39 protein-coding genes (1 of these 39 cut by a window edge) are annotated in these 41,502 nt (G+C 42.6%); 24 read left to right on the top strand and 15 right to left on the bottom strand.

The window, feature by feature from the left end; genetic code table 11:
• Nucleotides 1–668, bottom strand: the 5' portion of a protein-coding gene (locus C9414_RS15910) for a 6-phospho-beta-glucosidase (protein ID WP_041116119.1). The gene continues 661 nt to the left of window position 1, outside the view; only the first 668 of its 1,329 coding nucleotides appear in the window; its start codon is at nucleotides 666–668; its stop codon lies beyond the left edge, outside the window.
• Between the two features lie 197 nt (nucleotides 669–865).
• On the opposite strand from C9414_RS15910, the gene C9414_RS15915 reads away from it, so the two are divergent.
• Nucleotides 866–1,597 (top strand): MurR/RpiR family transcriptional regulator, encoded by a 732-nt coding sequence (locus tag C9414_RS15915; RefSeq protein WP_039177027.1) that lies wholly within the window; start codon nucleotides 866–868, stop codon nucleotides 1,595–1,597.
• A 17-nt stretch (nucleotides 1,598–1,614) separates the two neighbouring features.
• Here the strand turns inward: C9414_RS15915 and C9414_RS15920 are convergent, their stop codons facing one another.
• Complete coding sequence (locus C9414_RS15920) at nucleotides 1,615–2,814, bottom strand: MFS transporter (RefSeq protein ID WP_107164027.1); 1,200 nt, start codon at nucleotides 2,812–2,814, stop codon at nucleotides 1,615–1,617.
• 145 nt (nucleotides 2,815–2,959) lie between these two features.
• On the opposite strand from C9414_RS15920, the gene C9414_RS15925 reads away from it, so the two are divergent.
• Nucleotides 2,960–3,439: an aminoacyl-tRNA deacylase gene (locus C9414_RS15925; protein ID WP_039177033.1), complete on the top strand. Its 480-nt coding sequence runs from the start codon at nucleotides 2,960–2,962 to the stop codon at nucleotides 3,437–3,439.
• Nucleotides 3,440–3,473: 34 nt separating this feature from the next.
• Here C9414_RS15925 and C9414_RS15930 read toward each other — a convergent pair whose 3' ends face one another.
• Nucleotides 3,474–4,382 (bottom strand): LysR family transcriptional regulator, encoded by a 909-nt coding sequence (locus tag C9414_RS15930; protein ID WP_107164028.1) that lies wholly within the window; start codon nucleotides 4,380–4,382, stop codon nucleotides 3,474–3,476.
• Between the two features lie 103 nt (nucleotides 4,383–4,485).
• Between C9414_RS15930 and C9414_RS15935 the strand changes: the two genes are divergently transcribed.
• A complete protein-coding gene (locus C9414_RS15935) occupies nucleotides 4,486–5,688 on the top strand; it encodes an MFS transporter (RefSeq protein WP_107164029.1) in 1,203 nt (400 codons plus the stop codon).
• Nucleotides 5,689–5,752: 64 nt separating this feature from the next.
• On the opposite strand, the gene C9414_RS15940 is transcribed toward C9414_RS15935, so the two are convergent.
• Together C9414_RS15940 and C9414_RS15945 are read right to left on the bottom strand one after the other, a co-directional pair.
• A complete protein-coding gene (locus tag C9414_RS15940) occupies nucleotides 5,753–6,832 on the bottom strand; it encodes a DUF3900 domain-containing protein (RefSeq protein ID WP_107164030.1) in 1,080 nt (359 codons plus the stop codon).
• 200 nt (nucleotides 6,833–7,032) lie between these two features.
• Nucleotides 7,033–7,182 carry a DUF1540 domain-containing protein gene (locus C9414_RS15945; RefSeq protein ID WP_072367870.1) on the bottom strand — a complete coding sequence of 50 codons (150 nt, stop codon included), beginning with the start codon at nucleotides 7,180–7,182 and terminating at the stop codon, nucleotides 7,033–7,035.
• Nucleotides 7,183–7,537: 355 nt separating this feature from the next.
• On the opposite strand from C9414_RS15945, the gene rfbF reads away from it, so the two are divergent.
• From rfbF to C9414_RS15970, 5 genes are read left to right on the top strand one after another with little or no spacing between them, the layout of a single operon-like run.
• Nucleotides 7,538–8,302, top strand: a complete 765-nt coding sequence (gene rfbF / locus C9414_RS15950) for a glucose-1-phosphate cytidylyltransferase (RefSeq protein ID WP_047204214.1) — start codon at nucleotides 7,538–7,540, stop codon at nucleotides 8,300–8,302.
• A 4-nt stretch (nucleotides 8,303–8,306) separates the two neighbouring features.
• A complete protein-coding gene (locus C9414_RS15955; RefSeq protein ID WP_039177044.1) occupies nucleotides 8,307–9,278 on the top strand; it encodes a GDP-mannose 4,6-dehydratase in 972 nt (323 codons plus the stop codon).
• 12 nt (nucleotides 9,279–9,290) lie between these two features.
• Nucleotides 9,291–10,202, top strand: coding sequence for a putative nucleotide-diphospho-sugar transferase (locus C9414_RS15960; protein WP_041087151.1), 912 nt, complete (start codon nucleotides 9,291–9,293; stop codon nucleotides 10,200–10,202).
• Nucleotides 10,199–11,389, top strand: coding sequence for a glycosyltransferase family 2 protein (locus tag C9414_RS15965; RefSeq protein ID WP_107164031.1), 1,191 nt, complete (start codon nucleotides 10,199–10,201; stop codon nucleotides 11,387–11,389). Before C9414_RS15960 ends, C9414_RS15965 begins: the two co-directional genes overlap by 4 nt.
• On the top strand, nucleotides 11,390–12,319 hold the full coding sequence (locus C9414_RS15970; protein WP_107164032.1) for a putative nucleotide-diphospho-sugar transferase: 930 nt from the start codon (nucleotides 11,390–11,392) through the stop codon (nucleotides 12,317–12,319).
• Nucleotides 12,320–12,355: 36 nt separating this feature from the next.
• Here the strand turns inward: C9414_RS15970 and C9414_RS15975 are convergent, their stop codons facing one another.
• Together C9414_RS15975 and pbp4 are read right to left on the bottom strand one after the other, a co-directional pair.
• The gene (locus tag C9414_RS15975) at nucleotides 12,356–13,594 is read right to left on the bottom strand and encodes an MFS transporter (RefSeq protein WP_047204210.1); all 1,239 of its coding nucleotides are present in this window, start codon (nucleotides 13,592–13,594) and stop codon (nucleotides 12,356–12,358) included.
• 148 nt (nucleotides 13,595–13,742) lie between these two features.
• Nucleotides 13,743–15,782: a penicillin-binding protein PBP4(5) gene (gene pbp4 / locus C9414_RS15980; RefSeq protein WP_107164033.1), complete on the bottom strand. Its 2,040-nt coding sequence runs from the start codon at nucleotides 15,780–15,782 to the stop codon at nucleotides 13,743–13,745.
• A gap of 537 nt (nucleotides 15,783–16,319) precedes the next feature.
• On the opposite strand from pbp4, the gene C9414_RS15985 reads away from it, so the two are divergent.
• Nucleotides 16,320–17,282: a helix-turn-helix transcriptional regulator gene (locus C9414_RS15985; RefSeq protein ID WP_107164034.1), complete on the top strand. Its 963-nt coding sequence runs from the start codon at nucleotides 16,320–16,322 to the stop codon at nucleotides 17,280–17,282.
• A 74-nt stretch (nucleotides 17,283–17,356) separates the two neighbouring features.
• Entirely contained in the window at nucleotides 17,357–17,989 is a 633-nt protein-coding gene (locus C9414_RS15990) for a type 1 glutamine amidotransferase family protein (RefSeq protein ID WP_107164035.1), read from the top strand.
• A gap of 131 nt (nucleotides 17,990–18,120) precedes the next feature.
• Here the strand turns inward: C9414_RS15990 and C9414_RS15995 are convergent, their stop codons facing one another.
• On the bottom strand, nucleotides 18,121–18,465 hold the full coding sequence (locus C9414_RS15995) for a hypothetical protein (RefSeq protein ID WP_107164042.1): 345 nt from the start codon (nucleotides 18,463–18,465) through the stop codon (nucleotides 18,121–18,123).
• Nucleotides 18,466–18,557: 92 nt separating this feature from the next.
• Between C9414_RS15995 and C9414_RS16000 the strand changes: the two genes are divergently transcribed.
• Entirely contained in the window at nucleotides 18,558–18,785 is a 228-nt protein-coding gene (locus tag C9414_RS16000) for a hypothetical protein (protein WP_039177063.1), read from the top strand.
• Here C9414_RS16000 and C9414_RS16005 read toward each other — a convergent pair.
• Nucleotides 18,766–19,245, bottom strand: a complete 480-nt coding sequence (locus C9414_RS16005) for an Hsp20/alpha crystallin family protein (RefSeq protein ID WP_039177065.1) — start codon at nucleotides 19,243–19,245, stop codon at nucleotides 18,766–18,768. The genes C9414_RS16000 and C9414_RS16005 overlap by 20 nt on opposite strands.
• A 65-nt stretch (nucleotides 19,246–19,310) precedes the next feature.
• On the opposite strand from C9414_RS16005, the gene C9414_RS16010 reads away from it, so the two are divergent.
• Together C9414_RS16010 and C9414_RS16015 are read left to right on the top strand one after the other, a co-directional pair.
• Nucleotides 19,311–19,568, top strand: a complete 258-nt coding sequence (locus tag C9414_RS16010; RefSeq protein ID WP_003213975.1) for a hypothetical protein — start codon at nucleotides 19,311–19,313, stop codon at nucleotides 19,566–19,568.
• 6 nt (nucleotides 19,569–19,574) lie between these two features.
• Nucleotides 19,575–19,808, top strand: a complete 234-nt coding sequence (locus tag C9414_RS16015; RefSeq protein WP_024424583.1) for a hypothetical protein — start codon at nucleotides 19,575–19,577, stop codon at nucleotides 19,806–19,808.
• Nucleotides 19,809–19,844: 36 nt separating this feature from the next.
• On the opposite strand, the gene bcaP is transcribed toward C9414_RS16015, so the two are convergent.
• Both bcaP and C9414_RS16025 read right to left on the bottom strand, forming a co-directional pair.
• Nucleotides 19,845–21,236 carry a branched-chain amino acid transporter BcaP gene (gene bcaP / locus C9414_RS16020; RefSeq protein ID WP_107164036.1) on the bottom strand — a complete coding sequence of 464 codons (1,392 nt, stop codon included), beginning with the start codon at nucleotides 21,234–21,236 and terminating at the stop codon, nucleotides 19,845–19,847.
• Nucleotides 21,237–21,416: 180 nt separating this feature from the next.
• On the bottom strand, nucleotides 21,417–22,490 hold the full coding sequence (locus tag C9414_RS16025; protein WP_039177071.1) for a tetratricopeptide repeat-containing glycosyltransferase family 2 protein: 1,074 nt from the start codon (nucleotides 22,488–22,490) through the stop codon (nucleotides 21,417–21,419).
• A gap of 132 nt (nucleotides 22,491–22,622) precedes the next feature.
• On the opposite strand from C9414_RS16025, the gene C9414_RS16030 reads away from it, so the two are divergent.
• Nucleotides 22,623–24,506 carry an ABC-F family ATP-binding cassette domain-containing protein gene (locus C9414_RS16030; protein ID WP_107164037.1) on the top strand — a complete coding sequence of 628 codons (1,884 nt, stop codon included), beginning with the start codon at nucleotides 22,623–22,625 and terminating at the stop codon, nucleotides 24,504–24,506.
• A 30-nt stretch (nucleotides 24,507–24,536) separates the two neighbouring features.
• On the opposite strand, the gene folE2 is transcribed toward C9414_RS16030, so the two are convergent.
• On the bottom strand, nucleotides 24,537–25,433 hold the full coding sequence (gene folE2 / locus C9414_RS16035; RefSeq protein ID WP_107164038.1) for a GTP cyclohydrolase FolE2: 897 nt from the start codon (nucleotides 25,431–25,433) through the stop codon (nucleotides 24,537–24,539).
• A gap of 143 nt (nucleotides 25,434–25,576) precedes the next feature.
• On the opposite strand from folE2, the gene C9414_RS16040 reads away from it, so the two are divergent.
• Both C9414_RS16040 and C9414_RS16045 read left to right on the top strand, forming a co-directional pair.
• Nucleotides 25,577–26,002, top strand: a complete 426-nt coding sequence (locus C9414_RS16040; RefSeq protein WP_039177074.1) for a MerR family transcriptional regulator — start codon at nucleotides 25,577–25,579, stop codon at nucleotides 26,000–26,002.
• Between the two features lie 56 nt (nucleotides 26,003–26,058).
• The gene (locus tag C9414_RS16045; protein ID WP_039177075.1) at nucleotides 26,059–27,249 is read left to right on the top strand and encodes an MFS transporter; all 1,191 of its coding nucleotides are present in this window, start codon (nucleotides 26,059–26,061) and stop codon (nucleotides 27,247–27,249) included.
• Nucleotides 27,250–27,295: 46 nt separating this feature from the next.
• Here C9414_RS16045 and C9414_RS16050 read toward each other — a convergent pair whose 3' ends face one another.
• Nucleotides 27,296–28,849 (bottom strand): ABC-F family ATP-binding cassette domain-containing protein, encoded by a 1,554-nt coding sequence (locus C9414_RS16050; RefSeq protein WP_024426645.1) that lies wholly within the window; start codon nucleotides 28,847–28,849, stop codon nucleotides 27,296–27,298.
• Nucleotides 28,850–29,001: 152 nt separating this feature from the next.
• On the opposite strand from C9414_RS16050, the gene C9414_RS16055 reads away from it, so the two are divergent.
• On the top strand, nucleotides 29,002–30,144 hold the full coding sequence (locus tag C9414_RS16055) for a DEAD/DEAH box helicase (RefSeq protein ID WP_059376779.1): 1,143 nt from the start codon (nucleotides 29,002–29,004) through the stop codon (nucleotides 30,142–30,144).
• Nucleotides 30,145–30,179: 35 nt separating this feature from the next.
• On the opposite strand, the gene C9414_RS16060 is transcribed toward C9414_RS16055, so the two are convergent.
• The gene (locus C9414_RS16060; RefSeq protein ID WP_107164039.1) at nucleotides 30,180–31,184 is read right to left on the bottom strand and encodes an NADP-dependent oxidoreductase; all 1,005 of its coding nucleotides are present in this window, start codon (nucleotides 31,182–31,184) and stop codon (nucleotides 30,180–30,182) included.
• 121 nt (nucleotides 31,185–31,305) lie between these two features.
• Nucleotides 31,306–31,683: a YfmB family protein gene (locus C9414_RS16065; RefSeq protein WP_039177083.1), complete on the bottom strand. Its 378-nt coding sequence runs from the start codon at nucleotides 31,681–31,683 to the stop codon at nucleotides 31,306–31,308.
• 221 nt (nucleotides 31,684–31,904) lie between these two features.
• Here C9414_RS16065 and C9414_RS16070 point away from each other — a divergent pair, with 221 nt between their 5' ends.
• The 7 genes from C9414_RS16070 to C9414_RS20065 all read left to right on the top strand — a co-directional run.
• Nucleotides 31,905–32,252 (top strand): YflT domain-containing protein, encoded by a 348-nt coding sequence (locus C9414_RS16070; protein ID WP_039177084.1) that lies wholly within the window; start codon nucleotides 31,905–31,907, stop codon nucleotides 32,250–32,252.
• Between the two features lie 959 nt (nucleotides 32,253–33,211).
• Nucleotides 33,212–33,868 (top strand): class I SAM-dependent methyltransferase, encoded by a 657-nt coding sequence (locus tag C9414_RS16075; RefSeq protein WP_024424594.1) that lies wholly within the window; start codon nucleotides 33,212–33,214, stop codon nucleotides 33,866–33,868.
• A gap of 277 nt (nucleotides 33,869–34,145) precedes the next feature.
• Nucleotides 34,146–34,871 (top strand): GTP cyclohydrolase II, encoded by a 726-nt coding sequence (locus C9414_RS16080; protein WP_039177087.1) that lies wholly within the window; start codon nucleotides 34,146–34,148, stop codon nucleotides 34,869–34,871.
• A 32-nt stretch (nucleotides 34,872–34,903) separates the two neighbouring features.
• Nucleotides 34,904–35,707: a formylglycine-generating enzyme family protein gene (locus C9414_RS16085; RefSeq protein WP_039177089.1), complete on the top strand. Its 804-nt coding sequence runs from the start codon at nucleotides 34,904–34,906 to the stop codon at nucleotides 35,705–35,707.
• Between the two features lie 4 nt (nucleotides 35,708–35,711).
• Entirely contained in the window at nucleotides 35,712–37,469 is a 1,758-nt protein-coding gene (locus tag C9414_RS16090; protein WP_047204201.1) for a WD40 repeat domain-containing protein, read from the top strand.
• Nucleotides 37,470–37,752: 283 nt separating this feature from the next.
• Nucleotides 37,753–38,835, top strand: coding sequence for a bifunctional diaminohydroxyphosphoribosylaminopyrimidine deaminase/5-amino-6-(5-phosphoribosylamino)uracil reductase RibD (ribD, locus tag C9414_RS16100; RefSeq protein ID WP_107164040.1), 1,083 nt, complete (start codon nucleotides 37,753–37,755; stop codon nucleotides 38,833–38,835).
• Nucleotides 38,836–38,945: 110 nt separating this feature from the next.
• Nucleotides 38,946–41,502, top strand: a 2,557-nt coding sequence (locus C9414_RS20065; RefSeq protein WP_368731616.1) for a beta strand repeat-containing protein, incomplete at its 3' end; no start/stop codon positions are given.

Raw genomic sequence — 41,502 nt, forward strand, 5'->3', positions numbered from 1 at the left:
TCTTCGATCACTTGATCCATGATGCTTTTGCCGTCTAAGAATACATTGAGTCCAAAGACCATATGGTTTAATCCAGCAAAGCTGACTTCGACTCTGCTTGCGTCGACATCAAGCCCTTTGGCAATTCCCATGCGAATGCCGATTGGCACGTTGCATAAGCCAACGACTTTTCGATGGTTTGAATAACGAAGTACGGCTTCAGTGACCATACCAGCTGGATTTGTGAAATTCACAAGCCATGCATTCGGGCAAAGCTCTTCAATATCTTTGACAATATCAAGAATGACAGGAATGGTGCGAAGTCCTTTGAATAGACCCCCTGGACCATTTGTTTCTTGACCAATGACATCATATTTTAAAGGAATGCGTTCATCCTTCATACGTGCTTCAAGAAGTCCGACACGGAATTGTGTTGTGACAAAATCAGCATCTACAAGCGCTTTTCTGCGATCTAATGTTAAATGAACTTCGATTGGAAGTCCTGCTTTTTTGACCATGCGTTTTGCAAGATTTCCGACGATCTCAAGCTTTTCTTTGCCCGCTTCAATATCAACGAGCCAAAGCTCGCTAATCGGAAATTCATCGTATCGTTTAATGAATCCTTCTACAAGCTCTGGTGTATAGCTTGATCCTCCGCCAATTGTGACAACCTTTAATCCTTTTGCCATGCTCTGCACCTCCGAATAATGTAACGCGCAATGTTATAATAGAAAAAAGTCTTTTTTATTTTGTACATCTATAGCTTATCGTGAGAGCATCTCATGCGTAAATGACTTCAGCGTCTTTAGGCAAGGGTGCCCTATTTAGAGATTTGTTACATAAAAGAAACACCTTGTGACATGTTGTTGGAGAAAGGGGAAGTCAGATGTTTTCAAGTGAGGTCATTTCCAGCTTTAATGAACTAGAGAGCGCTTTATATCGATATATCATGGAAAACAGTGAAAAGGTCGTATACATGAGAATTCGAGACCTTGCAGATGCTGCACATATTTCCACCTCGTCTGTCCTTCGTTTTTGCCGAAAAGTAAATTGTGAAGGCTTTTCAGAGTTTAAAGTGAAGCTCAAAATGTATTTAGAATCAGAGCAGACACCCTCTTTAAAAAGCACACAGCACTTTCTATATGAATTTATTGAACGAACATTAAAGGGAGACTTTGAGGGGAAAATTAAGGAGGCAGCGAAACTCATTGCTGAGGCAAAAAATGTGCTGTTTATCGGGACAGGCAGTTCGGGCATTTTGGCGCAGTATGGGGCGAGGTACTTTTCAAGTCTTGAGAAATTTTCATTTTACATCAATGATCCGTTTTTCCCGATGAATATGCAGTATTTAGACAATAGTGTCACTATTGTGCTGTCTGTATCAGGGGAGAACAGTATTACGATCGATCATATTTCAAAGTTAAAAAGGGAAGGCAGCACAATCATTAGTATTACGAATAACCAGCACTGCACGATTTCGCGCATTTCAGATTTAAATATTGCTTACTACGTCACAGATGAGCGGGTCCACAGAGCCAATATCACCACACAGACGCCAGTTGTGTATATTTTAGAAGCAATGGCCCGTGACATGTTCGCGATGTTAAAAGAAAAGTAAAAGAGCCGCTGCATGAATCAGCTGCTCTCTTTTTTCTGCTTCATAAAAGAAAGGATGGCAATACCAGAACAGACGAGCACAAACAGACCGCCTAATAAATACACAAATCTCGCTCCGAATGTATCAGCAATTAATCCAACAAAGAAAATAGATAAACTGACAGACATAGAAGAGAGAACGTATTGAGCCGAATACACCTTTGATAAATCATGGACTGGCGTTTCTGTTTGAAGAATGGTTTGCTGCGAAACATCCCGAATTTGATAGGCAGGCCCCATCAAAATACAAAGCAGTAATGCAAGCCATGGCAGGCTGTTTAGCGAAAATAAAATGGTCAATATTGCATAGATAAAAGAGCCTGCAGCCATAAAGAGGAGAAGGTGTTTTTGAATAGACTGGTTTAGCCATGCAGCCAAGAGTCCGCCTAGAATGGCACCTATATAATAAGCGGCATTGATATATCCCCACCATTCCGCACCTTCCTTTAAAACAAGTGTGACAAAGGCAAGCGTAACCGGCCCGACCCACAAAGCACCTGCAATATTTTCACAAACATCCATGAAGGTCAGGGTGCGAACAGTTTTGTTTGTCCAAATGATCTTCCAGCCATCTTTGAACCTGTTCATCTTATTTGCTTTTTGAACCGTGTTTTCTTGCTTGAGTAGAGAAAAAACAGGGATGATAAATAGATAGGACAACACAATCATGAAACAAGAGGCCCACATTAAATAAAATGGACCAATCAACAGAACGAGCATTCCAGTAAACGAATAGCCGGCGATTTGAACAGATTGATAAAAAACGGAAGCTGTACTGTTCGCTTTCACAAGCTGATTTGTTGGTACAAGCATCGGCATGATGGCCTGTAATAAAGGGCTGATGAATCCGCCTGTGATGGAAATTAAAACGAACGCGCTAAACAGCCAGACGAGGTGCTGCTGAAAGAAATCAAATTGGGTCGTGAACACGACGAGCATCCCAATACGTAAAAGAGGGACCCATTTCAATAGACGCTTGGCTTGAAAGAGATCTGTCAAAACAGGAGAGAGGAGTCCAGCCAATAGCTGACATAGCGTTCTTATGAGCGGAAATACAGCCGCATAGGCGACAGATTGTGTATCTTGATAAATAACTAACGTGATCGTCATCAAAAATAAAATATCACTCAACATGAGAAGGCTTTTACTGCTTGTATAACACCAAAACTTGTTTCCCATATTAAACCGGCTCCTTTTCAAAAACATGTTTAGTATAGCATGGTGATGAAGGGTTCGGAGGCTTCCCATTGAAAAATACATCTTAAGGATGAGAAGATTGTGATAAGCTAAATGAAGGACACTGTAAGGAAAGGGGTTCAATCACTTGAGAAAATTACCAGCACATGACTTTTTGGACAAACATGGCATCCCATATGAGATCAAAACATTTTCTGCCGAAACAGAAAAAGGAGCAGCAAATGTAGCGGCAGCCCTTGGTTTTCGTGAAAGACAAATGATCAAAACATTGATCTTTGAAACAGGAGAAGGGGAGCAGCTGCTTGTGATGGTTGGCGCTGACCAGCATATTAAGTCAGGGAAACTAAAGAAAGCGGCCGGATCCCGTAATATTAAAATGGCTTCACCGGAGAAGGTTCTTGAAGTGACGGGCTATCGAATTGGTTCGATTCCGCCGTTTTGCTGGCAGCCAGAAGGATTCCGCACGATCATTGAAGCTTCGTTATTGGAGGAAGAGATATTAGGGGTTGGAGCAGGAGAATGGGGAAATGAAATCCTCATCACACCAGAACAATTAGTGAAAGCTTCAAAAGCTGTACCGTTTGACATCGTGCAGCCAGCCGAATAGAAAAAAAGTGCCTGTTTTTGGAGCAGGCACTTTTTTAATTGGCAGCAGGCGTAGTGAATGGACCGATACCTTTCATTTGCAGGAAGGCATCCACGGTTCTATTTTCTTCAAGATCATTCGCTCGTTTGCACACAACAACCGGTCTGACAATTTCAATGTCTTCGATGTACACGCGCCCAATTTCTTTCCGCTTGAGACTGCCTTGAACCGCATCACGGGGAACAAGTGTGATACCATATCCAGCTTTGATCATTTGTATCGCTTCATGAACACCGCTGAACTGTAAGTCCACGGTCGGTTTTTTGATCCCTTTCGAGGTAAAAAGAGAAAAAAGTTTATCTCTTGTGGAACTGCCTTCTTCTCGCATCAAAAAAGGCTCCTGGCTCAGCCGCTCTAGCGGGACAGTTTTTCCGTTCAACGGATGGTCTGCCGGGACAATAAAATCATAGCTTAAGTTCGTTAAATGAGAGGTGAGAATCTCCTCATGGTGCAAATCCTCGATCACAGCGATGGCCACATCTGATTCATATTGAAGTAGGCTTTCTAAAACCTGAGCGGAGTTTCCACTTTTTAATTCAATTTCCGTTTCAGATGAAGCTGTTTTAAAAGCAGCGAGCCAATCTGGCAGTAAAAAGTTGAGTGGTACATAGGTAGAAGCGATGCGGAGCCGCCCTTTTTTTCCGTTTTGTAAAAGTGTAATCTGATATTCTACTTCCTTTTCAGCCTCGAACACTTGCCGGGCATAAGGGTATAGAATTTTCCCCATTTCCGTAAGTGTAATACCTCTGCCATTTCGTTTAAAAAGACGGAACCCGATCTCACTTTCAATGCTTCTAAGCTGAGCCGTCACAGCGGGCTGTGTCAAAGATAGCACGTCAGCTGTTTGTGTAACACTTTTTGTCTCTGCGACCTTTGCAAAAATTCGAAGGGCATGTAAATTCAATTTTGCACCACCTATCAATTATTTTGATGGTTTAATCAAAAACATTCATTAGATTTATTATAAGGCATCCCTTATTGTAAAGATAGCGAAGGGGGAAGGGAAAATGGATCAACGTCAAAAGCAAGTGGTGTCAATATCGCTTATCACAGCATTTGCACTGATTGGGGATTCAATGCTTTATATTGTTCTTCCGATCTATTGGAAAGAGATTGGTTTATCATCTATTTGGGAGGTTGGGCTGCTGCTGTCCATCAACCGATTCATCCGCATCCCGCTAACACCTGTCGTTTGGTGGCTCTATCGGTTTGTCCCAATGAAAACCGGTGTATTGATCGCTATTTTGATTGCGTCCGTGACCACAATGCTATATGGTGTAAGCGGTTTTTGGCTGCTGCTGATTTGCCGCTGCGCTTGGGGGCTGGCATGGACGTTATTGCGTATGAGTGGAATGAGATTAATTGCTGAGATGGACGAAGGCTCACAGGGGCATTATACGGGCATTTATAATGGGCTTTACCGGCTTGGCAGTTTATTTGGCATGTTATTTGGCGGAATATTTGCCAGCCTGATCGGCTTCCAGTCCATGACGCTTGTTTTTGGTTTACTCACATTACTAGGGGTCATTTTTTATGTCTCTTTGGATGAGATTGAAAAGGGAGAAGAGGGGCAGGTGTATCAAGTCATCAAACAGAGGTGGCTTGCACGAGATGTTGTAAAAGTATTAATGACAGGTATGCTGATTGCACTTGTGATACAAGGGTTATTCGCATCAACACTTAGTCATGTCATTGAAGCAAGGATCGGTCATGGTGAATTTGCTCTGTTCGGCTTTGTCATTGGAGCTTCGGCTTTAAGTGGAATCATTCAAGCGCTCAGATGGGGGTGGGAACCATTTGTAGCACCGAAAACGGGCAGATGGTTTGATGGCCTTGTGATGAAGGAACGAACGCTTTGCTGGATGTTTCTTTCATTTGGATGTCTTAGTCTTCTGACGGTCATGCTGAAGGTAAGCGGCTGGTTTCTTGTGATGCTGCTTTTGATCCAGCTGCTGTCAACAGTCTTAACGACATTAACAGATACGCTTGCCTTTCAAAAAGCCTCTGCTCAAACCGATAAAAACCGCTTCCTCGCAAGCTATTCCTTTGTTCAAGATATGGGATCGGCTTTAGGACCCTTGTTCGGATATACGATGATTCAGTTTTTTGGATCAAGCAGCGTCTTTTGGCTGATGCTCATCATAAGTTTATTGCTTGTCAGCATGTGGGCAAGAGGCAGGGAGCTGCATGTTTCTTCTGATCAAGCATAATAAATTCAGGTCTTATACAAAAAAACTGCCTCTTGCGCTGAATGAAAGAGGCAGTCATGGTTTCTTATTCTACATCTGAATCATAGGCTTTTTGCGTCAGCTGGCTGACCACCTCTTTTAACCCATTTGGTTTATGAAACTCAACAGGTGTGTTTCCTTTTTCGAAGACGATTTGATCTGCTTCAACGAGCACGACATACCGATTGTTGAGCTTTGCAATATGGATCGAGTGGCCAAAGTCTGCTAGAAGACCTTTGATTTCCGTCTCGCCTAGACGCATTTTCATTGTGATATCAGGAGTTTGTTCAACAATATGAGAGGCTGCTTGTGTAACCTGCTCTGTATCGAGTGTTTCTCTAATTTCTCGTTTTTCACTCGCTTCCCATATTTCAAGATCCTCTTCAAACTGCTTTAATTCTTCACTTTCATCCTGTAATGTTTCAAAAACCTGTTCCTGTACCATATTCATGACCTGTGATTTCATGATTTCAGGCATGGATTCACCGTATTCGACGAACTTCAAAAAGTCTTCAAAATAACGAGCGTGTGAGGATTGGTGAATTTTCACTTCCGCTTCCTCAGTCATGCCCTCTTCTGGCATAAACGGGTATTGAATTGATTTCATGTTTTTTGTCGTAATGGCCATTTCGACTTTTCTGATCAAGGTAGATGTATCAGCGATAGAAGCCACTTTCTGCTCGAAATCGCATTTCATAATAAAGACAAAGGAATCGTCGAAATACTTTTTAGGAACGGCAGAAGCCACTAAAAAAACGCCGCCTCTGACAGCACTTGTATCTAAATATGTGCGAACAAACTGTTCACTGCATTCATTAAACAATTCTTTTGTATCTGCAAATCTCGTTTGATGAAATAGGTTGTAGTTTGGGTTTGAGTCGAGCTCATGACCGGGTTCTACAATAAATCGGCCAATTTTGGTCGGTACTTGTTCAGATTTAGGGTGTCTGTCCACTTTTCGTTTGACGATTTTTTTCAGTTCACCGTCTAAAAAGTCCTTCAGCTCACTTTGTTCAAACTCCTCTTGATCTAGTGTTTGATAATGTTTAAATCGTTTATTTGCTTGTTCATCTTTGCCTTCGATTTCCACGACAAAGAATGATAGAAAACGTATCGTAAAATCCATTGATTGGTCACCACTTTTTCTTCTTCGGATATGTTGAGTATAGAAAAAGGAGTGAAAATCGTCAACGAATGGAGAAATATCGTGTCATTATTTCCCGAGAAATGTTTATTGAAAAACACTTGATAATAATTATCATTCTTGATAGAATGATAAAAGAAAAGAAGGAACCTGCCAGTTCCTTCATCTCAGAGAAAAATAGATTATTTTGTTTCAAATGTTTCGCAATCAGTTTCAGTATTGCGAGTCACTTCAGTCATCGTGTTTTTACCAATTTTAATGGTAGAAGCGGTACAGCTGTTTTCAGCCCAGAAACGGCAAGAGTTCACTTCACAAAGAACGTTTTGTGCCATGGGAATTCACCTCCGTGATTCATATTGAGAATGAAGCAAGCTGCCACTTGAATTCATTCAATCTAGTAGTCTCTTTATAGAAAGAGGCTGTTTGTGCTGGTTATGCACATGTTTATCATACCATCTACCCTGAAAATATACAATTTAAACTTTGAAAGAGCGAGAATATGAATCTCGCTCTTTTTTTATTTGTAAAAATAGTTAAATGCTAGGTGGCACACTCTCTCATTTCGACATATGAATAGAGTAGATTCAAAACCTGATGTCGGACAAAGTATGAGGGTACATGTACTGATTTTCCGCATAAAGATAGGGTTTTTAATCAAAAATCTTCATAGAGAGATGAGGGGAGAAGATGAAAGCAGTCATTCTCTGCGGAGGAAAGGGAACGAGAATGAGTGAGGTCACACAAGCGCTTCCTAAACCACTTGCTATGATCGGAGATCGGCCTATTCTATGGCATATTATGAAAATCTATCAGTATTACGGTGTAGACGAGTTTATCCTTTTGCTTGGTTATAAAGGAGAGAAGATCAAAGAGTACTTTCTGAACTACGACTGGCAGCACCACAGCATGCAGCTCGATATGGCGACAGGAGAAATGAAGCTATTAGGGAAATCGGAGAACTGGAAAATCACCTTTTTAGATACAGGTGAAGATACGATGACAGGCGGACGTTTAAAGCAGGCACAGGATTACATCGGTGATGAGACCTTTATGATGACATATGGTGATGGACTGGCCAATATCAATATGTTTCATTTGCTGAAACGTCATCAGGATCTTGGTGCAGCTGCTACTGTCACAGGCATTGAAAAGAAGTCCCAGTACGGGACACTCAAGGTGTATAACGGGATGGCACAATCCTTCTCTGAGAAGACAGACAGTATCGGGATGATCAATGGAGGATTTTTTGTGTTGTCTCCAAAGGTATTTGATTATTTACCAGACGATGATCAATGCGTGTTTGAAGCGGAGCCTCTTCAAAACCTGGCGGATGATGGAGAGCTTGCCGTTTATGAGCATCACGGATTTTGGACAGCAATTGATACGTATAAAAACCTGAAGGAAATCAACGACATGTGGACAGATGGAAAACAACCATGGAAGGTTTGGTGACAGCATGAGCGGATTTTGGAATGGAAAGAACGTATTTGTAACTGGATGTACAGGGCTGTTAGGAAGCTATCTCGTCAAGGAATTGATTGATCAAGGGGCAAACGTGACTGGACTTGTGCGTGATCAGGTGCCTCGATCGAATTTATATCAAGGCAGTCAATTTGAAAAAATGAATGTGGTGCAAGGCGCATTGGAGGATATGCAAACGATTGAACGTGCGTTAGGAGAATATGAAATTGACACCGTCTTCCATTTGGCTGCCCAAGCCATTGTTGGGGTCGCGAATAGACATCCTGTTTCTACATTTGAAGCGAATATCTTAGGGACATGGAATGTGCTGGAGGCGTGCAGAAGACAGCCGCTGATCAAACGAGTGATCGTGGCATCAAGTGACAAAGCATACGGTGATCAGGAGCAGCTTCCATATGATGAAGACATGCCATTAAACGGGAAACATCCGTATGATGTCTCGAAGAGCTGTGCAGATCTTATTTCTCATACGTACTACAACACATATGGTCTTCCGGTTTGTATTACACGCTGCGGTAATTTATACGGAGGCGGAGATTTGAATTTCAACAGAATCATTCCGCAAACCATTCAGCTTGTGTTAGAAGGAAAGGCGCCGGAAATTAGAAGTGACGGGACATTTATTCGTGATTACTTCTACATTGAAGATGCAGTGAAGGCTTATTTGCTGCTAGCTGAGAAGATGGAGGAAAAAGGGCTGGCGGGAGAAGCCTTTAACTTTAGTAACGAAATTCAGCTGACAGTGCTTGACCTTGTGGATAAGATTTTAAAGGCAATGGGAAGTGAGCTGAAGCCTCGTATTTTGAACCAAGGAACACATGAGATTAAGCATCAATATTTGTCGGCAGAGAAAGCGAGAAAGCTGCTTGATTGGAAGCCTGACTACTCCATTGATGAAGGTTTAGAGAAGACGATTGAATGGTATCGCGAATTCTTTCAAAAATAGAGGTGTAAAAAGATGAACAGCATATATTGTACGGTTCTTTCAAGTGGAAGACTTTATCAAGCCATTGCGTTTTTCTTATCGTTGAAGCAAGTAGAAGATGATGCTGTCATCAAGACGTTATGTATGGATGATGCTGCATTTGATTTGCTTCATCAAATGAATTTCCCGCATGTGGATCTTGTTCATGTACGGGAGCTCGAAACACCAGAACTGCTAGAGAAAAAAGAGGAACGGGATGCATCGGAATATTGCTGGACCTTAAAGCCGATTTGGATTGAGTGGTTATTTGAACAGGAGCAGGCAGAGAGCGTGACTTATCTTGATGCGGATTTATTCTTTTATGAGAGCCCTCAGGTTATTTTTCAACATCAGCCGAATGCCTCTGTTTTAATTTCAAGAGGGGATATTGTCATTCCAAGCTTTGATGCTGAGGAAGTGAAGATGCTTCAGAAGCTTTTAGGACGCTATAACTCAGGATTTCTGCATTTTAAAGGGGATGAAGCTGGACGAAAATGCCTCAGCTGGTGGAAAGAAGAATGCTTAAAAGAATGTAAAAATGCACCGGGAGAAGGCAAGTTTGGCGATCAAGGATATCTGGATCATATGCCGAGGCTGTTTGACAATGTAGAAGATATTGAGACAAAAGGCGTGAATATTGGTCATTGGAACTATGGGCAGCATTCTTATCGGGAGGAGAATGGACGTATTCTTCTGGAGGATGGGCACCCGCTCATTTGCTATCATTTCAGCGGCTTTCGGATTGTGAGCAAGGATGAGATGCAGCAAATTCATGAAAAAGGACGAAATGACCTGCCGTTTTTCCAAGAAGCCTATCGGGAAGTGCTTCGCCATGTGATTGAATCTGTGGAGCAGGTCGATCCGCTGTTTAACGGCTATGCCAAACGGGAGGAGGATGACGCATGAACGAAAAGCCAAAGGTAAGTGTCATTATTCCAAGCTATAATGCCAAAGAGCGTTTAGAAGGAAGCCTTTTTTCCTTAACACTTCAGGAAACAGATATTCCATTTGAGGTCATTGTTGCCGATAATGGCTCAACAGATGGCACGATGAAAATGCTCGAGAACATTGAGGTGAACTTCCCGTTTAAAAAGGTGCGTATTCCTGTCAATCAAGGGATTGCAAAAGGGCGTAATCATGCCATTCGCGAGGCGGAGGGAGATCTGCTCATTTTCCATGACAGTGATATGCTGGCAGAACCGAGATTTATTGAAAAGCATGCAGAGGCCCATGCTGACAGGGAGGATCTCGTTATTTGCGGTGTGTGCTGGAAGCGGATTTATCGCTATTTTTACACAGCTTTTGATAAGGATCATATGAAGCGGTTGAAAAAGCAAGGGCTGTATAAACGGAAAATGGAGGACAAAACGCCTCTTTTATCATTGGAAGAAGTCGAAAACGGTGCATTTCTTGAGAAAAGTTTCGATTTGCAGTCTGAGTTTATAGATATCCTGAAAGACATTTTAAATACGTACCACTATGATTTAGGTTCTTATGAGCTGCCATGGCGATTTTTTATTACAAATAACTCCTCTGTCAAACGTAAGCATGTCATGGCACTAGGGATGTTTGATGAAAATATCGTTCGGTACGGATTTGAGGATTATGATTTAGGGATTCGTCTGCATCAGCTTGGTCTCTCCTTTGAATTGCGAGAGGATATCATGAGCGTGCATCAAGAGCACCCAAGTAATTTAACGTCGTTTGATGACATCAAATACAACATTTTGTATATGTGTGAGAAGTACAACAATATTGATTCCATTGATGTCCACTTGGCTTTCTCTGGTCCGTTTTCTCACACTGTGACAAATGATATTGTGAAAGAAGTTCGGCAGCTGCGTGAGAATCCAGCATTTGATGACCTGTTATCTTATTTTTTAGAACTGATTCATTTGATCACAGAGCGGAATGTAGGCATCAAACGGGATAAAAAAGATATGCTGACAGCCAAGCATGTTCCTTTGAAAAAGCTGGCAGAAGCGGCGCAGCTTGCACGGCAGGAGTATGGCTGCACGGTACTTGTAGAAGCCATTCATGGGCTGACGAAAGAGCTGTTACGCGTTGATTTGTTCCAAGTGGATGTGTTGTAAATGGCGTCTTATCACTTTACAACCATTGTGTCGAATACCCATGTCTTTAAGCTTTTGGCGCTGATTCATTCGCTTGAGAAAAACGCCCATGCATTCAAGCTGTCGGTTTTATGTGCAGACCCTTTGGCTTACAAGGTGTTAAAGGAGTTCCCTCACCCGAATGTTCAATATGAACAGCTTGAAGACATTGAGGATGACTCCCTGCGAAAGGCAAAAGAAGATCGTACGTTTCATGAGTATTGCTGGACGTTAAAACCTGCTTTTCTGCTCAACATTCTTGAGTCCTCAGATGCGGATTATCTTGCCCATCTGGATACAGATTTGTATTTTTATCATGATCCAGAGGCGATTTTTGCAGAGAATCCAAGCGCTCATTTATTTTTAACGGATCATATGAATTCCAAGCGGTTCTATCGTTATTACGAGTTGTCTGGCCGTTTTAATACTGGGTTTGTAGGCTGTCGTAACACAGATGTTGCCAAACAGGCGGTCACACAATGGAAAGAAAACTGTCTTGCACATTGTACAGTAGAAATGGATACAGAAAAAAAGACGTACGGAGATCAGCGGTATGTGGAAAGATGGGTTGATGATTTTGAAGGGGTTCATATCGTTGCATCTAAAGGAGCCAATGCGGCGATTTGGAACATTGAAAACTACAAACTTTCAATTGTAAAAGGGGATATGTATCTCGACGAATGTCCACTCTTGTTTTATCATTTTTCTGCCTTTACGATCATTGATGAGAAGACCTTTAATCTGAATTGGTATTACTATATGACAGAACAAAAGCTTGTGGCTCATCTGTATATTCCTTATGCTGACTTGATTCATCGAAAAATCAAACAGGTGCAAAAGGTATTTCCAGAATTTCAACAGGGGTTTATTGCAAAGAAGCATGTTCCTGATACACATTTCTATGAGATGTGAAAAAACCGCTCATATTGATTTGAGCGGTTTTTCCTTTTATGATTCATTCCATTTGGAGATGGTTTGATCGCTAGGAAGTAAGAAGGCTAGGATACCTAATATCGGTAAAAAGGCAACGCCAATCATAGTAGGCGTTAAACCGAAGGCATCAATGAATGAGCCGAGGGCAACCGAGCCGATTGCACCCATACCAAATGCCAGCCCAACTGTTAAACCAGACATTGTGCCAATTTTCCCGGGAAATAGTTCTTGGGCATAAACCACTGTGACAGAGAAGCTCGATGTCAAAATGACCCCAATCAGTCCGAGTAAAACGTACGCAAAGACAGGTCCGGCAAATGGCAGCAGCAGGGCAAGAGGGAAGGACGCCAATAGGGAAACTAAAATCACGTTTTTCTTGCCAAAACGGTCTGCAAGCGGCCCGCCTAAAAATGTCCCAATTGCACCTAGAATGAGAAATAAGAAAATATAAGTCTGTGATTCTTTAATCGTCAATCCGTACTGTTCAATCGCATAAAACGCATAGAAATTCGAAATGGCATTTCCATACCAAGAGCGGGCAAAGATGAGAAAGACGATAATGCCAAGTGCAGTGAGTGCTGATTTACGGTGAATGTCAGATCGCGCAGCTTTTGCAGGCGCTTTTTTTGCTTGCGCTCGAATGGTTTGGAGTCTTCCTGCGTACCATCTTGAAATATAAAGAAGAAAACCGACAGCAATCATTCCAACAATTGTAAACCAAGCCACGCCTGGCTGACCGAGCGGGACGAGCATGAATGCAGCGATAAGCGGAGCAAAGGCTTGACCTGTATTTCCGCCTACTTGATAGATGGACTGTGCAAGTCCTCGTCTTGGACCAGCTGCCATGTTTGCAACACGGGAGCCCTCTGGATGAAAGATCGCAGAGCCGAGTCCGATAAGAACAACGCAAAGCAAGATGGTGGCAAAGGACGGAGCAAAGGCAAGTCCGAATATACCGATAGCACTTGAAAATAAAGCAATTGGAAGTGCATAAGGCATCGGCCGTTTATCTGTATACCACCCAATTGCAGGCTGCATGACCGAAGAGACCATATTTAATGTAAAGGCGATCAGCCCTAATTGTGTAAAGGTCAGCCCCATTGAGCGTTCTAATATAGGGAACATGGCAGGAATAACGGCTTGCAATGTGTCATTCAGCATATGACAAATACCAATAATCAATAAGATGGGATAAACCGTTGAGCCGGTGACAGATTTTTGAGGCTTATCCTTTGTACGAGCAGCAATAGCCAATGAGACTTCCTCCTTTCATTTTTCACTGTTTTCTGTTTTTGCATTCTTCTCATTTTATTCATAAGGTGAACTATAAAACAATAGCAAATTGTCATCATTTAGAAAAAAAGAGACACAAGCCCTTGTTGGAGCTTGTGTCTCTAAAGAGTTATTTGTAAAAAGAAGCAATCAAAGGCTTCATTTTTTGAACGACGAGTCCACTTCCGCCTCGTTTTTTCACACCGTCAATCATACCGACAAGAATGTAATCTTCTTTTTTAGGATTAAACGCAAGTAAAAATCCATTTTCAGTGCCGTCTGTTGCACCTTGTTTGCTTTTCAGCTCTGCCGTTCCAGTTTTAGCAGCGATATCAGCTCCTTCGATTTGCAGGGAGTGGGCTGTACCATTTGGACTTGTCACGACCTGAGTCAAAGCGCCTTTCACTGTGTTTGCTGTGTCTTCTTTGATGATTTGTTTCGGTGATGCTGTTTTTTCATCCTGAATCACTCGAGGATAAACAAGTTTGCCCCCTGTGGCAAATGGAGAATAGGCATGTACTTGCTCAATCGGTGACATGAGTAATTCACCTTGGCCATACGCTGAGTCAGCCAGTAGGATTTCTGATTGAATTCCATCGTTCGATACTTGTGCAGGCTTCATTGTAAATGGCATGTGTAAGTCTTCGCCAAATCCAAATGCTTTCACTTTTTTCTCGTAGGTGTCTTTGCCAATTTCGAGTGCTTCCTGTCCAAAGTAAATATTGTCTGAGTACACGAGGGCATCAACCATATTTACTTTTTCTTTATCGTGAACGCGTGTGATGCGATAATTTCCCCAAGATTGATCCTTTTGCCATTTCAGTCCATGAATGGTGCGCACTTTGTTAGGCTTTGTGACACCTGTTTCAAGCCCAATGGCTGCTGTAATGGTTTTGAATGTGGACCCTGGTGCATACCGGCTCGCATATCGAGCTTGAAATGGAAGATCTGGGTTTTCACTGTATGCCTGATATTGCTTAGGTGTTATCCCGTTTGTCATAAGATTGACATCGTAGGAAGGGGCGCTGACAAGTGCTAATAGATCACCCGAAGATGGATTCATGATCGTGACGGCTCCTTTTTCACCTTTCAGCTGTTCATAGGCTTTTTTCTGTAAGGAAGCATCAATCGTTAGCTTCACGGTTTCTCCGTCTTTTCGATCTGATTTTTGTAATGTTTCTTCAATACCTGTTTCATCATGGTCGATGAGAATGCTTCCGCCATCTTGTCCTCGTAATTTTTTGTCAAATGTGAATTCAAGGCCGGTTTTGCCGATGGTTTGATCCGCTTTTAATGCCGGATTTCTTTTGATGTCATCCGCATTTGCCTTTCCGACATACCCGGTGAGATGAGCGGCTGCTTCGTTATATGGATAGTAGCGCATTTCCTTCGATTGATAAGTGACGCCTTTTACGTCTTTTGGAATCGGCTTCTGTTCTAACATCGATTTGAGCGGGACAAACGTGTCGTCAGTGACCCATGCTTGTTTCAGTTGATTGTCAATGAGTTCTTCCTCTATATCAAACGCTTTGCTGATTTTTTTGATATTGCGTTCTTTTTCTTCCCCTGTTCCGAGTTTTCCTGGGATGATGCCAAGTGCGTTTCCACCAGTTGTTTCTGCTAGAGTACGCCCTTTTCGGTCAACAATGTTTCCGCGGACAGCAGGGTCTGATTTGACTTTGATGGTATCTCCCTTTTCCATTTGCGGGAAGATGAGATTTGGTTTCCAGTCCACTTTCCACTTGCCGTCCTCTTCGGAGAGAATGCCTTTGTAAGAGAGCTTATGCAGTTTGCCAAGAGACGTTTTCATCGTCACATCATAGGAGAATTGATACCCATTTCCTTTGTCCTGTTTTTCAACGTTGAGCTTTGAAATGTTCAGATCATGAGCACCAATGCCATTGAAGATATTGTCGTATTTTTCGGCTAGTTGTTTTTTTGAAAAGTCATTGGCTTTTAAAGATGCACTTGTCACCTCATCTGCCAGCTTCGTAAAGTCTTTCTTCTTCATATGTTCTGTAAAGTTTTGAGCGGCTTTTAAAGCCTCTTTTTCTTTTGAGAAAAGAGTATCTTTTAAGAAAAAGAAAGCAGCAGCAACTACGATGATGCTAAGAAGAGGGATGATGACTTTTTTCTGTTTCCAAAATGATTTTCGTTGATCCGTATACAATGAAAACACCTCAATTTTTGATTAGATCCTCTATATTTTACAGTGATTGGTCTTGATTTGTATAGTTTCTCATAGAAACCTAGCGAAATAGATAAGAAAAACGAGCTGTGATTTGTCGTTTAGGATACCCGATTTTATTAAAAAAATTTAAATTCTCTATTGAGGAAAAAGGTAAAATCATTTAAGGTACAGACCTAGCCTTGTATGATTCACAGTAAAAAGACAAATTTAAAATTCTTAAAAAATATGTGGCTAGATATCAGAAGATAATGCCCTACAACTAATTCTTAATTTACGGTTATGGCGGGGTAAGCCAATTAGAACGTGATCTTATCCGTATGCGACAGCATGAACCGAATAAACTTAAAAAAGCTTATAGGTCGGCTAAAGAAGTGCCGTGATGAAGTAAAGCTTAATCAAGAGGAACATATGATTTTAAATCAAATGTGTGTAGAGCTTCAATATATAGAAAGCTGCCGGAAAGGAATAGTTGTTCCGGACATTGTATAAATAAATCTCATATAAAGGAGGTATTATATGCCTAAAGTTGACAACCTGTTAGCCATTCTATGGATGCTTCGCTCAGATAAAAAAATAACTGCAAAACAAATTTCAGATAAGTTAGAGATGAATATAAGAACTGTTTATCGTTATATTGATACACTTTCAACGAGTGGTGTACCTATCATTTCAGAACCAGGTCATAACGGTGGATATAGTTTAATGAACAATTTTATAGAAGCTCCTCTATTTTTTGATTTTGAGGAGCAAATTTCACTATTTCACGCTGCTGTTTTTGCAGAAGAAGCGGGATATTATGGAGGTGAAGCGCTACAAAGAGCCATTTCAAAACTTAGTAAACACTCAAATCAAGAGCAAGAAACAAAGGTAAACCAACATATAACTAGTCTTGAAGTAATAAGTCGAACCAGTTCAATCTCTTTGGAACCTTCTTTGAAAAAGTTGGAAAAGGCAATAGCGGCCAAAAACACGGTGAAAATTCTTTACCATAAAAGTGGAGAAAAGCAATTACATCATAGATGTGTCGATCCATACAGAATGATCTATTGGAATAATAAGTGGTATGTGATTGGATTTTGTCATCTTAGAAATGATATGCGCAGTTTTAGAGTAGATCGAATTGAAAATCTAATGGTGACTGAAAATCAGTTTGACCAGCAAGAAAATTTTTCAGCACGTGACTTTTTTATAAATAGTCTCCTACCAACTTTAAAAGATAAGGAAGAGATTATTTCTTTGGTGATTCATGGGGATAAAAATGTATTGGCTGATATTTGCCAACATTGGTTTTTAGGACATTATTTACAAGAACGGAATTCACATCAAGCAGTTTTTCTTCTTCCAAAAGATATGATACATACATATGTACCTTATTTACTTTTACCTTACAATAAATCTATTAAAGTGGTTGAGCCAATTAGTCTTAAAAAAAGAATGATTGAAGTTTTGTCGGATTTAATCAAATTTCACCAAGTATGATAACTTCCCTGACGCTAACTGTCAGGGAAGTTATTTTATAATCGCTATATCAACTGTGATTGGAGCGTGATTGGATGCAAACACAAAAAGCTTATCTCTATGTATTTGATACGATGTCTGACTGGGAATATGGATATTTAATTGCTGAACTAAACTCAGGTAGATATTTCAAAAAAGATTTAGCACCTTTAAGAGTCATTACAGTAGGAGTTAATAAAGAAATAAAGACGACTATGGGAGGTTTGAGTATAAAACCAGATATTTCCCTTGAAGAATGTAACCTTGAGAACAAAGATCTTTTCATTTTACCAGGAGGTACGACTTGGGGTGAAGACATTCACCAACCTATCTTGGAAAGAGTTGGCCAAGCTTTAGAGCTGGGCACTATTGTTGCTGCAATTTGTGGTGCAACTGAGGGGCTCGCGAATAGGGGATACTTAAATACTAGAAGGCATACAAGTAATAACTTAGAATATACTAAAATGGTATGTCCTAACTATAAAGGAGAGAAGTTTTATGAGTTGGCACCTGCGGTATCTGATGCGAATTTAGTTACTGCATCTGGAATAGCCCCTTTAGAATTTGCAAGGGAAGTGCTGAAAAAAATAGAAGTATTTACACCAGATACCTTACATTCTTGGTATAACCTGAATAAGACACATCAATCTGAATATTTCTTCAGGTTGATGAATTCAATAAATAAATGAAGTAACTGAAAAAGCTCAATTTCTCTATTTTGATTAGTAGAGAAGTGGAGCTTTTTATTTTGGATTTGCCTTATCGTTTTCAATTTGCATGTTCCTGATGCTGGCCCGATTGTACTAAAAAGCCGAGCGCCTTAAGAAGAAGGCTTTGATCGAATTGAGACGACCGGTGTTTTTGTTTCTTTTGGCTTCGGTGTTTGTGTGGATTTTTTGATGCGCGTTTCCTTTGGCGTATAATAGGTTGCCCCAATATTGAGCCTGCCTTGAAGCTGGTCAATAGAAAGCTCCCCAAATTCTAAGTGGTAATCAATTTTGTCCACGTGCAGGGATTCGATATGGATGTGTGTATCCTCTGAGACAGGAGGAGCTGGTGCAGACATTTTTTGCTCAAGAGCGGCGAGTCTTTTTTCTAGCTCAATGACAGATGGGGATGGACTGGATTCAGTTTTTTTAAAGAGTGATTGAATGAAATGTTTCAAGTAGACCACAACCTTTTCTTCCGCCTTACTCTAGTCTATGGAAAAGCTGCCCAGTATATACTTATAGAGATGACAAGAAAGGGGAGAAGTGTATGCTGCCTACTCAGATTCACATTGCCCATATGAAAACGAATTCGATTGGCACAGGATCATCCATGACGTTCGGCTCGACGTTTGTTCGCAATCATTGCAGTACAATCAAACGAAACAATGGCTTTGGGGAACAGAATGCTGATGGCGTGATCACGATCCTGCCAATTGAAACAATTGATGATCGTGATCAAATAGACGCAGTGAGTATCAATATTCGTCATCTATGATGATAGCAGTCGCTTTTCCTTCATCCTTTTGCAGGCGGATGTAAAGTACACCGTCTTTAAAGGCAGCATTCATTTGACCAAGAATCATTTCTGGAAGGCGGATTTTCTTTTCAAACGGACCATACTTCCCTTGCTTTTGGCGAAAGTCCTGCTCGTTAAAAAAGGAAAAACGCTGTCCTTTCACAACCAAATATTCACCATATGATAACACCTGAACATCCTCCTTTCGGTAGCCAGGCAAATAAATTAAGTATTGAATTTCTGTAGGGGTTTCCACCATGTCGATTGGTGGAAACGACGCATCTGATCCCCGCTGATCCTGCTGTGTGAACGTAAATGGAGATGGACCGTTTGCCATAAAGGGGGATCTTTGCTCATCATCAAAGATCATTTTCCAAAAATCATCTCCATGCATTTGCTGGGCAATATCCATCCACTGTTTCATTTTTTCGAAGTCCATGTGAAGACCTCCCGTTAACATACTTGATGGGTGCTTGCATATACCTATAAAAAGGAGGTTTATCTGTGGTTCAACCAACTCCGTATATCAATATTAATATTTTCATGTTAAAAATTAATTCCTTTGAAAATGCGTCGGCGGTGAATGTCGGACAAAATTTGTTAGCAGAGTGGCAAAACTCAGATAAAAAAAATCAGGGTTACGGACAGAATTTTGGAGATGCCAGCGGTTTTGTCGGTACAAAAAGCCATGTAGATGATCGAGATCAAGTGGACTCACCTGCCTCTTTTTCACCAGCAGCTAAACCCATTCAAAGGAAGTGACGTGTGATGTTATTCTCACCTTCAGTCGTCAATGTCGGTGCTTTTAAAATCAATGCAATGGATCGGGGTGCATCACTGACGCTAGGACCTTATCAGCAGATTGATTATTTTCTCTCGATGAAATTAAATCAAGGTTTTGGTGAGGACAATGGAGATTGTTCACCGCTTGTCATTCCGATTTCAAGCGTGTTAGATCCAGATATGGTGGACTCAAATTCAGTCAAAAACAGCGTGGTTTAAGAAAAAAAAGAGACCGGGAATCCCCGAGTCTCTTTTCTAATTTGTTTCATTCAGATGGCTTTTTCGTCTTGCATAGGTGAAATAGACAACAACACCGATGGCGATCCAGATGAGGAAGGCTCTCCATGTCTCCCATTTCAGTGTGGAAGCCAATGTCATACAAATGATCGCACTGATAATTGGAAGCACAGGCACGAACGGTACTTTAAATGCTGCTTTAAGATTCGGATGTTTTTTCCGTAAAATGATGACCGCAATGGAAATCACCGTGAAGGCTGCCAGTGTACCGATGCTGACTAAATTCGCAAGCGTCGATAAATTCACAAAACCTACGATACATGCTGCGACTGCACCTGTCAGCCAAGTGTTGGCAACGGGCGTTTGTGATTTTGGATGAACCTTTGAGAAAATATTTGGCATAAGCCCATCGCGGCTCATCGCAAAGGTTAAGCGAACCTGTGCATATACCAAGGCAATGAGAACCGTTGTAATCCCAATAATAGCACCGGCTGATATGATACCCGCCACACTATTCAGGCCAACCACTTGAAGAGCAAATGCGACAGGATCACTGACATTCAGCTTCGTATAGTGAACCATGCCAGTTAAAACAAAGGAAACCCCAATGTATAAAATGGTACAAACACCGAGCGCTCCCATAATCCCGATCGGCATCGCCTTTTGCGGATTTTTGACCTCTTCAGATGCATTGGCGATTGCATCAAATCCAAGGTAAGCAAAAAAGACGGTGGCCGCGCCTGCAATCACGCCGTTAAAGCCCATTGGCATAAACGGTGTCCAGTTTTCAGGTTTGACGTAAGCAAAGCCTGAGATGATAAAGAGTAGGACGATGGCAATTTTGATCAGCACAATGATGTTATTCAGCTTTGTGCTTTCTTTGACGCCTCTTGAGACGATAAAGGTGATGAGCAAAATAATGAGTGCGCCTGGAAGATTAAAGACGGCCCCATCAGCGGCTCCAGGTGCAGCTGATAAAGCCTTCGGTATGTGAAGACCGAATCCGCTGAGCAGTGATTGAAAATAGGACGACCATCCACTGGCCACAGCAGAGAGGGCAATGACATATTCAAGCATGAGATCCCAGCCCATTAAAAAGGCGAGAAATTCCCCAAGTGTTGCGTAGGAATACGTATAGACGCTTCCTGACACAGGAATAGACGAGGAGAATTCAGCGTAGCAAAAAGCGGCAAGGGCACATGCGATCGCAGCTAAAATAAAAGATATAATAATCGCAGGTCCTGCATCATTTGCCGCAGCAACCCCCGTAATCACAAAGATTCCAGTCCCAACCACACAGCCAATGCCAAGCAAGATTAAATCAAACGTATTTAATGAACGACTGAGCCGCTTCGTTTGACTTTCAAGCATGAGCTGGTCGAGAGATTTTTTTCGAAATAAAGAACTCATGTGGACCTCCTAATGGATAAATCTTTTCGTAAGACGAATGTTAGTATATGCGTAAATAACAATTTAGTCAATTGGTTGAAAAACGCTTTAAATCACTAAAGTATTAAACGTCACAACCGAAGAAGTGTATAAAAAGAGACATCCGCCGGGAGATCGAAGGCGGATGTGGTGTCAGACAATCTATGTCTGTTCAGCAAATATTTTTTCATTGTACAGCACACTTGGATGAGTTGGATGATGGGCGGAGGAGGCACGGTGATGTATTTTGGCTTGTTCCAGGTTGCCGAGCTGATAATAACAGTAGCAAAGCTGAAGGTGAGGATACCACGTTTTATATTGTGTAAGTGTGAAGGCTGTTTCGTTTTCAGGAGCCTTCAGCGCCTGCTCATACCAAAAGATGGCTGCTTGATGTTTATTTTGTATTTTTAAATGATCCCCGATCCGGCAGCAAAATTCTGGCCGGGGCTGATCATATAAGAAGGAACGTAATAATGAGGATAAGGCTGCTTCCTCATAGCCTTCCGCATAATAGCAGTCCGCTAAATATTGGCATGTGCGAATTTCATCCTCAATCCAGCACTGTTTTGTGTTTAAAAATTCATGATAAAAACGAATCGCTTTGACACGCTGACCGTTGTCTCTTAATTCATTGGCAAAGTAAAAGAGATCACGGGGTGTCATATCTTCTCCTTTTGCCAGCATGTCTTCATAAATTCGCAAGTTGCGCCCAGGCTCACCAGCAGTTGTTTTCTTGCGTTTTTGATGTGTGACGGCGATATCTGCAGGAAGGATGTTTCCATACACTTGAAGAAACTCATGAACGGCCCCGTACCACTGAAAGTTCAAGGAACGCTTCACAAGGCGATTTCTTCTATATTTGAAATTGACTTGACCGTTTTCATCGAATCCTACATGATAAAACATCGAAACGGCATCCACCGAGGGATCAAGTGTCTGTTTGAGCTGAAGCAGTTTTTGGCGATCTTCTTCAAGGAGAACATCGTCAGCATCGAGCCATAAAATATACTCTTTCGCTGCATGTGAGAAAGCAAAGTTGCGTGCTTTTGCAAAATGCTGGACCCATTCAAAATCCAGCACTTTTGCTGAAAAGGAATGAGCGATTTCCTTCGTTTGATCTGTTGATCCTGTATCAACGATGATCATCTCATCGACAATGTCTTGAACAGACGAAAGGCAGTCCGCCAGCACCTCCTCTTCATTTTTCACAATCATACATAAGCTAATGGTTATCATCTTTAGATCACCTCTTCATAGTGTATCGAGCATCAAAAGGAAACATTCTTTTCTGCAGCGGGTTTTTTAAAACTAGTTTTCTGCTACTGGCTGATTTAAAATAAAGAAAGAATCTATGTAAGGGCTGATAAAATGAGTTTATTGAATGTTGAAGGATTATATAAAACCTATGGCGAGAAAACGCTGTTTGATCATATTTCTTTTCATATAGAACCAAAGGAACGCATCGGATTGATTGGACCAAATGGAACAGGGAAGTCAACGCTTCTAAAAGTCATTGCAGGACTTGAATCGTTTGAGGAAGGTGACATCACGAAAGCAGGGACACTTGATATCGAATTTCTCGAGCAAGATCCTGAAATGAGCGGGAATGAAACGATTCTTGACTATATTTTTTCGGGAACGGCACCAATGATTCAAACGATGAAGGCGTATGAAAAGGCACTCGCCGATTTAGAGCATGATCCGCAAAATGAGGCAAAACAAGAGGCACTGATGCGTATGCAAAATCGAATGGATCAAGAAGATGCTTGGGATGCGAACCTTTCAGCCAAAACGATTTTGACAAAGCTTGGCGTGAAAGATGTAAGCCGCTCTGTACATGCATTATCAGGCGGACAGAAAAAACGTGTCGCCATTGCTAAAAATTTAATTCAGCCTGCTGGTTTGTTGATTTTAGATGAGCCAACCAACCATCTTGATAATGCAACGATTGAATGGCTTGAAGGATACTTAAGCCAATATAGCGGTGCTGTCATCCTCGTGACGCACGATCGTTATTTCTTAAATCGGGTAGCCAATCGGATTTATGAGTTAAATCAAGGACAGCTTTATACGTATAAAGGAAATTATGAAGTCTTTTTAGAAAAAAGAGCGGAGCGGGAAGCAGAAGCTCAGGTGAAAGAAACGAAGCGTCAAAACTTGCTTAGACGAGAGCTTGCATGGCTCAGGCGAGGAGCAAAAGCAAGAACGACAAAGCAGAAAGCACGTATCGGCAGAGTTGAAGATCTGAAGGATCAAAAAGGGCCTGATGCGAAGGGAGAGCTTGATTTTGCCATCGGCTCTCACCGCCTGGGAAAACAAGTGATAGAGGCAGAAGACTTATCGATTTCATTTGCTGGCCAGACCCTTGTGGATCGGTTTACAGATTTAGTCGTGCCAGGCGATCGTATCGGATTTATCGGACCGAATGGAGTCGGTAAAACCACTCTGCTGAACTGTCTAGCAGGTAAGATTGAACCAACTTCAGGACAATTGACGATTGGACAAACCGTTCGTATTGGTTATTACACGCAGGATCACAAGGAAATGAATGATGAGCTGACCATCATTGAGTACATCAAGGAAACAGCTGAGATCGTCAAGACGTCTGATGGCGCCATTGTCACAGCAGAGCAGATGCTGGAGCGCTTCCTTTTCCCAAGATCGATGCAGCGGACGTATATTCGTAAGCTGTCAGGGGGAGAACGCCGCAGATTGTATTTATTGAAGGTCTTAATGGAAGAGCCGAATGTTCTCTTTTTAGATGAGCCGACGAACGACCTTGATACAGAAACCCTCAGTATTTTAGAGGATTATTTAGAGCAGTTCCCTGGCGTCGTCATCACCGTGTCCCATGATCGTTATTTCTTAGACCGAGTGGTTCACCGCCTGCTTGTCTTTGAAGGAAATGGGCGAATCTCACACTTCCAAGGTGCTTACAGCGATTATATGGAACAGGAAAAAGAGCAGAAGCGGACAGAGACAAAGCCTGCTGAAAAACAAGTAGAAGCTGCGCCTAAAAAGAGAAAAAAACTTTCTTATAAAGACCAGCTTGAATGGGACGGGATTGAAGACCGGATACAAGCATTAGAGGAAAAACATCAGCAGCTCGAAACCAGCATTGCAGAGGCAGGCAGTGATTTTGGGAAAATTCAAGAGCTGATGGACGAACAAAAAGCCGTTGCGGAAGAACTAGAACAAGCAATGGACCGCTGGACAGAACTATCTCTTATGATTGAGGAAATGAATGAATAAAGATGTGGAAATAAAAACCTGTAGAGCGATCTACAGGTTTTTTTGATAGGAGCATTTGGCATACGCATCATGCTGATGGATGGATTCCTCATTACGACACTCGACTTGAAAGCCTTTAATCCATGGCTGCTCATATAATTCAATGGCAATTAACCTTGTGATATCTTCTACAAAGCGCGGATTTTCATAAGCCTCTTCTGTCACTTTCTTTTCATCAGGTCTTTTGAGCACGGGATAAAGCGGTGCGCTCGCATTGGACTCAATGATATGTAAAAGAACGGCCTTGATGTCGTCAGGGAGCGCTGCTTGTTCAAACAACTCTACTTGAATGGAAACAGACCCGCGCTGATTATGGGCACCATATTCACTGATTTCTTTGGAACAGGGACATAATGTTGTGACCTGTGCATCGCAGCCCACATGACAGGTCCATCCGTCCTTTTCATGAAAATGGACGTCATATTTGACAGTCGCATGCATCAAGCCTGACTGCCCGGTGACTGGACTTTGTTTTTCCATGTACCATGGAAAGGAAACTTGAATGGAAGCAGAGGATTGATTCATTTTCCGGGCGAGCGCGACCGTCAAATCTTTTAGGGTATTCACATCAAGCGGCTTGCTGCTTTCATAAAACGAGTGCAGCTGTTCAGTGAGACGGCTCATATGAATGCCTTTTTGATGGGCTGGCAGGGATGTACTCAGTGAGAATTCAGCAGTGGTTGTTTGGCGCTGTGGTGCTGTTTTAGATACGATATGTATGGGATAGGACATGCGACAGATCCCGACTTGTTGAAGGTGAAAATAAAAGTCCTGCTCTGTTTTTTGAATGTCAGACATGTCCTCTTTTTGCCAAGGCTTTGTGCCAAGACTTGGCGGTACTGATCCAAATAGCTGGTGCCGTTCTACTTTAGGTGGAAATGAGCGCATATAGTACCTCCTATAAATCGTAATTATTACTATTTATTTTGCGACAACATACGGAATAAATCAAGCGTTAAAACTTTGACGTTTACGTTAAGGTTATAAAGGTGTATAATAAAACATGAATTGATGAGCAGGAGGCACTGGCGATGGAATGGATGAAAATTGATCAAGTGGCGAAAAGAAGCGGACTGACAAAACGGACGATTCGTTTCTATGAAGAGATTGGTTTATTATCAGCACCAAAGCGGACTGAGGGCGGTGTCAGACTTTACTCAGAGGACGATATGGAAGAGCTAGAGAAAGTGATGCAGGCAAAAGAGGTACTCGGCTTTTCTTTACAGGAGCTTCAATCGTTTATGGAAATCGGAAAGCAGCTAGAGTTGAATAAAGAAGGCTACTTGCTGTCGCTTGATCCGAAGGAGCGATTAGAGAAGCTTTTAGATATTGATGCGCAGCTGACTGTGCAGCATCAATTGATAACAAAAAAGCTTGAAACGATTCAATCCTTTAAAAAGGATCTTGAAGCGATGAAAGAAAGAGCGGCTCATGCAATTGAGCAATTACAAAAATAAACACCTCTGCGTGTTTATTTTATTTTGTCAACATTTGAAGGAAAGGTTCTGATGGAATGAAGGAAGAAGAAGTGTTGAAACAGCGTACAAGTCTGCTTAGGCAGCCAAAAGCCGTTTGGGCTGTTGCCTTTGCGTGTGTGATTTCGTTTATGGGAATAGGACTCGTCGACCCGATCCTGCCAGCCATTGCATCGCAATTACACGCATCTCCAAGCCAGGTCTCTCTTTTATTTACAAGCTACTTACTTGTGACCGGCTTTGTGATGTTCTTTACCGGCTTTATTTCTAGTCGGATTGGTGCGAAATGGACGTTATTAGTTGGACTCATTTTTATTATTGTTTTTTCTGCTTTAGGTGGTACTTCTTCAACGATTAATGAATTAATTGGCTTTAGAGGCGGATGGGGCATTGGGAATGCTTTATTTATTTCAACTGCACTCTCTGTCATTGTTGGTGTATCTGTTGGAGGAAGTGCGAAGGCTATTATTTTATACGAGGCAGCACTAGGTCTTGGGATATCGGTTGGACCGCTGCTTGGCGGTGAGCTTGGCACAATTTCTTGGCGCGGGCCTTTCTTTGGTGTTGCCGTGTTAATGCTTATTGCTCTTTTAGCGATTACCTTTATGCTTCCACCTATGCAAAAGCCGCAGAAAAAAGTGAAATTATTTGAGGCTGTCGGGGCGTTAAAATATAAAGGGCTTTTAACGATGGCATCTGCCGCTTTCTTATACAATTTCGGTTTCTTTGTGCTTTTAGCGTATTCGCCATTTGTGCTCCATCTTGATGAGCATGGACTTGGATATGTCTTTTTTGGATGGGGGCTATTCTTGGCTGTGACCTCTGTCTTCTCAGCGCCAGTCATTCATCGTAAACTTGGGACATTGACCTCGCTTGTCGTTCTGTTTGCTTCGTTTGCTGTGATTTTATTCGGTATTGGGGTATGGACGTCTCATGCTGTGGTCGTGATCTGCGGAATTGTCATTGCTGGGGGAATTCTCGGTATGATCAATACAGTGCTCACGACAGCTGTGATGGGGTCAGCACCGGTTGAACGTTCAATTGCTTCATCCTCTTACAGTGCTGTACGATTTATTGGGGGCGCGATTGCTCCTTGGATTGCCGGAGTTCTCGCTGAATCCTATACAGCAAGTACACCTTATTATGTCGGGGCTGCTGTGGTTCTCTTAGGGATGATCATCCTGCTCCTTGGACGTAAACATTTGGTGAATATCCAAGCAGGTCATTAATTAGAAAAAGCCTTATATCTTTTGAAGATATGAGGCTTTTTTGTCGTTATAATACTTTTGTCGTCCAAGATTCGCAATTCCAAGTTTCGGTTGCCACATCTTGATAAAATTCAGGTTCGTGAGAAATCAATAAGACGCTGCCTTTATATTCTTTTAACGCGCGTTTTAGTTCTTCTTTTGCATCGACATCTAAGTGGTTTGTCGGCTCATCGAGAACAAGTAAGTTGGTTTCTTCGTTGATCAGCTTGCAAAGACGAACCTTTGCTTTTTCTCCTCCACTTAAAACAGATACACGGCTTTCAATATGTTTTGTCGTTAATCCGCATTTTGCAAGAGCGGCTCTGACTTCATATTGCGTGTAAGAAGGGAAGGTGCTCCATACTTCTTCAATACAAGTATTGCTGTTCTGCTCTTTTACTTCTTGCTCAAAGTAGCCAATATGCAAGAATTCTCCACGTTCCACCTCACCAGAAATAGGTGTGATTTCCCCAAGAAGACTTCGGAGCAGCGTCGTTTTACCGATACCGTTAGCACCGTACAACGCAATTTTTTGCCCGCGTTCCATTTTCAAATTCAATGGGCGGGAGAGTGGTTCATCATAACCGATGACCAAATCTTTCGTTTCAAAAATCAGTTTCCCAGAAGTACGTGCCGGTTTAAAATGGAATTCAGGTTTTGGCTTTTCTGCTGCGAGTTCAATCATATCCATCTTATCCAGTTTCTTTTGGCGGGACATCGCCATATTTCTTGTGCTGACACGTGCTTTGTTTCTTGCGACAAAATCCTTTAGTTCAGCCACTTCCTGCTGCTGTCTTTTATAGGCTGCTTCGAGCTGCTGCTTTTTGACTTCGTACACTTGTTTAAATTGGTCGTAGTCGCCAACATAGCGCGTGAGCTCTTGATTTTCAACATGATAAATCAAGTTGATGACACTGTTTAAAAACGGAATATCATGTGAAATGAGGATGAACGCATTTTCATATTCCTGTAAATAACGCTTCAGCCACTCAATATGCTGCTCATCCAAATAGTTGGTCGGCTCATCGAGAAGAAGAATTTCTGGCTTCTCTAACAGCAATTTCGCTAGCAGCACCTTCGTACGCTGACCGCCGCTGAGCTCCGTCACATCACGGTCCAACCCGAGATCTGTTAAGCCAAGACCTCTTGCAATCTCCTCGACCTTAGAATCAATGATATAGAAATCATTGTTTGTCAGTGCATCCTGAATGACGCCCACTTCCTCTAACAGCTTTTCCAGCTCATCAGGATCGGCTTCACCCATTTTGCCATAAATGTCATTCATCGCGGCTTCCATTGAAAATAAATAATGGAATGCATCCTGAAGGACTTCACGGATCGTTCTTCCCTTTTCTAGCACGGTATGCTGATCAAGATAGCCGACACGGACATTTTTCGCCCATTCGACTTTTCCTGCATCTGGCTCCAGCTTGCCAGTAATAATATTCATAAACGTTGACTTTCCTTCACCGTTGGCGCCGATTAACCCGACATGCTCGCCTTTTAATAAACGGAAGGACACTTCGTGGAAAATGGCTCTGTCGCCAAAGCCATGACTTAAATCTTTAACAGATAATATCATTTTTTACACCTCAAATAGATTCAAAACGGCTAGTGCCTCTCATGATTATATCGAACTGTTCGGCTCGATAAAAGCATCAAAAGAAAAATTGCGTTTCAAAGCTGATTTTGAGATACTAAAGGATAGATTGAATGAGGATAAAGGAGATCGACATGACGGAAAATTGGGCATTTTTGAAAGAAGCAAAGCCATTTATTCAAGAGAACTTTCAAGCGGCTGGCTTCGAAAAACCAACAGCTATACAAGAAAAAACAGCAGAGTGGATTACGGAGAAGCGTGATGTGATCGCAGAATCACCAACTGGAACGGGGAAGACACTTGCGTATGTTCTGCCGCTTTTAAATAAAATTGATGTCAATATTAAGCATCCGCAAGTCTTAATCTTGGCACCTTCAAGAGAGCTTGTGATGCAAATCTTTGATGTCGTGCAAGAGTTCAAACAAGGATCAGACATCAAAGCGGTCTCCTTGATTGGTGGAGCGAACATCAAGAAGCAGCAAGAAAAGCTAAAGAAACACCCGAACGTCGTTGTGGCGACACCTGGCCGAGTACAAGAATTAATCAAAATCAAGAAACTGAAAATGCATGAAGTCAAAACGATCGTATTAGACGAAGCAGATCAGCTTCTTGTGCCAGAGCATATGAAAACGATCCAAGCGATCATTAAGTCCACATTAAAAGAAAGACAAATCCTTTGTTTTTCTGCCACGTTGAAAGAAGAAACCGTTCAGCTGATCAAAGAAATGACATCTGAACCAGAAGTATTGAAAATTGCTAGAAGCGAGGAAGAAGCGCAGAAAGTGGGTCACTATTATCTGTTATGTGATCAGCGTGACAAAGTGAAACTACTGCAAAAGCTATCACGGCTTGAGGACATGCAGGCGCTCGTTTTTGTGCGTGACATTACGAACTTAAGCATTTATGCAGAGAAATTAGCGTATCACCATGTCGACCTTGGTGTCCTTCATAGTGAAGCAAAAAAAGCTGAGCGTGCTGTAATATTAAAATCATTTGAACAGCGTGAATTCCCGCTCCTCCTTGCAACAGATATTGCAGCAAGAGGAATCGATATTGATGACCTGCCATATGTCATTCATGCAGATATGCCAAATGAAGAGGGCTACATCCACCGTTCAGGCAGAACCGGACGTGCTGGAAAAGAAGGCGCAGTCATCAGTCTTGTCACACCTCAAGAGCAATCAATGCTGAAAAAAATGGCGAAAAAGCTGAATCTTTCGCTTGAAGAAATTGTGTATAAGCAAGGCCAGCTGCAGCTTGCGCCTAAGCAGGCATAAGAAAAGGACCCTTCCACATGGAGGGTCCTTTTTTGTTATGAAATTTTGACAAGCTGTTTTCCGACATTTTCCCCTTTGAATAATCCAAGGAATGCATCAGGAATGTTATCAAAGCCTTCAATGATTGTTTCTTTATATGTGAGTTTGTCTTCTTTTACCCATTGTGCGAGATCCTTCGCGGCCTCTCCAAAACGATCTGAATAGTTGGCAACGATGAAGCCTTGCATCAATGCGCTTGTTTTGATGAGTTTTGTTTGCACACGCGGTCCGATATCTTCGCTCGCACTAATATTATAAGAAGAAATGGCACCGCATACTGGAATGCGTGCAAAACGGTTCAAATGATTCATCACCGCATCTGAAATCTCGCCGCCTACATTGTCAAAGTACACATCAACGCCGTTAGGACAGGCTTTTGCAATCGCATCATCTAAATCACTCGTTGTTTTATAATTAATCGTTTCATCAAAGCCTAATTCTTTTAAATAATCGAGTTTATCATCAGATCCGGCAATTCCCACGACGTGTGCGCCTTTGATCTTAGCGATTTGTCCCACAACGGAACCAACGGCACCTGCGGCTCCAGAAATGACAACCGTCTCGCCTTCTTTTGGCTGGCCAATCGCAAGCAGGCCAAAGTAAGCGGTTTGCCCTGGCATCCCCAAGATGCCTAAATAATAGGACAATGGCGCAATGGACGGATCAATTTTAGTCAGAGATTCAGCTTTGGCAGTGGAGTATTCTTGCCAGCCAAGGAAACCAAGGACAAAATCACCCTTTTCAAATTGTGGCGATTTCGACTCAACGACTTCTCCGACGACACCGCCCTGAATCACTTCATTTAGCTTGAACGGAGGTGTATAGGATTTTGTATCCTGCATTCGTCCTCTCATATAAGGATCTACAGAAACATATTTCGTTTGAATCAAAACCTCTCCATCTTGCGGTACAGGTATATCGACTGTTTCAAAATGAAAAACATCTTTTGTAGGTAATCCTTTTGGACGTTTGGCTAATTGAATTTGCTTTTGTTGACTCATGTCAAATCCTCCCTTTCACTTACAGCCTAGATTTACATTAACATGATGCTTCTTTTCGTTCAAAACATACGGTCTTTTCAAAACACACACAAAAAAGCAGCCGCCATCTCATTGGAGGGGACTACTTTTTCTGAAAAGATACAGAGAGGAGCGGCGGGAGACAGCCAAACAGCTGATACACATCCGCATCACGTTCTTTTAACAAATATTCGTTTGCATTTTGCATGGAGGCTTTCATCATATCGCGCGTCACAAAAGGAAAAAGGATATTCAAATATGAGGACAACAGGTCTTGTGGATCTTGTTCAATTGACTCGATATCTCCAATGTTAATAATGATGGAAAAGAGATAATCAATGGAGATGCGAAAGTGCTGTTCGGCAAACAATGTAAGCGGCTTTGTATTTGCTTCTTCAGGATTCCACTTTTGAAAAAGCTGTTTCACCAAATCACTGACAACCCAAGCATTAAACTGCTGCTCCGCTGAAAAGTAATACATCAGCTCTCCCTCATTTCTAGCCTCCAGTATAAGAATTGTACAACAAATCCACAGGAATGAACACGATATTTCAGAAAATTTAGTCATTTTAACAGGCTTTTTGTCAAAAATAAGTCGATAGGCATGGTATGTTCATTAAGCAAATTGGATGTGCTCTTGTAAGGTTTAATGTCAAAAGTGACGGGTAAAAGATTCGTAAGACGTTAAAGGAGGAATATAAAATGAAACCTGTTGTAAGAGAGTATTCAAATGATGAAACACTTCAAAGAGATGTAGAGCAATTAAAATCAATCGGTGTTGCAAGAGAGGACATTTATGTTCTATCCCATGACGATGATCGAACAGAGCGTATTGCAAATAATGCAGATGCCAATACGATAGGCTCAAGAGAAGTTGGACTTAAACATGCGGTCGGGAACATCTTTAGTAAAAAGGGAGATGAGCTCCGCAATAAAATTCATGAAATTGGTTTCACCAAAGAAGAAGCTGAGACATTTGAAGAACATTTAGATGAAGGGAAAGTGCTTCTCTTTGTCACAGATCATGAAAAAGTGAAAAACTGGGCGTAAACGCCAACTGAAAAAGCCTCTTACTTTTGTAAGGGGCTTTTTTTCATGCCTCCATGTCTGAAGGAGAGACATATATCTTTTTTACGATAAAAAACAAATACGGAAGTATGGAATAAATAGTAAACTCTCTAATTGAAAATGCCGCTATACCAAAGAAAAACATGGGGAATCAGAAAAAATAGTCGAAATATCACAAAAAATCATTCGGGAAATAATTATTGTATCTTTCTATTTTGATTTAAAATTAAATAAAAAACTTGTGTAATTTAGTAGATAAATTTCTTAGTTCTATTGGTTTAAATTGTATTTTTGTGTAGAAATGATTGTTTTAAGGTCAAAAAACCACGAAAAATACCTGTATTTTCAATTAGAAAATTCATTTTAATGTTTAGGAAATAATTTGTTGACAAAATAAACTAAAAACAATATATTTGGCTTATTCCAGTCATTATGGAATTAGTTGTTAAATTTCTGACGAGTTTATTCGGAGCATAACTTAGTGAAAGGGGGTGGCAGAAACCAAGGCCTAAGCGCCTTTAAGTTACAAAAGTGTCTACTAAAACAAAAAAAGAATCATTTACTTGAAAAAAAATGATAGTCATTCTAAACAGTAGATTGGTTTTTCTACTATGAACACTTTGCAAGAGATAGTCAAAAGGCGTTAAGTCCTTATACAAAAGAGAAAGCGGTTTCAATAAAGGATGTGAGTTGATCGAACGGTGAAGGAGGTGAACTCATATGAAAAAAAGAGAGAACAAGCTGAGGCGAGGCGGCCTTCAAACGGCTGCATATGAGGAGGATGAATGCTGAAAAAGAAGAGTGAACATGTGGGATGCTGCTCTCCTTTTTCAGACAAACAGATTTTCCTAAAAAATCCATCTCTCATTCTAACATAAGGTTTTTGGCTTGAAAACCACCTTTGCCCGAAAAGACGATTGTGAATTGAAGGAGGTTTCATGATGAAAAAGGCTTTGTACCATGAAGACAGTGGATTGTATTTAGAAAAGATGCGCATGGCATTCCAAGAGCATTATGAGCAAAGAACAGATATGTGGTCCACTGATCCATCCTTAACAGACGCAGCAGTGATGTCATTAAAGGCATGGCGTTCAAGGGAAAAGAATGCACTTGCTTCTGTACTGGATATCGGGTGCGGCAACGGCCGTGCACTTGAACATTTAAGCGGGCTTTCCGCATATGTCGGTATCGATCTGTATGAGCATGAGGAGTGGGAAGGGTTACAGAAAAGAGAAACAGTTCCTGTCCACTTTGTTCATCAAGATTTTATGTCATGGTCCATGGATCAGGGACGCGGGATGCAGTTTGATTTAATTTTAGATCATGGCTGCTTTCATCATCAACATCCTGATGACCATGAACGTTATTTAAAACAGGTCTCTTCTTTACTTCATGAAGGCGGTGTCTTTTCACTTGTTGTCTGGGGAGAACAGTGGAAAACAGGATTAATCGGAGAAGATGGTCGTTTTCATTTTTCATTTTCAGATTCTCAGCTTGGCGAAAAAATTTGTACATCAGGTCTGGAGCTTGTATCCATATCACCGTTACAAGCGAAGGCCGGAATAAGCCAGCATCATGTCATTGCCGTCAAAATCTAGTACAAAGGTGAGTGATTCAAAGCTAGCAGAGGTGTTCAAGTTAAGAACGAGCGTCTGCCAATCAAGGGTGTTTGCTGCTCTGACAGAAAAGCATATGAACCAAGATTTCTGCTCCTTTGTACTGGAAATGGACAAGGTCTAAAGCGATGAGAGACACTGCACATTCATTTCCTTCTGCGGGAGCACACAGGCAGAGGGAGTGCATACACATATTCATCACTCCATCACTGCGCTATGGGAGTCGATTTGGGTGCAGTGATGAATAGGGGGGAGACAAATGAACAAGTTTGTAGATGAATTACAATCAATGATTCATCATTTTACCTTTCAAGAAAAACACTATTTGCTCGTGGGGCCTGTGAATTTGCCAATTTCCATTCAACATGAAGAAGTGCCATTTAAGTGGTATGCCTTCGCACGTGTTGAACGGGATACAAAACCAACGATCGAATCGATTGTCCAAATGAGTACCGCGCAGCAAACCTTTTCCTCTTGTCTCTTATTTGGCGACTTTGAAAATGAACGGCCGCCGCTTGTGCGAATCCATAGTGTCTGCCAAACAGGTGATGTGTTTGGGTCACTGAAATGTGACTGTGGTCCACAGCTTGCATTATCGCTGAAGAAAATCACCGATTACGGAAAAGGCATGCTGGTGTATATGGCCAATCAAGAAGGGCGGTCTATTGGGCTGATGGCAAAAGCATTGACGTATAAATTACAGGAAATGCAGCTGGATACTTTTGAAGCCAACCGTCTGATCGGCTGCGGAGATGATGATCGGCATTACGAGGAAGCAGCAGCAGTTCTGCACTATTTAAACAAAGGGAAACCATTGCATTTACTAACGAACAATCCAGATAAAGTCGATTCTATTGCAGCTTACGGTCTTCCTGTTTTGCGGTTTGATCATACGGTCGAAGCCTCTCTCTACAATGAAGCCTATTTAAAGGCAAAAGCAGCCTCAGGGCATATGGTCGATGAGAAGAAATTAATTAATCAATAGACGAGTTTATTGAAAGAAGGCGGGAGAAAAGCGTGAAACCTGATATCAATTGGATTCAAATTCCAAGCGGCTATGCAACGATTGGAAGTAATGAAGAAGATATGAAAAAGGCATCAGAATACTGGAAGGACAAGCTGCTCAATCCAACCTACGGCCGTGAGAAAAAATTTCAAAAATGGCTGTACAAAGAATTTCCATCCTATCAGCCGTATATCAACGAATTTTTTATCTCAGATACGGTCGTCAGCAATGAACTGTATCAAAGCTATTGTGATGAAACAGGCCAGACATACCCGGAGAGTTTAACGAATGAAGAGCTTGGCGGGGGAAAAGATCATCCAGCTTGGGGCATGGACATTGAGGAAGCCTTCTCGTTCTGTCAGTGGCTGAGCGGGAAACTGGGGATGGATGTGTCGATTCCTACGGAAGAAGAATGGGAGTATGCTGCCCGGGGAAACACGAGAAATCAATATCCATGGGGAGATGAGTTTGATCCTTCTTACTGCAATACGCACGAATCAAATATTGAAAAAACGACGCCTGTCCGTCATTACGAAAAGGGCAGATCCTTATTTGGTCTTTATGATATGGGGGGCAACGTCGAGGAATGGGTCAACACCAAATATCATGTATATGAAGGCGGCATCGAGGTCGTCGATGATTTAACGGAAACACTCGGAAGTGACTACTACATTTTAAAAGGCGGCTCCTTCGCAAGAGGTGGAGATTTATGCAGAGTCGCAAGAAGACACGGGAAGCACCCAGATCCCGTTTTTCGATTTACTGGTTTTCGTTTAGTGACTCGTCAAAAACAACATATAAAGGTGGGAGTGTAAAACTATGCATAGAGGACCAATTACATCTGTTTTATCAACTCAGCACGACCAAATCGTTTATACTGGCGGCTATGACCGCTGTATTTATCAGTGGAACCGGGCGACGGGAGAAGGAACGTTTATTGGCAGTCACGAGCATATCATTAACTCAATATCTCTTTCTGAAAACGGAAAGTATTTAGCGAGTGCATCGTCAGACTATACCATTCAGTTATATGATACAGGCACAAATACCCGAATTCGCACGTTGTTTGGTCATGCGGATGATGTAGAAGCCGTCGCTTTTGCGAAGCAGGATACTTTGCTTGTATCCGTGTCCAGAGATAGAAGATGCTTAGTGTGGGATATCGAAACGGGTGCTATTTTAAGAGAATTCCATGGTCATAGCAAAGATGTATTAGCTGTATGGATACATGGTGATAAAGCTTACACAACAGGTGATGATGGATACGTCCTTGTATGGCTGTATGAGACCGGAGAAATTGTAGGGGAAATCGGCCCGTTTGATTATGAGCTGGATACAATCAGCGGCAGCAATCAAAAAGAAGTATTCGCACTTGGCAGAGATGATGGCACCGTTATTATTTACGATGCAGCGACTTTACAGGAGAAGAAAATCATCAAAGCCCATTTACAGGGCGTCAAGCGCGTGAATTTTTCTCCAAGCGGCAATTACTTGCTGACAGCAGGCTACGACCATTTAATTAAGCTGTGGAATTATGAAACAGGTGATTTAGTCGATACGCTGCTGCCTCATAAATATCAGTGGGAGCGCTCGCTTGTCTGGACAGAGGATGAGAAGTCAATACTAGGAGCCAGCTTTGGAAAAACATATTGTGAATGGTCGATTGAAAAGGGCAAAGTCATATCAGATGAGATCGAAATGGCGACACCATCTATCAATGATATTGCGCTGACTGATGCAGGTGATATTATTACCGCATCAGATGATGGAAAATTCAGAAAAAACGGAATTGAAATTGCCAAATCGACGGGTGTTTTAACAAATGGAGTAGCTGTTGCACGGGATGGAAGCTATTATGCGTGGGGAGACCATGCAAGTCAGGTGCATATTGTTCATGAATCATTACAGCAAATGGTTTCGTTTGATCTCAACACAGGTCCGGTCAACAGCGTGTATTTCCACGAGGAGGATCGTCAATTTTATATTGGAACTTACGGCGGTTATGTACATGTCATTTCAACAGAACACTTAAAGGAAATCGGCCGTTCCAAAGCACACGATTGTGCGGTCAAAGCATTAAAGGTAGAAGGAGATCATATCATCACAGCAGCAGTTGAAGGAACCATCTGTCTTTTAGATAAAAAGAGTTTGTCCTTAAAAGCGGAATACATCGGTGCGACAGAGCTGTTAAATGATGTCTTTATTGATAGTAAACGAGACCGTATCGCCATTGTCAGCCGTGACAAGAATGTGAGATTGTTTGATTTGCATACAGGAAGAATTTTAGACCAGCATAACGAACACCAGTATTCGATTAAATCGGTCACAGTCACAGACTCTGGCTATATTGTAAGCGGTGATTATTGGGGCTATATCGTAGTGTGGAATCCAGAGCTGAATGTCAACACCGGCCCAATTAGAATTGCCCAAAATGGGATTAGTGCCATCAGACAATTAGGCAATGATGTATACGCAAGCTCATACGACGGCGGGATTTATCACGTTCGAGAAGATGGGACGCATACCGAAGTACTACGCTTATTCGAACAATTTCCGAAAGAAGTAATCTCTCATTAAGAAAAAGAATGTAAGCGGGGGATTCTCATGATAAGTGTTTGCAAGGAACATATGAAAAAAGGTCTGTCTGTACTCAATTGTCCGCATGTGCTCCTCATTAATAAATATGAATGTCGCAAATGCTGTTTTTGTAAACAACGAGCATCTTATAAACTTTTTTATTCCTTGCCTTACTATGATCGATCTGAAAAGAAACGGATGGAAAAAATATAGCACATGAGAATAGAACTCCTTCATTCCCTGAAGGAGTTCTTTCCCTTGAAAGAGAGGAAAGGAGACTTACATGAAAGACGATGTTTTTTATATGAAGCTAGCGATTGCCAACGCAAAGGCCATGAAAGGACAAACCTCACCAAATCCGCTTGTCGGGGCAGTAGTAGTCAAAAAAGGTGAGATCGTCGGAATTGGTGCTCACATGAAGGCGGGCGAACCGCATGCTGAAATTCATGCGCTGCAAATGGCAGGAGATAAGGCGAAGGGAGCTCATATGTATGTGACGCTCGAACCTTGTTCGCATCATGGAAAAACAGGGCCTTGCTCAGAAGCCATAATAAAGAGCGGGGTGAAACGTGTGGTCATTGCCACTCATGACCCAAATCCGCTTGTAGCAGGTAAAGGGGTCACGATGTTGAAACAAGCAGGGATAGAAGTAGAAGAAGGGATATGTAAACGGGAAGCGGACAGCTTAAATCTTCCTTTTTTTCATTCCATACAATCAGATCTTCCATATGTCATATTAAAAACAGCCATTTCGTTAGACGGGAAAATTGCAACAGCTCATCAAGAAAGCAAATGGATTACGGGAACAGAAGCGAGGAATGAAGTGCAGCAATTACGTCAAGAAGCAGATGCTGTGATAACAGGCGTCGAAACCATTATTCAAGATGATGCAGGCCTTATTGTGAAAGATCCAATCGTGACACAGCCCATTCGTGTCATTTTAGATTCCACATTAAGGATTCCGCTTCATGCGAAATGTTTAAATGATCATATGGCAGAAACCATTATTTGTACTTCAAACAAGTACGATCAAAAAAAATATCATCAACTGATGCAAAAAGGAATTCAAGTATTTGTCACAGGCGGAGAAATTCGGACAGATCTTCATGCGGTGTTACGTATGTTGAAAAAGCGTTCTGTGATGTCGGTACTTGTGGAGGCGGGAGGAAGTGTGAGTGCATCCTTTTTAGAAGCATCACTTGTGAACGAAGTCATTATTTATATGGCACCATTATTAATTGGAGGGAAAGATGCACCTACTTTCTTTGAAGGAGAAGGTACGAAAACATTAAAAGAAGCCATCCGTCCAAAAGATATGGATTATAGTATGGTAGGAAAAGATTTAAAAATGACGATGAGACTTTAATGAAAAAAAGATCTTGTACATGAAGTGCAAGGTCTTTTGATTAATAAAAAAATAAAAGTGTACATACACCTTTCTAAATCATGATGAATACGATGGATGGGGGTGATTCCATGAAAAGATGTAGGCAATGTGGTAAGACATATCCAACTCATTCGACAGACCACTACCAAAAAGGAAGCTGGTATGATGCGTATAAGGATGATGGCTGGGAATGTGATAGTTGTAAAAAAGGGAAATCAGAAAAGCAAAGGAAACCAGTGAAAAATCCTTGCTGCGGAAAAGATCCTTGTGTTTGTGTGATTCAAGGTCCGCCAGGCGGGAGAGGAAGAAGAGGCCCAGCCGGTCCGGCGGGTGCAGTAGGTCCAGCGGGTCCGGCAGGCCCGGCAGGTCCAATCGGTCCAACAGGCGTAGGTTTAACAGGCATCTTGGCATTTGATCCAGCAGTAGCACCCACCTACCCAGTAGGGCAAGTGGTGACATACGATGGCAGTACGTATGTGGTCAATTCAGCACCGCCATTAGGGACGCCTGATACATCACCGGACTATACGCTTTTAGCTGCTGCAGGAGCAACAGGTACAGGACCAACAGGTGTCACGGGAGATCCAGGTCCGACAGGGGCAACCGGCGCTACTGGTGTAGGTTTAACAGGAGTTGTTCCGTTTGATGCGGCAGCGGCACCAGGGTATCCAGTAGGTCAAGTGGTGACATATGACGGTGGAACGTACCTTGTGAACACAGCATCGCCAACAGGTACACCCGATACTTCCCCAGATTATACGCTTTTAGCTGCTGCAGGAGCGACAGGAGTTACGGGCGCCACTGGCACAGGAGCAACCGGTGCAACAGGTGAAACGGGAGCGACTGGCGTCACAGGAGCAACGGGGGAAATTGGTCCAACCGGCGCCACTGGCACAGGAGCAACCGGTGCAACAGGTGAAACGGGAGCGACTGGCGTCACAGGAGCAACGGGGGAAATTGGTCCAACCGGCGCCACTGGCACAGGAGCAACCGGTGCAACAGGTGAAACAGGAGCAACCGGCGTCACAGGACCAACAGGTTTAACTGGGGTAACTGGTGAAACAGGGGCAACAGGAGTGACCGGAGCGACTGGAGTCGGTTTATCTGGAGTCGCAGCGTTTGATCCAGCAGTAGCGCCAACTTATCCAGTAGGTCAAGTGGTGACATATGAAGGAGGAACCTACCTTGTTAACACGGCGCCACCAACAGGCACACCAGATACGTCACCAGATTATACGTTATTGGCCGCTGCAGGAGCGACTGGCGTTACAGGAACAACCGGTACAGGAGTCACGGGTTCCACCGGCGCAACAGGAGTGACAGGACCAACGGGGGAAGTTGGCCCAACCGGAGCTACAGGCGTCACAGGAGCAACAGGAGAAATTGGCCCAACCGGAGCAACTGGTGTTACGGGAACGACAGGGGAAATTGGCCCAACCGGAGCTACTGGTACAGGAGCCACCGGTGAAACAGGGGCAACAGGGGTCACAGGAGCGACAGGAGAAACTGGTGCAACCGGCGTCACAGGACCAACTGGTGCAACTGGGGTAACTGGTGATACAGGGGCAACAGGAGTGACGGGAGCGACTGGAGTTGGTTTATCCGGAGTCGCAGCGTTTGATCCAGCAGTAGCGCCAACCTATCCAGTAGGTCAAGTGGTGACATATGAAGGCGGAACATATCTGGTCAATACAGCGCCTCCAACAGGTACACCGGATACTTCTCCAGACTATACGTTATTAGCAGCCGCAGGTGTTACCGGAGCCACCGGAGTAACCGGTGCAACTGGGGTAACCGGTGATACTGGAGTCACAGGAGTAACCGGAGCGACCGGAGCCACTGGGGTAACGGGTGAAACAGGAGCAACGGGAGTCACGGGTACAGGAACTACCGGAGCCACAGGAGATACAGGAGCCACCGGCGTCACAGGTGTTACTGGAGCCACCGGTGCAACAGGAGATACGGGAGCAACAGGAGTAACAGGAGCCACGGGAGTAACCGGTGTAGGATTAACTGGCATTTTGGCGTTTGACCCAGCAACAGCCCCAACCTATCCAGTAGGTCAAGTGGTGACATATGAAGGTGGAACCTATGTTGTGAATACAGCACCACCAACAGGTACACCAGATACGTCACCAGACTATACGTTATTGGCCGCCGCAGGAGTAACCGGAGCAACCGGCGTCACCGGAATCACTGGGGTAACAGGTGATACAGGAGCAACGGGAGCAACAGGAGTAACCGGAGCCACTGGGGTAACGGGTGATACAGGAGCAACGGGAGTCACGGGTACAGGAGTGACCGGTGCCACCGGCGTCACCGGAGCGACCGGAGCCACTGGCGCTACAGGAGTAACCGGAGCCACTGGGGTAACGGGTGATACAGGAGCAACGGGAGTCACGGGTACAGGAGTAACAGGAGCGACCGGAGCCACTGGCGCCACAGGTTTAACAGGTGCAACTGGGGTAACCGGAGCAACAGGAGCAACGGGAGTAACCGGAGCCACTGGTGTAACGGGTGATACAGGAGCAACGGGAGTCACGGGTACAGGAGCGACCGGAGCCACCGGCGTCACAGGAGCAACAGGAGCGACCGGAGCCACCGGAGTCACAGGAGTAACAGGAGCGACCGGAGCCACTGGCGCCA

Origin of the sequence: Bacillus sp. Nf3, from assembly GCF_003028545.1 — a bacterium.
Lineage (GTDB): Bacteria > Bacillota > Bacilli > Bacillales > Bacillaceae > Bacillus > Bacillus safensis.

Bases quoted from the DNA above. Each gene is read 5' to 3' on its own strand.
- C9414_RS15965 (WP_107164031.1), top strand. From the start codon at position 10,199: ATGAACGAAAAGCCAAAGGTAAGTGTCATTATTCCAAGCTATAATGCC.
- C9414_RS15970 (WP_107164032.1), top strand. From the start codon at position 11,390: ATGGCGTCTTATCACTTTACAACCATTGTGTCGAATACCCATGTCTTT.
- C9414_RS16090 (WP_047204201.1), top strand. From the start codon at position 35,712: ATGCATAGAGGACCAATTACATCTGTTTTATCAACTCAGCACGACCAA.
- C9414_RS16060 (WP_107164039.1), bottom strand. From the start codon at position 31,184: ATGAGTCAACAAAAGCAAATTCAATTAGCCAAACGTCCAAAAGGATTA.
- C9414_RS16045 (WP_039177075.1), top strand. From the start codon at position 26,059: ATGAAGGAAGAAGAAGTGTTGAAACAGCGTACAAGTCTGCTTAGGCAG.
- C9414_RS16015 (WP_024424583.1), top strand. From the start codon at position 19,575: ATGTTATTCTCACCTTCAGTCGTCAATGTCGGTGCTTTTAAAATCAAT.
- C9414_RS15920 (WP_107164027.1), bottom strand. From the start codon at position 2,814: ATGGGAAACAAGTTTTGGTGTTATACAAGCAGTAAAAGCCTTCTCATG.
- C9414_RS16025 (WP_039177071.1), bottom strand. From the start codon at position 22,490: ATGATAACCATTAGCTTATGTATGATTGTGAAAAATGAAGAGGAGGTG.
- C9414_RS15960 (WP_041087151.1), top strand. From the start codon at position 9,291: ATGAACAGCATATATTGTACGGTTCTTTCAAGTGGAAGACTTTATCAA.
- C9414_RS16050 (WP_024426645.1), bottom strand. From the start codon at position 28,849: ATGATATTATCTGTTAAAGATTTAAGTCATGGCTTTGGCGACAGAGCC.
- C9414_RS15945 (WP_072367870.1), bottom strand. From the start codon at position 7,182: ATGGCACAAAACGTTCTTTGTGAAGTGAACTCTTGCCGTTTCTGGGCT.
- folE2 (WP_107164038.1), bottom strand. From the start codon at position 25,433: ATGCGCTCATTTCCACCTAAAGTAGAACGGCACCAGCTATTTGGATCA.
- C9414_RS16075 (WP_024424594.1), top strand. From the start codon at position 33,212: ATGAAAAAGGCTTTGTACCATGAAGACAGTGGATTGTATTTAGAAAAG.
- C9414_RS16065 (WP_039177083.1), bottom strand. From the start codon at position 31,683: ATGTATTACTTTTCAGCGGAGCAGCAGTTTAATGCTTGGGTTGTCAGT.
- C9414_RS16055 (WP_059376779.1), top strand. From the start codon at position 29,002: ATGACGGAAAATTGGGCATTTTTGAAAGAAGCAAAGCCATTTATTCAA.
- C9414_RS16040 (WP_039177074.1), top strand. From the start codon at position 25,577: ATGGAATGGATGAAAATTGATCAAGTGGCGAAAAGAAGCGGACTGACA.
- C9414_RS16030 (WP_107164037.1), top strand. From the start codon at position 22,623: ATGAGTTTATTGAATGTTGAAGGATTATATAAAACCTATGGCGAGAAA.
- C9414_RS15935 (WP_107164029.1), top strand. From the start codon at position 4,486: ATGGATCAACGTCAAAAGCAAGTGGTGTCAATATCGCTTATCACAGCA.
- C9414_RS16000 (WP_039177063.1), top strand. From the start codon at position 18,558: ATGCTGCCTACTCAGATTCACATTGCCCATATGAAAACGAATTCGATT.
- ribD (WP_107164040.1), top strand. From the start codon at position 37,753: ATGAAAGACGATGTTTTTTATATGAAGCTAGCGATTGCCAACGCAAAG.
- C9414_RS16070 (WP_039177084.1), top strand. From the start codon at position 31,905: ATGAAACCTGTTGTAAGAGAGTATTCAAATGATGAAACACTTCAAAGA.
- C9414_RS16005 (WP_039177065.1), bottom strand. From the start codon at position 19,245: ATGGACTTCGAAAAAATGAAACAGTGGATGGATATTGCCCAGCAAATG.
- bcaP (WP_107164036.1), bottom strand. From the start codon at position 21,236: ATGAGTTCTTTATTTCGAAAAAAATCTCTCGACCAGCTCATGCTTGAA.
- C9414_RS15985 (WP_107164034.1), top strand. From the start codon at position 16,320: ATGCCTAAAGTTGACAACCTGTTAGCCATTCTATGGATGCTTCGCTCA.
- rfbF (WP_047204214.1), top strand. From the start codon at position 7,538: ATGAAAGCAGTCATTCTCTGCGGAGGAAAGGGAACGAGAATGAGTGAG.
- C9414_RS15955 (WP_039177044.1), top strand. From the start codon at position 8,307: ATGAGCGGATTTTGGAATGGAAAGAACGTATTTGTAACTGGATGTACA.
- C9414_RS15940 (WP_107164030.1), bottom strand. From the start codon at position 6,832: ATGGATTTTACGATACGTTTTCTATCATTCTTTGTCGTGGAAATCGAA.
- C9414_RS16080 (WP_039177087.1), top strand. From the start codon at position 34,146: ATGAACAAGTTTGTAGATGAATTACAATCAATGATTCATCATTTTACC.
- C9414_RS15990 (WP_107164035.1), top strand. From the start codon at position 17,357: ATGCAAACACAAAAAGCTTATCTCTATGTATTTGATACGATGTCTGAC.
- C9414_RS15915 (WP_039177027.1), top strand. From the start codon at position 866: ATGTTTTCAAGTGAGGTCATTTCCAGCTTTAATGAACTAGAGAGCGCT.